This window comes from Mesorhizobium captivum, assembly GCF_033977165.1.
Classification (GTDB): Bacteria; Pseudomonadota; Alphaproteobacteria; order Rhizobiales; family Rhizobiaceae; genus Mesorhizobium; species Mesorhizobium captivum.
Genome location: NZ_JAVIJB010000013.1, coordinates 1 through 57,399 on the forward strand (window position 1 = coordinate 1; position 57,399 = coordinate 57,399).

Consider the following 57,399-nt stretch of genomic DNA (forward strand, 5'->3'; position numbering starts at 1 on the left):
CGTCTTTGAGGCATCAGTCCCTCTCTCAGGACTGTCCCTTATATCCTTGTCTCAGTTTTGGGGTGCACTCCAGCAGTAGGGGAGTAGGGGAGTAGGGGAGTAGGGGAGTAGGGGAGTAGGGGAGTAGGGGCGCTTCGCTCATTGCTCCGCCCCAGGATGACGACTGCGAGGAACGCTCTGGCTATCGCCAACAGCAGTGCGCTCTAAGCCTGTCGGCACGTCTTGTTGGGCCAGTCGCTTTTGGCTTGCCGGCCGGCGGCGATTGCCGCAAAAGGGTGGCGTCTACCTTTCCTCCGGCCTGAACTTGAACACTCCGAAGAACCCAGACGACAGCGCAACGCCGCCCGCGGCGATGCTGTTGATGCTCTGCGTCTATGTCTGCTTCACCTTTCTCGACACCTCGAGCAAATATCTGGTGCTCGCCGGCGTCTCGGCGCTGATCGTCGCCTGGGCCCGCTTCGCCGTCCATGTCCTGCTTGTCGGCGTCTTCCTGCGCGGCTGGCGCGAGCCGTCGCGCTTCCGCGCCAACAACCTGCCGGCGCACATATTGCGCGGATGCCTGCTTTTCGGCTCGACCATGTTCAACATCCTGGCGCTCAGGACCCTGCAGCTCGCCGAAACCACCTCGATCTATTTCTTCGGACCGATGGTGATCACCGCATTGGCCGGCCCGCTGCTCGGCGAATGGGCGGGGTGGCGGCGCTGGCTGGCGATCCTCACCGGCTTCGTCGGCGTTTTGATCATCACCCGGCCCGGCGTCGGCGTCTTCGGCATCGGCCATCTCTTCGCGCTCGGCTCGATGCTGTCGAACTCCTTTTACGTCATCATGACCCGGCGCATGTCGGCCAGCGAAACATCGGAGAGCCTGATCCTGTTCTCGGCGCTGGCGCCGGCGGTGCTGCTTGTGCCCATGCTGCCCTTCTCGCATGCACTGCCGCAGGACGGCTGGCAGTGGTCGATCCTGCTGATGCTCGGCGTCTTCGGCGCCGGCGGGCATTGGCTGCTGGTCCAGGCCTATCGCCTGGCGACGACGACGGCGCTGGCGCCTTACCCCTATTCGCAGATGGTCTGGATGATCATTTCCGGCTGGCTGATCTTCCATCAGTTTCCCGACCGCTGGACGCTGCTTGGGGCCGCCATCATCGTCGCCAGCGGTCTCTACATCATCCATCGCGAGCACAGGCTGCGCCTGCGCAATTCCGCCTCGCTGGACACCGAGGCCGAGACCCTGGCGAAAAAACTTTGAATTGCTTCGGATCGATGGCATAAGGCCGCATTTAAACAGTTTAAAAACTCTGGGGAACCAAGGCTGGCACAAAAGATCAAGCTTTCGACGATCGCGGATGCGCTCGGCGTTTCGACGGCAACGGTATCGCTGGCGCTGCGCGACAGCCCACTGGTCGCCGGCTCCACGCGCGATCGCATCAAGGAGCATGCCCGCGCCATCGGCTATATCTACAACCGCCGCGCCGCCTCGTTGCGCACCTCGCGCTCCGGCATTGTCGGCGTCGTCGTGCACGACATCATGAACCCGTTCTTCGCCGAGATTCTGCGCTCGATCGAAAGCGAGCTCGACCGCAGCCGCCAGACCTTCATCCTCTCCAATCATTACGATCAGCTCGAAAAGCAGCGCACCTTCATCGACACGCTGCTGCAGCTCGGCGCCGACGGCGTCATCATGTCGCCGGCCATCGGCACGCCGGCCGAGGACATCATCATGGCCGAGGAGAACGGCCTGCCGGCGGTGCTGATCGCGCGCACGGTCGAAGGCGCCGGCGTTCCGGTATTTCGCGGCGATGACGCCTATGGCACCGGCCTTGCCACCAATCACCTGATCTCGCTCGGCCACAAACGCATCGCCATGATCGGCGGCACCGACCAGACCTCGACCGGCCGCGACCGCTACCAGGGCTATGTCCACGCCATGGAGGCGGCCGGGCTGGAGGTGAAACCGTCCTGGCGCATTGCCGGCCCGCGCACCAAGCAGGCCGGTTTCGAGGCCGCAGGACAGTTTTTGGCGCTGAAAGACAAGCCGACCGCCGCCTGCTGCTGGAATGATCTCGTCGCCATCGGACTGATGAACGGCATTGCGCGGGCTGGCCTCGTGCCGGGCGTCGACATCTCGGTCACCGGCTATGACGATCTCGAGGAGGCCGCAATCGCAACTCCGGCATTGACAACGGTCTGGAATGGCCAGCGCGAGGTCGGCCGCCGCGCCGCCAGCGCGCTGCTCGACAAGCTGAACGGGCAGGCCGTGCGGCCCTCGCAGGAACTGATCAAGCCGGAGCTGCACGTGCGCCAGTCCACCGGCAAGCCGGTGGAGCGTCAATGACAAAAGCCGAAGCGAAGCTCCCGGTCGCCATCCTGGTGCCGGGTCATTTCAACGACCATGCGATCGGCCGGATCGACAAGGCGTTCCGGCGCGTGCGGATCGAGCGCGCCGACCCGTCGCTGGTCACCGGCGAGATGCGTGAGGTCGTGCGCGGCATCGCCTGCTTCGGCGGCATCGACGCGGCCATGATCGACGCGCTGCCCAATCTCGAAATCATCGCCAATTTCGGCGTCGGCTATGATTCGGTCGACGCCGGTCACGCGGCCAGGCGCGGCGTGATGGTCACCAACACGCCGGACGTGCTGACCGAAGAGGTCGCCGACACCACGATCGGCCTGCTGATCAACACGGTACGCGAAATGTATGCCGCCGAGAAATGGCTGCGCGACGGCGATTGGGTGAAGAAGGGCAATTATCGCCTGAGCCGGCTTACCTTGCGTGGCCGAAGCATCGGCATCTTCGGCATGGGCCGCATCGGCCTTGCCGTCGCGCATCGTATCGAGGCCTTCGGCCTGCCGATCGCCTACCACAACCGCCGTAAGGTCGAGGGTCTGTCCTACGAATATCATCCCACGCTGAAGGGCTTGGCCGAAGCGGTCGATACGCTGATTTGCATCGCGCCGGGAGGCGCCGCGACGGAGAAAGCCATCAATGCCGAGATTCTGTCGGCGCTGGGTCCGAACGGCGTCTTCGTCAATATCGGCCGCGGCAGCACGGTGGATGAGGCAGCGCTTGCCGTCGCCCTCAAGAATGGCATCATTGCCGCCGCCGGGCTCGATGTCTTTGCCGACGAACCGAATGTGCCTCAGGCGCTGCTCGATGCGCCCAATACCTCGCTCCTGCCGCATGTCGGCTCGGCGTCGGACCACACCCGCCGGGCCATGGCCGATCTCTGCGTCGACAATCTGCTCTCCTGGTTCGGCGAGCGCCGGCCGCTCACCCCGGTGCCGGAGACGATCGGCGTCAAGCCGCGCGCCTGACAAGCCGCATTGTTAGCGCCTGGTTAACCATTCGGAATCATTGTGCATACTTCGTTATGCCTGTCGCCTAAGTTCGCGGACGGCGACATGCGCTTTGGTATGGAGAGGCAGAGTGAAGCTGTTGGCCGGACTGGTTGCGTCGGTTGCGTTGTTCGGGGGCGTTCAGTTTCTGCATGGCGGCGCGGTCCAGAGCGCGGCCGAAGAAGCTGCCCCATCCGGCACCTATCGGTTGACGGCCAACGGTGACGAAGCGGCCTGCGCCGTCGAGCGCGGCGCCGAGCTATCGGGCGGCTTGTCGCTGCTCCGCGTCGCACCGAACTGCCGCAAGTTGATGCCCGGCATCGAACGCGTGAAATTCTGGCGCGAGCAGGCCGACGGCTCGGTTGCGTTCAGCGAGAACGGCACTGATCCGATCGTCACCTTCAGCGTCGCCGATGGCGACGGCTACGAGTCCTACGCGCCGGCCGCGCCGCTGCTGGCACTGAACAACGAATAACGAGCGGGATTCCAGAGCAATTCCAGGAAAAGTGTGAGCGGTTTTCCGTCCGTAATTGCGTCAAAACAAAGAGATGGAGCGGTTCGCCGTTTCCGTGAAACGGTGAAACGCTCTAGAGCAATTCCAGGAAACGTGTGTAACGGTTTTCCGTCCGGAATTGCGTAAAAACAAATGGTTAGAGCAGTTCAGCGTTTCCGTGAAACGATGAACTGCTCTAGAGGCGGGCTTACTCCGCCGCCGCCCGCGCACCGGTCTTCGCCGCCACATGCAGGCGCACGGCATCGCCGAAGGCGCGGAAGATCTTGGCCGAGTTGCTGTCCGACTTCACCCAATATTCCGGGTGCCACTGCACGCCGACCGCGAAGGCGCGGGCATCCTTGACCGAAACCGCCTCGATCGTGCCGTCGGTGGCCAAAGCCTCGACCTGCAGCTTGGAGCCGAGCCGGTCGATCGCCTGGCGATGCAGCGAGTTGACCTTCATCTCACCGGCGCCGAACACGCCTGCGAGGCAGCTTCCCGGCTTGATCGAAATCGTCTGGTGGATGCCGAAGCGCTCGTCCTGATTGTCGCTCACCGGCGCGCGGTGATCGAGCGAGCCCTCGCGCTCCTGGATCTCGGTGCCGAGCGTGCCGCCCAGCGCCACGTTCAGTTCCTGGATGCCGCGGCAGATGGCGAGCAGCGGCACGCCGCGCTCGATCGCCTTGCGGATCAGCGGCAGCGTGGTCGAATCGCGCGCTGGATCGTAAGGGCCGTTGGCCTCGCTGGGAACGCCGCCATAGAGCGAGGGATGCACGTTGGATTTCGAACCCGTGATCATGACGCCGTCGACCGAGGACAGCAACTCGTCGAAGTCGAGCCGGTCGCCGAAGGAGGGCACCAGCAGCGGGAACACGCCGGCGCCGGCGATCGCCGCCTCGATGTATTGCTGCGGCGCGGCATGCCAGGTGTAGTTGTCGAACTGGCGGACATCGGTCGAGACGGCGACGAGCGGCTGCTGCATTTTGGATACGGTTTCCATCGAGAGCTAACGAATTATTCTGCCTACAAAATAGGCGATCCGAAGGCGCTTTGCCATGGCAAGTTTCGCCGTTCCGGCTGGGCCACGGCGGTTGACGTTAGACTATAGTTGCACGTTGCCCGCGATGCTGGACTCGACACCTTGCCCGTGTATTGTTTCGCGCAGCCGGCCAGGGCAGCGAGGATGCCTGTAAGTCGGTCTGTTGATCCAAAATGGGAGGAAACTGCATGGATCGTCGTTCATTCATCCGCAAGGCCGGTGCGTCCGGTGTCGGCGTCGCGGCGGCGGCCGCTGCGCTTGCCACGCCGGCGATAGCTCAATCCAATCCGAAAGTGACCTGGCGGCTGGCATCGTCCTTCCCGAAATCGCTCGACACGATCTATGGCGGCGCGGAAGTCTTCTCGAAAATGCTGTCGGAAGCGACCGACGGCAATTTCCAGGTCCAGGTCTTCGCCTCGGGCGAGCTGGTCCCCGGCCTGCAGGCGGCGGACGCCACCGCCGCCGGCACGGTCGAGGCCTGCCACACGGTGGCATATTACTATTGGGGCAAGGACCCGACCTGGGCGCTGGGCGCCGCCGTGCCGTTCTCGCTCAACGCGCGCGGCATGAATGCCTGGCATTATCATGGCGGCGGCATCGACTTGTTCAACGAGTTCTTGGCCACGCAAGGGTTGTTCGGTCTGCCGGGCGGCAATACCGGCGTGCAGATGGGCGGCTGGTTCCGCAAGCAGATCAACACCGTGGCCGACCTTTCCGGCCTCAAGATGCGCATCGGTGGTTTCGCCGGCAAGGTGGTGCAGAAACTCGGCGTCGTGCCGCAGCAGATCGCCGGCGGCGACATCTACCCGGCGCTGGAAAAGGGCACGATCGACGCCGCCGAATGGGTCGGCCCTTACGACGACGAGAAGCTCGGCTTCTACAAGGTCGCGCCCTATTACTACTATCCCGGCTGGTGGGAAGGCGGCCCGACCGTGCACCTGATGTTCAACAAGGCCAAGTACGAGGAATTGTCGCCGGCCTACAAATCGCTGGTGCATACCGCGGCGCAGGCCGCCGATGCCAACATGCTGCAGAAATACGACTATCTCAACCCTGCGGCGGTGAAGCGGCTGGTGGCCGGCGGCGCCAAGCTGGCGCCTTTCAGCCAGGAAATCATGGCGGCTTGCTTCGAGAAGGCCAACGAAGTCTATGCCGAAATGGAAGCCAACAACGCGCCGTTCAAGAAGATCTGGGACTCGATCAAGGGCTTCCGCAAGGAGCACTATCTCTGGGCTCAGGTCGCCGAATACAATTACGACACCTTCATGATGGTGCAGCAGCGCAACGGCAAGCTGTAGGCGGGGATTAGTCCCTTCTCCCCGTCACTATACGGGGAGAAGGTCCCGGCAGGGGGATGAGGGGCGGCGCCGACTTTGGCAATTAGTTCGCCCAGGGCCGTAGTCTCGGTCTAATTTACCCTTACCCATCCGACGTGGGCGCCGCCCCTCACCTGCCTGCCGGCATCCTCTCCCCGTATAGTGACGGGGAGAGGGGCGCTGTCATCAACGGTTTCGCCAATCGCCAACGTTGCAAGACTTCAGCCCTGGCCCGGCACGACCAGCACCTTGACCTCACCCGGGGCCGCGGGATTCGAGATCACCTGCGGCGCCTCCTCGAGCGACACCTGTCTCGAAATCAGCTTGTCGATCTCGATCGCGCCCGACGCGACAAGGTCCGCGGCGCGCCGGTGGGTGAAGGGATTGAGGAACGAACCGAGCACCTTCAATTCGCGGAACAGGATGTCGAAGGGCTCGAAGGCCACCCTCTGCCCTTGCGGCATGACACCGACAATCACCACCGTCCCGCCGGACTTGGCCAGCCGCATGGATTGCTGGACGGTATCGGGGACGCCCGCGCATTCGAGCACCACGTCGACGCCGCCCGGCACCAGGCCGGCTTTTCCGGCGATGGCCTCGATGGGATCGACGGCGCTGGGGTCGACCGTTGCCGTTGCGCCGAGCTCCTCCGCCAAAGCCCGGCGCGAGGCTTGCCTGGTCGACAGGATGATGGTCGCGGCACCCGCGAGCTTCGCCAATTGCACCGTAAGCAGGCCGATAACGCCGCCGCCGAGAACGACCACCGAGGCCCCGGGCTTGATGGCGGCGAGATCGACGCCATGCAGGCAGCAGGCCAGCGGCTCGCAGAAGGCGCCATGCGTCGGCTTGAGACCGGCGGGCAGGACGAAAGCCTGGTTTTGCGGCATCACGACATAGTCGGCGAAACCGCCGTCGCGGTGGATGCCGATGGCTCTCAGATTGCTGCACAAATTGACGCGGCCGGCACGGCAGTGGCTGCAGCGCGCGCAGGAAATGTTGGGATCGCCTGTGACGCGGTCGCCGACGGCGATATCGGCGACAGCCGCTCCGACGGCTTCGACGATGCCACAGAATTCGTGGCCGAGCGTCACCGGCGGCTTTGACGGAAACTCGCCGAGGAAAAGGTGCCTGTCGGTGCCGCAGACGCCGCAGACCTCGATCCGCACCAGAACGTCCTCCGGCCCCGGCGAAGGTTTCTCGACCTCGCGAAGCGCGATGCTGCCGACTGCTTCCAGCCTTACGGCTCTCATGGCTTGCTCACCTCAATTGAAACTCGGCGGCTTCGAAAGGTCGGGCGCGGGTGCGGCCGGCTTGGCCGGGGCGGTGTCACCGAAATTCGGCGGCTGTGACAGATCGGGCGTGCCGGGCGCGGCGGGCGCCGCGCCGCCATTGACGGGTGCTGCGCCATTGTCGGCCGGCGGCGTGCCGAGCGGCGCCAGTCCCGGCATCTCCGGCAGTTTCAGGTCGATCGTGCTCGGTTCTACCGTGGCGCCCTTATAGCGCATCACCATTTGCGGGAAGGCGATGGTGAGCCCGATCATGATCACCTGGATGCAGACGAAAGGCACCGCGCCCCAGTAGATCTGGCCGGTGGTGACCGGCGCGATCTGCTTGCCGGTGAGGCGGTCGAGATAAGGGACGCGCGCGGCGACCGAGCGCAGGTAGAACAGCGCGAAGCCGAAGGGCGGATGCATGAAGCTGGTCTGCATGTTGACGCCGAGCAGCACGCCGAACCAGATCAGGTCGATGCCGAGCTTGTCTGCGGCGGGCGCCAGCAGCGGCACGATGATGAAGGCGAGCTCGAAGAAATCGAGAAAGAAGGCGAGCACGAAGACAAGGATGTTGACGCCGATCAGGAAGCCGGTCTCGCCGCCCGGCAGCGAGGTCAACAGGTGCTCGACCCAGATGTGGCCGTTGACGCCGTAGAAGGTGAGCGAGAAGACACGCGCGCCGATCAGGATGAACAGCACGAAGGAGGAGAGCCGGGTCGTCGAGGCCAGCGCCTGCTTGATGACGTCGAACGACAGCCTCCCCTTTGCCGCGGCCATGATCAAAGCACCGACTGAACCCATCGCGCCGCCTTCGGTCGGCGTCGCGATGCCAAGGAAGATGGTGCCGAGCACCAGGAAGATCAGCGCCAGCGGTGGGATCAGCACGATCACCACCTGCTGCGCCAGCTTGGACATCATGTTGATCCCGAGCCGCTGGTCGGCAACCGCCACGATGTAGGTCACGATGACGCCGACGGTGGCGCCCAGTATGTCGGCATTGTCGCCATGGGCGGGCACGAGGTAGCGATAGGCCGCATAGGAGACCGCGACCGCGACCAGCAGGGCTACGATCAGCGAGATCACGCCGCGGCCGAGCGTGCGCGCTTCGATGGGCAGCGCCGGCATCGAGTTCGGCCGGATGATCGACATGATCAGGACGTAGGCCATGTAGATACCCGTCAGCACGAGGCCGGGGATCAGCGCGCCGGCATACATGTCGCCGACCGAGCGTCCGAGCTGGTCGGCCAGCACGATCAGCACCAGCGAGGGCGGGATGATCTGGGCAAGCGTGCCCGAAGCCGCGATCACGCCCGAGGCGAGCCGGCGGTCATAGCCGTAGCGCAGCATGATCGGCAGCGAGATCAGCCCCATGGCGATGACGGAGGCCGCCACCACGCCGGTCGTCGCGGCAAGCAGCGCGCCGACGAAGATCACCGCATAGGCAAGCCCGCCGCGGATCGGGCCGAACAGCTGGCCGACCGTGTCGAGCAGGTCCTCGGCCATGCCGGATCGTTCCAGCACGATGCCCATGAAGGTGAAGAAGGGAATCGCCAGCAGCGTGTCGTTCGACATCACTCTGGTGCCGTAGAAATTGTCGGGCAGCGCATGCAGCAGCGGCCAGGCGAGGTTGATCGACCCGCCGGAATAGGGCGACAAGAGCACGCCGATGAAAAAGAACAACAGGCCGTTTGCGGCGAGCGAGAAGGCGACGGGGTAGCCGATCAAAAGGAAGATAATCAGCGAGGCGAACATGATCGGCGCCATGTTCTGCGCGATGAACTCGATCATGAGCGCACCTCGCCGGCCAGCGCCTTGGCTTCCTCGGCAAGCGCCTTGGCCTCGAGCTCGGCCTGCTCATGCGCCGAGATGAAGGGATTGGGATCCTCCATGTCGCCGCGCATGATGGCGATCTTCTTGATGATCTCGGAAACGCCCTGCAGCGCCAGCAGGAAGAATCCGACGAGCAGGATGGCCTTTGCCGGCCAGACGATGAGCCCGCCGGCGTTGGTCGACATCTCGCCGCTATGGAAAGACAGCGACACGTAAGGCACGAAATAGATCACCATCAGCACCACGAACGGCATCAGGAAGAGGAGGTGGCCGAGGAGGTCGATCCAGTGCTGCACGCGGCGGGGAAACATGCCGTAGGCGATGTCGATACGGATATGGTCGTTCTGCTTCAAGGTGTAGGCGGCCGCCACCATGAAGGCGGCACCGAAAAGGTACCACTGCAGTTCCAGCCAGGCGTTGGACGAGATGTCGAACACCTTGCGGATGACGGCATTGACGGCGCTCACTAGGATCGCAAGCAGGATCAGCCATGACACCCAGCGGCCGATGAACTCGTTGATGCGATCGATCGTCCTGGATAGAGTGAGCAGCCCTGCCATGCATTTCCTCCCTCGCGCATCGGCCCGAAAATCGAGTTCGATTTTCGGAAAGCACGATGCGTAGACTCAAAGTGCTGCTGCGCGCCCGATTCCCCCTCCGGTGTCGCGCCGCTTGGCCCAACGGTATGCAGTGCGTGGTCTGGCAGGTCAACACAGCAAGGCGCGACAAACGATGGCGCCGGTGGAAACCCGCCGGTTCACCGAACGTCATGCCACCAAAGTCTGATGGGTTCAGGCGACCTTGGCCTGGTCTCGGCTGGCGCCGATCAGCACCAGCATGGCGACGAGGAAGAGGTATATCCAGGCGTCGCGCCATTCGATCGGGAAATAGCCGGCCCACAGCGATTCGGCCATGCCGAAGGCCGCGGCTCCGAGCGCCGCCTTGAGCGGCGACAGATAGCCGCCGACCGCCGTCACGAACAGAATCTTGAGGCCGTAGACGAGGCCGGTGCCGAAGCTGATGTTGCCGTAGTAGAGGCCGGCGAGCACACCGGCAAAAGCCGCGCAGAAGCCGCCGTAGAGCACCGCGCGGCGAAACACGGCGCGCACGTCGATGCCGCACATCGCGGCCGCCTTCGGGTCGTCGGAGACGGCCCGCCAGGCGCGGCCGAAGCGAGAATGCGAAAACAGCCAGGCGGCCAGCGCCACCACCGCGATCACCGCCGCGCAGTCGAGCAGCTGGATGACGGTGAGCGTGACCTTGAAACCGGTATCCTGGGCGAAGATGACGGGCTGGGCGAGCATCGGCGGCAGCCAGAGATCATGGGTGTCGGCGGCGATGCGGCTTGCTTCCGACAGGAACAGCAATATGCCGAGCGTCGTCACCACGATGGCGTTGGGCGACCTGTCCGCCAGCCTTTCGAACACGCTGCGCGACAGCACCTGGCTGATCAGCACCGCATAAACCAGGGCGGCGACGACGCCGAGCGCGACCGAGGCGAACAGCGTCAGCCACAGCGCCTGGTAGCCGAAGGCCGCGGTCAGGATCATGGTGTGGCCGCAAAAGGCAAAAAGCGCGCCATAGGCCAGGTTGGTGCGGTGCAGGATGCCGTTGGTCAGCACATAGCCGAAGGCGAGCAGCGCATAGAGCGCGCCCGAATGCAGCCCGTTCAGCACCTGCTGGTAGAAATAGAGCATGCGGCGTCCTTGGCCCGAGCGACGGACCCTATGGCGAGCCTTGCATCGGGAATCTAACTTGTCAAACACGTTTTATAGGTTAGATTTCCGTTATGACGGTATCCTGGACCCCGCACCGCTTCACCGGCGGCATCCTCGCGCTCGACACGGCGAACACCGTCGTGCTGCGCAACGATCCGGAAAAGACCTTCGACCGCTTCGACGACCCGGCCGAAATCGCCCGTTTCGCCGAGGCCGCAAGCGGCTTCCGCGCCGCCGAGCTCGGCGGCCGGCGGCTGGAGGCGTCGGAACCGGACGGCATCGCCCCAATCGTGCTGTCGATCCGCGAGGCGACCGACCGCCTGTTCCGCCATGCCATAGCAAAGGGCGCGATCGCCGCCGGCCTTCTGCCGGACTTCCTGACGGCTTGCGCCCAGGGGCTCTCCGGCAGCAATGCTGAAATCGGCGCGCCCGGGCAGCCTTTCGGTCATCCGGCGACGCCGATCGCCTTCGAGGCGGCGTTGGCCGTCTCGGCGCTTTCGCTGCTGCGGGACGACACCGTTGCCAGGCTGAGGGTTTGTCCGAACTGCAGCTGGCTGTTCGTCGACCGCAGCCGCAACTCCAGCCGCCTCTGGTGCGACATGGCCGTTTGCGGCAACCGCCAGAAGGCGAACCGCTATTATCGCCGCCGCAAGGCGGCCAGGGAGACCGACAATGCCTAGAAAATTCCGTTCGATCGCGCTTGGCGCGGCATTGATTGCCGCGACGGCACTCGGCGCCTGCCGCGACACCGGCAAGGAGCAGCTCTTCGCCATTTCCGGCAAGCTGTTCGAGTTCAACTACCGGCTTGGCATCGCCACCTACGTCATCACGCTGAGGCCGCTGCGGCCAATGGCCGAGGGGCAGGTTGCCGTGGTGAATTTCCAGAACCCCGCCGGCGGCGATCCGATCATCGTCAACCAGAAGATCTGGCCGAAGCTTCCGCATATCACCTTGACCAGCCCGCCGCTTAGCTGCGTGGTCAAGGACAAGCCCTATTCCGTCACGATCCGCATTGAGGATTCGAGCGGCACGCTGCTCCAGAGCCTCGACACGACGATGACCTCGACCGAGGATCAGACCATGCTGCCGGATCGGCCGCTGGTGATCGGGCCGAAATACGAGCTCAACCCGGACCTTACCGGTCATCCCGACGGCAAGCTGCCCGACGAGCCTAAACCGGATTGCTCGAAGGCCGTCTAGATGTGAGCATGGTTCCGAAGAGCGTGTAGCGGTCTTTGCTTCGCTGGCCTTCAGTCCGGAAAAGATCATGCTCAAGCAAACAGTGCGCCGGCCGTCGAAATTTTCGTGCTTCATGAAGCATTTTGCTTCATCTTAAATGCGCTGGGCGGTTTCACCCGGACCATTTGTTGCGTCCGACCTGGCCTCTGCGATTTTGTTTGACCTCTCCCGCAAGGGAAGAAAGACTGCGGCCTCCCACTCCGACGTTGGCCGCCCGGTCTGAGCCGTGCCTCCGCAGAGGAAATGCCTGATGACGCTGCATGACGTCGCGCTCGACGACAAGTTCGACCTTGGCAAGGAGCGCGTTTTCCTGTCCGGGGCGCAGGCCGTCGTGCGCATGCTTTTGATGCAGCGCGAGCGCGACCGCCGCGCCGGCCTCAACACCGCTGGCTTCGTTTCCGGCTATCGTGGTTCGCCGCTTGGCGGCCTCGACATGCAGCTTTGGAGGGCGAAGCGGCAGCTAGCGCAGGCCGATATCGTCTTCCAGCCTGGCCTCAACGAGGAACTGGCCGCCACCGCCTGCTGGGGGTCGCAGCAGACCGAACTGCTCGGCGAAGGCACGCATGACGGCGTCTTTGCGGTCTGGTACGGCAAGGGACCGGGCGTCGACCGCTCGGGCGACGTGTTTCGTCACGCCAACCTTGCCGGCTCGTCGAGAAATGGCGGCGTTCTCGCCCTGATGGGCGACGACCACATGGCCGAGTCCTCGACCAATGCTCATGCCACCGAATTCCTGTTCGTCGACACCATGGTGCCGATCCTCAATCCGGCCGGCGTCCAAGAGATCATCGACTACGGCCTTTACGGCTTTGCCATGTCGCGCTTCGCCGGCACCTGGGCGGCGATCAAATGCGTCAAGGACAACATCGAATCGACGGCCTCGGTCGACGCCTCGATCGACCGGTTGAACATCGTCATTCCGGACTTCGACATGCCGCCTGGCGGCCTCAACATCCGCCACGAGATCGACATGCTCGGGCAGGAGGAGCGACTGCATGAGCATAAGCGCGCCGCGGCTTCGGCCTTCATCCAGGCCAATGGGCTGAACCGGATCGTCTATTCCGGCGGTCGCAATCCGAAGCTCGGCGTCATCACCATCGGCAAGAGCTATCTCGACGTCCGCCAGGCGCTCGAGGATATCGGCATCGACGAGAGGGCCGCCAACCGCATCGGCATCCGTCTGTTCAAGGTCGGCTGCCCCTGGCCGCTCGACTATCAGCATATCGCCGACTTCGCCCGCGGCCTCGACACCATCGTCGTCGTCGAGGAGAAGCGCTCGCTGATCGAGGTGCAGTTGCGCGAGAACCTCTACGGCTCCGCCATCCAGCCGGCCATCGTCGGCAAGAAGGACGAACGCGGCGACTGGCTGTTTCCGGCCAAGGGCGCGCTCGACCCGAACGAGATCGCCATCGCGCTCGGCGAAAGGATCCTGCGCACCATCGGCCCGTCGGAGGAGATCGCCGCGCGCGTGGCGAAGCTGCGCCAGTTCCAGGCGATGCTTGCCGACACCGTCGACATCGGTTCGCGCACCCCCTTCTTCTGCTCGGGTTGTCCGCACAATTCCTCGACCAAGGTGCCGGAGGGCTCGCTCGCCGCCGCCGGCATCGGCTGCCATTTCATGGCGCTGTGGATGGATAGGAATACGGTCGGGTTTACGGCGATGGGTGGCGAGGGCGCGCAATGGGTCGGTCAGGCGCCGTTCTCGAAGCGCGACCATCTCTTCCAGAATCTCGGCGACGGCACCTACAACCATTCGGGCGCGCTGGCGATCCGCTTCGCGCTGTCGAGCCGTGCCAACATCACCTACAAGATCCTCTACAACGACGCGGTCGCCATGACCGGCGGCCAGCCGCATGAAGGCGGCCTGACGGTGGATATGATCGCCAGGCAGGTGCGCGCCGAAGGCGTCGACCGCATCGCCGTCGTCACCGACGAGCCGGACAAATATGCCGGCAAGGCCGATTTCCCGGCCGGCGCCACCATCCATCACCGCGACGACCTCGACCTCGTCCAGCGCGAATTGCGTGAGGTGAAAGGTGTCTCGGTGCTTCTTTATGACCAGACCTGCGCCGCAGAAAAACGCCGCCGCCGCAAGCGCGGCACGTTCCCCGACCCCGACAGGCGCGTCTTCATCAACGAGCTGGTCTGCGAAGGTTGCGGCGATTGCGGCGTGCAGTCGAACTGCGTCTCGATCCAGCCGGTCGAAACCGAATTCGGCCGCAAGCGCCGGATCGACCAGTCGAGTTGCAATAAGGATTTCTCCTGCCTTGGCGGCTTCTGCCCCTCTTTCGTGACGGTGCACGGCGGCAAGATCAGGAAGGCCGAAGGCATTGCCGGCAAGCGCGATCCGCTGGACGGCGTGCCGTCGCCCGTCGAATTCCCGCTCGGCGGAGAGGGCTGGGCGGCAATCATCGATGGCGTCGGCGGCACCGGCGTCGTCACCATCGGCGCGGTGCTCGGCATGGCCGCCCATCTTGAAGGCAAGGGCTGCGGCATGATCGACATGGCGGGTCTTGCCCAAAAGGGCGGCTCGGTCTTCACCCATGTCCGCATTGCCGCGACGCCCGAGGACATCCACGCCATCCGTGTTTCGGCCGGCAAGGCCGATCTCGTGCTTGGCTGCGACCTCGTCGTCTCCGGCGCCAAGAAAGTGCTCGCAGCGGTGCGCGAGGGGCACACGATGTTCCTCGCCAACACCGCCGAGATCATGCCCGGTGAATTCACCCGTTCGGCCGACTTCTCGCTTCCGGTCGAGCGGCTGAAGAAGGCGATCCGTGCCGCCGCCGGTGACGACAAGGCCCACTTCTTCGACGCCACCCGCACGGCGACGGCACTGTTCGGCAATTCGCTCGGCGCCAACATGTTCATGCTCGGCTTCGCTTTCCAGCATGGCGGGTTGCCGCTTTCGGCCGAAGCCATTGAAAAGGCTATCGAATTGAATGGCGAAGCGGTGGCGATGAACATCGCCGCGTTCCGCTGGGGCCGTCGCGCCGCGCACCAGCCGGACTTCGTGCGCGGCTTGGCCGGCCCGGCCGGCAAGCCGGCGTCCGCGCCCGCCGAAACGCTCGACGACATCATCGCCAGGCGCGTTGCTTTCCTCGCCGCGTACCAGAACGCCGCCTACGGCAGGCGCTATGCCGACAGGCTCGCCGCCCTGCGCGCCGCCGAGGCGCGTGCAGTTCCCGGATCGAGCGCAGTCACCGAGGCCGCCGCCAGGAATCTCTTCAAGCTGATGGCGATCAAGGACGAGTATGAGGTGGCGCGGCTCTATACCGACGGCAGCTTCGCGGCCGATCTCGCAAGGCAGTTCCAAAGCTACGAGAAGCTGGAATTCCACCTCGCGCCTCCGATCCTCGGGCGGCGCGGCAACGACGGCAAGCCGAAGAAATCGAGCTTCGGCCCCTGGATGATGAAAGCCTTTCGCCTGCTGTCGGCCATGAAAGGCCTGCGCGGCACGGCATTCGACCTGTTCGGCCATACCGCCGAACGGCGCGCCGAGCGGCGGATGCTTGCGCAATACGAGGCGGATCTCGATCTGATCGCCACGGCACTTGCGCCGGGCAGGATCGATGCCGCCGCCGCTCTGGCTTCCGTGCCGGCGCTCATCCGCGGCTATGGCCATGTCCGGCTGGCCAGCGCCGCAAAGGCGGCAGAGGAGCGCTCCAGGCTGCTCCAGCGGTTGACCCAAACCGTGCCGGTGCCTGTTCTCGACGCTGCTGAGTGATTGCCGGCGTTGGCCCGAAGGCTTTCCGGTCTGCCTGGGCCTCTCCCGTCCTTGACGGGCGGGCCGAAGCCGTTGCTTAAGCGGTCCCTGTTCTAAGCCTTTCTTAAGGCGGTTGTGGCATGACAAGGCTTAGCGTTGGGCCGACCACATGGGCAAAACAAAGACCGAAAGCATCCCCGCGGATGTTTATATCCAATTTGTGCGGTCGTTGTTCGACAACGCGCACATGTTGTTGATCGGTGGTGCGTGCTACTGGATCCTCGGATTCATGATCTATTTGCGCACGCACAATCCGTTGTTCCTGGCGTTTTCTTTTGCTCTGCTTTCGGTCAGCCTTATCCGTTATTTCGGCATTCGCAGCTTCCTGAAAACAGGCGGCGTAATCGCCGATGTCGAGCACGCGCAGCGGTTGGAGCGAAGCTACATCCTCAAGGGCTGCCTCCAAGGTCTCGGATTGGGCGCGCTGTGTTTCGTGTCGATCTATGTCTATCCCGATCCCTTTGCCGAGCTGGCGGCGATGTCGCTGACCTTGGCGACCCTGGTCACGGTTGTCGCCCGCAACTACGGCTCTCCGCGCATGGTGCGGATTTTTTCGGTGACCTTCATCGGTCCGGCGGCGCTGGCGCTTCTGCTGCGCATGGACGCGCCTTCTGTCGTCCTCGGCCTGATGATCATCCCGATGACGTTCATCACCATCACCGGCGCCGACCATGTCCGCAACGTGCTCTTCTCGGCGGTCATCGGGCACAAGCAGGCGAGGAATCTGACGCGCAGGTTCGACCGTGCGCTCAACACGATGTCGCACGGCCTGGTCATGCTCGGCCCGGACGGACGCGTCGCGGTCGCCAATGCCGAGGCCGCCCATCTGATGTCGCTGAAATCGGCCGACGCGCTGCTCGGGCGCTCGATCCACGGCCTTCTGATGCGCGGCGTCGCCGGCGGCATGCTGGCGCCGAAGGACTGCCGCTACATCGAGGCGCAATTGACGCGCGCCCTGCGCGAGGGCCGGGACCGCAAGGTGCTGGTCTCGCTCGCCAACGGCCAGCACTACGAGTTCTCCGCGCGCGAAGGCAGCCAGGAACTCGGCGTCGTCACTTTCGAGGACGTGACAGCCCGCGTCGAGGCGGAGGAAAAGATCCGTTTCATGGCGCGCTACGACAACCTCACCGGCTTGCCGAATCGAGCCTACTTCCACGAGCTGGCCGGCGAGGCCATGGCGTCCGGCGACCGCGACCGGCTCTGTGGCCTGGCGGTGCTCGACCTTGATGATTTCAAAAGCGTCAACGACACGCTCGGCCACCCGGTCGGCGACGGGTTGATCTATGCCGTGGCCGAGCGGCTGGCGGCGGTTGCCGGGCCCGGCATCAATGTCAGCCGCTTCGGCGGCGATGAATTCATGATCTATTTCGACCGCATCGAGGATGAGAGCCATCTCGCGAGCCTGCTCGACGAGATCTTCGCCGACCTGCAGGGCGAGGTCGACGTTGCCGGGCACGGCCTGCGCATCCAGGCCAGCGGCGGCGCAGTGCTGTCCATGGTCAAGGACACCGACGTCGACGCCATGATCGTCAAGGCGGATCTCGCCCTCTACAAGGCCAAGGAACTTGGCAAGAACAGCTGGCGGCTGTTCGAGGCGTCGATGGATGCCGCCTTCCGCAACCGTCAGCTGATGAAGGCCGATCTGCGCAGCGCTGTGCAAGCCAAGGAGTTGCGTGTCGTCTACCAGCCGATCGTGTCCATGAGCACCATGCGCATCGCCAGCTGCGAGGCGCTCTGCCGCTGGGACCATCCCGATCTCGGCCCGATTTCGCCGGGCGTATTCATTCCGCTGGCCGAGGAGATGGGCATCATCTCCGAGATCAGCACCTTCGTGCTGCAGGCGGCCTGCGCCGAATGCGCCAAATGGCCGGCGCAGACCAGTGTTTCGATCAATCTCTCGGCCAAGGATTTCCGCAACCGCGACGTCGTGCAGAAGGTGCGCGATGCCCTGGCGGCGTCGGGCCTTGCGCCGCACCGGCTTGAAATCGAGGTCACGGAGACTGCCTTGCTCGACGACAAGTCGCTGACGCGCGAACTGATCGAAGAGCTGAAGACCTTGGGCGTCCGCATCGCGCTCGACGACTTCGGCACCGGCTATTCCAGCCTCAGCTACCTGCACAAGCTGCCGCTCGACAAGATTAAGATCGACCGCTCCTTCCTGATCGACGTAACCCAGAGTCCGCAGTCGCTCGACCTTTTGAAGGGTATTGTCGGCTTGACGCGGACGTTGGGCTTGGTCGTCACCATCGAAGGGGTCGAGACCTTCGAGCAGCTGAAGATACTGGTGCATTCGGTCAAACCGGACCTCGTGCAAGGTTTCCTCTTCGGCGCCGCGCTCAGCGCGTCCGGCATCGAGACGATGTCGAACGTCACCTGGCCATTCGCCGCGGATTTGCGTCTCGCCGCCAAGCGGACAGTCAGCTAGCTGCAACCGCAAAATTTCGTCGATCGAGATCGATATGCGCGTTGCTTGGGTCATACAGCAGTTTGCGCGAAAGCGGAAATATTTAACATCTGCTGGCGACGCTCTTTTGTAGTAATTTCAGGAAAATTCTGCAGAAGATTTCCATAAGGATTGTCTCATAAAAATATTATCAGCAATATCTGTGTATGATTTTTACTGTAGATGGACCCGTCAAATTGCTTATATATTTCCAATTTTCTGTGCACGTCATATTGAACGCTAACTTAGTTATGGGCGCCAAACTTGGTTTTCAGCTCAACTACACCGGCGGGGATTTCGCCTGACTATTAAGGTTAACGAAGGGTAAATCAGCCGGATCGAATTTTCGGCTTGTGTCTCATTTCAACTCGAATAGCCTATTTTCAGGCGGATACGAGGACTTGAGAATGGATGCTGCGAGAAACGATGCGCAGGCAGGCGCCGGCGCAAATGCTGGGTCGGCGCTGAATCGTTCGATCATGCAATTGCTGGAGCATGTCGACTATCGTCTCATCACAGGGGGCGAGGATCTGGAGGCGATCTACCGCCTGCGCTATCAATCCTACCTGCGGTCCGGCATGTGCGGCCCGATCGCCAGCGGGATGTTCGAGGACCGCTGGGACAATCTGCCGAATTCCTATCGCTTCGGCGTCTATTTTGACGGCCACTTGGTCAGCACGCTGCGGCTCCACTACATTTCCCGTGAGCATCCCTATTCGCCCTCCGTCGATGCCTATCCGGAAATATTGGCCGAGCGGCTTGCCCGCGGAGAGAGCTTCATCGACGGAACCCGGTTTGCAACCGACGCAGATAGCGCGCCCGCGCCAGGGGTGCTGCCTTTCCTGACGCTCAGGCTAGGCATGGTGGCTTCCAGCTATTTTGGCCAGACCGCGGTGCTCACGCCGGTCAAGGTCGAGCATTCCGCTTACTACGCCCGCATCTTCCATGCCATCCAGCGGACCGAGGGCAAGGTGTTTCCGGGTGTCCTTGCTCCGATCGCCTTGTTCGAAATCCCCTGTGGCGAAAACTTGCGCCAGACACTCGAACGGTTCCCGTTCTTCAAGTCGACGCCGGTGGAACAGCGCATGATGTTCGCCAATCCGGCCATCAACCGACTGACGCCGCTCTCCATCGTGCCGACGGCGAAATACTATCGTGACGCTGCCTGAAAAGGGCGTCCTTCAACGCACAATGGACCTTTCCTGCAACTTTGCCGTTATAAGTAGCGGCGTCGCGATCGAGCGCCGCCGCAATCCTGCCCAACAGGCGTTTCGCCCCGGGGCTCATGTCGGGTTGTTCATGGAAGGAACACGATCATGACCATCCACTCGCTTGCGCTCACGCCGCTGATCTCCCTGATCGCCGGCATATTGATCCTGGTGATGCCGCGCCTGCTCAACTACATCGTCGCGCTCTACCTGATCGTCGTCGGCCTGCTCGGCCTGTTTCCGCAGCTCGCCGGCTGAGGCCCGGGAGCGCTCCGGCGGCGCTTCGTCCCAATTTCGACTTTCGCCAATTTCAACTTTCATTTGAGGCTGTTGTCGCGGACCGTGCGGCAATAGCGCCATTGCTCTCCGTTCAGCTTTTCGCTATGTGCCTCAAAGGCATTTTCGAAGAGGTATTCCTATGGCTGATCACACGCCGACCGGTCCTGTCGAACTGGGCGCGCAGATGGACTATGCCGAGCATGATCGCACCTACAAGGCATTCCTCGCGCTTGCCAAATACGGCTCGCTCATCTGCGCCGCCATCCTGCTGGCCATGGCCTTCGGCTTCTTCGTCGGCGGCTTCTTCTCGGCGACCATTCTGTTCATCCTGATCATGGCCGTCGGCTATTTCATTCTGCGGTAGACTTTCCAAGCCACTGCGTCTGACGTCTCGCTGGCGGTCCCGGCCGAGGCCTTGCGCATCAAGGTTCCAGCCGAAAGGATCATGCGGTGGGGCAGACGGTATTCATCCCTCGTGAGCTTGACGCCAACGAGCCGCGTGTCGCGGCCTCGCCTGAGACGGTGAAGCGGCTGGTGGGCCTGGGCTTCGAGGTGATCGTGGAGAAGGGCGCCGGCCTCAGCTCGCGCATCATCGACGCGGATTTTGCTGCCGCCGGAGGCACCATTGGGACGGCCGGCGATGCCAAAAAGGCCGACGTGGTGCTCAAAGTGCGCCGGCCGGCCGATGGCGAGCTGAAGGGCTACAAGTCGGGCGCTGCCGTCATCGCCATCATGGACCCCTATGGCAACGACGCGGCGCTGGCCGCGATGGCCAAGGCCGGCATCACCGCTTTCTCGATGGAGTTCATGCCGCGCATCACCCGCGCGCAGGTGATGGACGTGCTCTCCTCGCAGGCCAATCTGGCCGGCTACCAGGCGGTGATCGACGCGGCTGCCGAATATGACCGCGCGCTGCCGATGATGATGACGGCGGCGGGCACCGTGCCGGCGGCGAAAACCTTCATCATGGGTGTCGGCGTCGCCGGCCTGCAGGCCATCGCCACCGCGCGCCGTCTCGGCGCCGTCGTCACCGCCACCGACGTGCGCCCGGCGGTGAAGGAGCAGGTGCAGTCGCTGGGCGCCAAATTCCTGGCGGTCGAGGACGAGGAGTTCAAGGCCGCCGAGACCGCCGGCGGCTACGCCAAGGAAATGTCGAAGGAATACCAGGCCAAGCAGGCGGCGCTGACCGCAGAGCACATCGCCAAGCAGGACATCGTCATCACCACGGCGCTGATCCCTGGCCGTCCGGCGCCGAAGCTGGTTTCGGCCGCCATGGTCGCCTCGATGAAGCCAGGCTCGGTGATTGTCGACCTCGCCGTCGAGCGCGGCGGCAATGTCGAAGGCGTGGTGCCCGGCAAGGTCGTGACGACGGAAAACGGCGTCAAGATCGTTGGCCATCTCAACGTGCCCGGTCGTGTTGCTGCATCCGCCTCGCTGCTCTACGCCAAGAACCTCTACGCCTTCCTCGAGACCATGGTCGACAAGGCGGCGAAAGAGCTTGCCATCAAGCGCGACGACGAGCTGGTCAAGGCGACGATGCTGACCGATGGCGGCAAGATCGTGCATCCCAATTTCGCCAAGGCGACCGAGGCGCCGCGCACCGAGCCGGCGGCCATTCCCGCGACGATCATGGTCGCTGACGCCTCCGACAAGCCTGCTGCGAAGAAGACGGCGGCAAAGAAACCTGCCGCAGCCAAGTCGCCCTCGTCCAAGTCGCCCTCGTCCAAGTCGAAAGGGACCGCGTGATGGAACAGCTGCAGAAAGCCCTCGACCAGCTCGATCAGGCGACCGCCGCCGTCCGCCTCGCGGTGCAGGATCTGGCCAATGCGCCAGCCGGCGCCGAGGCCGCCGGCAACGCGGCGCATGCGCTCTCGGGCGGCGCCATCGATCCCTTCGTCTTCCGCTTCGCCATCTTCGTGCTGGCGATCTTCGTCGGCTATTATGTCGTCTGGTCGGTGACGCCGGCGCTGCACACGCCGCTGATGGCCGTCACCAACGCCATCTCCTCGGTCATCGTCGTCGGCGCGTTGCTCGCCGTCGGCATTGCGGCCTCCGGCCTTGCCGCGGGCTTCGGCTTCGTCGCCCTGGTGCTGGTCTCGGTCAACATCTTCGGCGGCTTCCTCGTCACCCAGCGCATGCTCGCCATGTACAAGAAGAAGGAAAAGTGACGTGACCGTCAATCTCGCTTCCTTCCTCTATCTGGTCTCGGGCATCCTGTTCATCCTGGCGCTGCGCGGCCTGTCGCATCCGACCACCAGCCGGCAAGGCAATCTCTACGGCATGATCGGCATGGGCATCGCTCTTTGCACCACGCTGGCGCTGGCGCTGCCCTCGGCCGGGCGCTTCGGCCTGATCGTGCTCGGCCTCGCCATCGGCGGCGGTGTCGGCGCCTATGTGGCCCGCCGCATCGCCATGACCTCGATGCCGCAACTGGTCGCCGCCTTCCACAGCCTCGTCGGCTTTGCCGCCGTCATGGTGGCGGCCGCCGCCATCTACGCGCCGGAAAGTTTCGGCATCGGCACGGCGGGCGACATCCACGCCCAGGCGCTGGTCGAAATGAGCCTGGGTGTCGCCATCGGCGCCATCACCTTCACCGGCTCGGTCATCGCCTTCCTGAAGCTCGACGGCCGCATGTCCGGCAAGCCGATCATGATCGGCGGCCGCCACCTGATCAACATCGCGCTCGGCGTTGCCCTGGTGGTGCTGATCGTGCTGCTCGTCACCACCGAATCCAAGCTGGTCTTCTGGCTGATCGTCGCCGCCTCGCTGGTGCTCGGCGTGCTGCTGATCATCCCGATCGGCGGCGCCGACATGCCGGTCGTGGTGTCGATGCTGAACTCCTATTCCGGCTGGGCCGCGGCGGCGCTTGGCTTCACCCTCGGCAACCTGGCGCTGATCATCACCGGCGCGCTGGTCGGCTCTTCGGGTGCGATCCTGTCCTACATCATGTGCAAGGGCATGAACCGCTCCTTCATATCCGTCATCCTCGGCGGCTTCGGCGGCGAGACCGCCGCGGTGGCCAGCGACGGCATCGAGCGCACCGTCAAGCAGGGTTCGGCCGACGATGCCGCCTATCTGATGATGAACGCGCAGAAGGTCATCATCGTGCCGGGTTACGGCATGGCGGTCGCCCAGGCGCAGCACGCGCTGCGCGAAATGGCCGACAAGCTCAAGGCCAACGGCGTCGAGGTGAAGTACGCCATCCACCCGGTGGCAGGCCGCATGCCCGGCCATATGAACGTGCTTCTAGCCGAGGCCAACGTGCCCTATGACGAGGTGTTCGAGCTGGAGGACATCAACTCCGAGTTCGCGCAGGCCGACGTCGCCTATGTCATCGGCGCCAACGACGTCACCAACCCGTCCGCGCGCGACGACAAGTCCTCGCCGATCTACGGCATGCCGATCCTCGACGTCGACAAGGCCCGCACCTGCCTCTTCGTCAAGCGCTCGCTCGGCTCCGGCTACGCCGGCATCGACAACACGCTGTTCTACAAGGACGGCACCATGATGCTGCTCGGCGACGCCAAGAAGATGACCGAGGAAATCGTCAAGGCTTTTGATCACTGATTAGCCGCAGCTTCCGCAACAAAAAAGCCCGGCTTCGCGCCGGGCTTTTTTGTTGCGGAAGGCTGTCGGCCGGTCGGCTCAAATATCCAAATTGGCCACCGACAGCGCATTGTCCTGGATGAACTCGCGCCGCGGTTCCACCTCGTCGCCCATCAGCCGCGAAAACAGCGAGTCCGCGTCCGTCGCGTCCGCCACCTTGACCTGCAGCAGCGAGCGCACGTTCGGGTCGAGCGTCGTCTCCCAGAGCTGCTCGGCATTCATCTCGCCAAGGCCCTTGTAGCGCTGCATGGTCAGGCCCTTGCGGCCGGTGGCGAACACCGCGTTGAGCAGCGCCAGCGGTCCCGAAATTGTCTCGGCGACGTCCTTGCGGCGCAGCACTGGCGGCTCGCCATAAATCTCGGCCAGGCGCGAGGCGTAACGGTCGAGCTGGCGTGCGTCCGCCGAATTGATCAGCCCGGCGTCGAGCTGCACGAATTCCTTGACGCCGCGCACGGTGCGCTCGAACACATAGCCGCCGGCGCCGTCATTGGAGGTCGAAAGATGCCCGGTCCAGCCACGCTCGGTTTCCTCGGCTATGAGGTCAAGCCGCCTGGCGACGCGTTCGGCCATGGCATTGGCGCGGCCGAGATCGGCGAGCACGTCCGCATTGAGCGCGCCGGCGATCGCCGCCTGCTCGACGACATCGCGGTTGTAGCGCGTGTGCAGCCCGTTGATCAGGTGCCGCACCGCCAACGCATCGTCGATGGCACCGCGCAGATCCTGCCCGGTGCGCACCTCGCCGGAAGCGAGCGTCAGCGACGCCTCTTCCAGCCCGGAGTCGATCAGATATTCCTCATAGGCGCCTTCGTCCTTGAGGTATTGCGAGCTTTTTCCCCGCGTCACTTTGTAGAGCGGCGGCTGGGCGATGTAGAGATGGCCGCGCTCGATCAGCTCCGGCATCTGCCGGAAGAAGAAGGTGAGCAGCAGCGTGCGGATATGGGCGCCGTCGACGTCGGCGTCCGTCATCAGGATGATCTTGTGGTAGCGCAGCTTGTCGGCGTTGAACTCGTCCTTGCCGATCGAGGTGCCTAGCGCGGTGATCAGCGTGCCGATCATGTCGGAGCTCAGCATGCGATCGAAGCGCGCGCGCTCGACGTTCAGGATCTTGCCGCGCAGCGGCAGGATGGCCTGGTTCTGGCGCGAGCGCCCGCCCTTGGCCGAGCCGCCGGCGGAGTCACCCTCGACGATGAAGATCTCGGACTTCGCCGGGTCGCGCTCCTGGCAGTCGGCGAGCTTGCCGGGCAGCGAGGTGACGCCGAGCGAGCTTTTACGAGTGATGTCGCGCGCCTTGCGCGCGGCTTCGCGTGCGGCGGCGGCCTGGATCACCTTCTCGACCACCACCTTGCCTTCGGTCGGATGCTCCTCCAGCCAGGTGCCGAGCGCCTCGTTGACCAGGCTTTCCACCACCGGCCGGACCTCGGAGGAGACCAGCTTGTCCTTGGTCTGCGAGGAGAATTTCGGATCCGGCACCTTGACCGACAGCACGGCGGTCAAGCCTTCGCGGCAGTCGTCGCCGGTGAGCGTGACCTTTTCCTTCTTGGTCTGGCCGGAGGACTCGCCATAGCCGGTGACCTGTCGGGTCAGCGCGGCGCGGAAGCCGGCCAGATGCGTGCCGCCGTCGCGTTGCGGGATGTTGTTGGTGAAGGCTAAGACATTCTCGTGGTAGCTGTCGTTCCACCACATCGCCACCTCGACGGTGATGCCGTCGCGCTCGGCGCGGATCGCGATCGGCTTTTCGATCAGCGGCTTCTTGACCCGGTCGAGATATTTGACGAACTCCTCGAGCCCGCCGTCATAGTGCAGCTCGTGGCGCACGAGGTCGGCATGGCGGGCATCGGTCAGCACGATGCGCACGCCGGAATTGAGGAAGGCGAGCTCGCGCAGCCGGTGCTCCAGCGTATTGTAGTCGAACTCGACCATGGTGAACGTCTCGGCCGACGGGAAGAAGGTGATCTCGCTGCCGCTGCGGCCGTCATAGGTGCCAGGGCGCTTGTCCTGCTCGTAACTGCCCGTCACCTTCAGCGGCGCGTCGGCATTGCCGTGGGTGAAGCTCATCTCGAAGATCTCGCCGTTGCGGCGGATCTTGAGCTTCAGCCATGCCGACAGCGCGTTGACCACCGAAACGCCGACGCCATGCAGGCCGCCCGAGACCTTGTAGGAATTCTGGTCGAATTTGCCGCCGGCATGCAGCTGCGTCATGATCACTTCGGCCGCCGAAACGCCTTCGCTGGAGTGGATATCGGTCGGGATGCCGCGGCCGTTGTCGATAACGGTGACCGAGCCGTCGGGGTTGAGCGTCACCGAGACGAGGTCGGCGTGCCCGGCCAAAGCCTCGTCGATGGCGTTGTCCACCACCTCATAGACCATGTGATGCAGGCCCGAGCCGTCATCGGTATCGCCGATATACATGCCCGGCCGCTTGCGGACGGCGTCCAACCCCTTCAAAACCTTGATGGAATCGGCGCCGTACTCGGCTTCCGCGCCAATGGCGCTTTCGGTCTGGTCGCTCATGAAAACCTGTCTGATTGATGTCGCTGATCCGGCGCGGACAAATGGCCCCGAATCGCGCCGTTTTGATGTCCTAGATATAGGCGCAAATGGCTGGTTTTCCAAGGTTTGCGGGCATTTTGCCGGCTTGGCGAGCGGCCTTTCGCGGGCCTTGGCGCGCTGTGTCGGGAAGCGGATGCGGACAGCGGGGCCGTGCCACCGCGAAAAGCCGCGCCGCGGGTGCGGCCCGCGGTCGGTCATATCGCGACGTCTCTTATTCCGAAGGAAGGCCGGCGCGCAGCGCCTTCAGCGCCTCGCTCCAGCGGAACAACTCGTCCAGCATCGTCCTGGCGCCGCCCAGCACCTGCTCGCTCGGATGATATGCGCCGTCCTTGTTGAGCAGCGTCCTGTAGGCGGGCAGCGCCACGCCTTCCGGGATCGGCATGACGCCGACCGAGGTGAGCAGCGGCTTCAGCGCCTGGGCCGCGCGCAGGCCTCCCGAAACGCCGCCATAGCTGAAGACGGCGGCGGGCTTGTAGCGCCATTCCTTGAGCAGATAGTCGACCGCGTTCACGATCGCCGGTGCGACGAAATAATTATATTCCGGCGCCACGAAGACGTAGGCGTCGGCGGCGTCGATCGCCGCCGACCAGGCCTTGGTGTGGTCGTTCTCGTATTTCCGCAGCCGGGGATGATGCGGCTCGTCGAGCAGCGGCAGCTTGAAGGCGGCAATGTCTGTCAGCACCGGTTCGAACTTGCCGTGCTCGCGCGCGAAGCCCTCCAGGCACTCGGCGAAGATTGGACCGGCGCGTCCCGGTCGCGTGCTGCCGATGATGATGTTCAACTGGTGCTTCACGGGTGGCTCCCTCGATCTTGACAGTATCCGTTGGTGACTAGAGGAAGCCTTCACCGACGACAAGCGGGCATTCACTGGCGCTGGTCACATTCCGGCGAGGTCCGTGTCGATCGGCACCCTGCCGTCCGGTCGCATGGACGCGCGCCTTGCCGGGCACTACATTGGAGCTGCCAGCGGAGCATGCCATGGACACCAAGCCCGCCCCCTTCGTGCCGCCCGCGCCGAAGCCGCGCACCCAGCCGCCTTCGACGCTGGAGATGATGCGCATTGTCTATCGCAACCCGCTCGAATTATGGGGCGAGCACACTTACAACGAGCCCTGGATATCGGTGACCGGCATCGGCGGGCCGCTGGTCATCGCCAACGATCCCGGCCTGATCCGCCACGTGCTGATCGACAACGCCAAGAACTACAAGATGGCGACGGTGCGCCAGCTGATCCTACGCCCGATCCTGCGCGATGGGCTGCTCACCGCCGAGGGCGAGGTATGGAAGCGCTCGCGCAAGGCGATGGCGCCGATGTTCACGCCGCGCCACATTTTCGGTTTCGCCGAGCCGATGCTGAAGCGCACGCTGGAATTCGTCACCCGCTACGAAGCCGGCGGCACGTCCGACATCGCGCATGACATGACGCTGCTCACCTACGACATCCTCGCCGAAACGCTGTTTTCCGGCGAGATCGCCGGCGAGCCCGGCAGCTTCGCCAAGGAGATCGACCATCTGTTCGAAACCATGGGCCGCGTCGACCCGCTCGACCTGTTGCGGGCGCCGGAATGGCTGCCGCGCTTCACTCGCATCCGCGGCCGCAAGACCATGGCCTATTTCCGCGACATCGTCGCCGGCACGGTGAAGCTGCGCGAGGAGCGGCTGAAGCGCGACCCCGACGGCGTGCGGCAGGATTTCCTGACGCTTCTGCTGAAGGCCGAAGGGCCGGACGGGCTGACCCGCGCGGAAGTCGAGGACAATATCATCACCTTCATCGGCGCCGGCCACGAGACCACCGCGCGAGCGTTGGGCTGGACGATCTACTGCCTTGCCGAGGCGCCGTGGGAGCGCGACAAGGTTGAACGCGAGATCGACGCGGTGCTGGCGAGCGAACCTGATCCGACGAAGTGGCTGGACGCCATGCCGCTCACCCGCGCCGCCTTCGAGGAGGCGCTCCGGCTCTATCCGCCGGCGCCTTCGATCAACCGCGAGCCGATCGAGCCGGAGACCTGGAACGGTCTCTATATCCCGAAATACGCCGCCGTGCTTGTCATGCCCTGGGTCGTGCACCGCCACCGCAAGCTGTGGGACAGGCCGGACGCCTTCATGCCGGAACGCTTCCATCCGGAAAACCGCGACAGGATCGACCGCTTCCAGTACCTGCCCTTCGGCGCCGGGCCGCGCGTCTGCATCGGCGCCAGCTTCGCCATGCAGGAGGCGATCATCGCTCTAGCCATCCTGCTGTCGCGCTTCCGCTTCGACGTGACGGCCGAAACCCGGCCATGGCCGGTTCAGAAGCTGACCACGCAGCCGCAGGGCGGCCTGCCGATGCAGGTCTCCCGCCGCGGCTGATCAATGCATGTCGCCCAGAAGTGTGCAGCGGTTCTGGGATAACGACATGCATCAAAACTTAGAATCTTCTATCGATCGGCTATTGGCCGGCGCTGCTGGAACTGCCCGGCAGCGCGGAACCGCCAGAGGTAGCTGGGCAGGATCGTGGCGATTGCCTGCGGCTGGATGCCGAGGCCGGTGATGGTCCTGTTCGCCTTGGCGGCGGCCTCGGAGACGACGTTGTGCTCGCGCAGCTGCAGGACCTGGTCCTTGGTCAAAAGCGGGCTGGGCAACAGCTGAAGGATCGAGGCCTGCAGGTTCGCCACCCACCACGGCACCGGCACCAGGAGGCGCCTGCGCTCGATCACGGCAAGCATCTCCTCCATGCATTCCTTGAAGGTCAGCACCTGCGGGCCGCCGAGCTCATAGATCTGGCCGCCCTTGACGTTGCCGTCGACCGAACGCGCGATCGCTTCGGCGACGTCGCCGACATAGACCGGCTGGAATTTGGTCTGCCCGCCACCGATCAGGGGCAGGACCGGGGAGTAGCGCGCCATGTTGGCGAAGCGGTTGAAGAAACTGTCCTCCGGCCCGAAATTGATCGACGGCCGGAAGACGACGGCGTCCGGGATCGTCTCGAACACCGCCTTCTCGCCGAGCGCCTTGCTGCGGGCGTAGTCCGACTGCGAATTCAAATCGGCGCCGAGCGCCGAGATGTGGGTGAGGCCGGCGCCGACCGAGCGGGCGGCCTCGGCGACGGCGCGGGCGCCGAACTCGTGCACGGCGCCGAATTTCTGCCGGCCGGTCTCATGCAGGATGGCGACGAGGTTGACGACATGGTCGGCACCCTGCACGGCGCGGTCGGCCGACCAGCGCACGCGCACATTGGCCTGCACCGGCTGGATCTGGCCGACATTGCCGAGCGGCTGCACATGGCCGGCAAGATCGGGCCGCCGGCAGGCGACCCGGATGCGGTAGCCGCGCTTGGCCAGCGCGCGCACGACATGGCGGCCGACAAAGCCGGACCCGCCGAAGACGACGACGAGCTTGGGGGTCTGCAGGATTTCAGTCATGGCTGGCTCCGGCGCGCTAGGCTTGGCTAGAGGCGTTCATAGTCGGTTTCGCGCCAAAGGCAAAGGGCGGTCGGAACCAATCACGACCTTGTTTCGGCTCGGCTTAGAAGGCCTTGCCGATGCGCGCGTCAACCGAATGGCGGTTGCCGCCGCGGATGACGAAGAAGGAGAGGATGGCCGCCCACAGCAGCGACTTTTCCGCACCCGAAAAACCCTGGCCCATGGTGACCCAGTGGAACCATACCGTGACCAGAAGCACGATCAGGCCGGCGAAAGCAGCGGGGCGGGTGATGAGGCCGATGGCGATGAAAATGCCACCGAAGAATTCGATGCAGGCAAGCAGCGGCGACCAGAAGACGCCGGGATAGAAGCCCAGCCCTTCGACCATTTCCGCGGCGCCGAACGGATTGACGATCTTCTGCGAGCCATGAATGGCGAGGAAGACGCCGGCAACGGCGCGCAACAGGGTTTCGGCGGAATTGTTCAGCGTCGCATAGAGGCCGCCAAGAGCCGGGACGATAAGGCGGTTTCTGGACGTGTCGGTGTTGGCCAGCATGCGGTCTCCTTTGCTGATAATTGACGCGGGCGCCCAGATCTATGAGCTCGGCGGCGCCCGACATCGTCAAATAAGATAAACTTGACAGAATTACGCATGTTTTATTGGCGCGGCTGAAGAAAACAGAAAACCCCGCCGAAGCGGGGTTTTCCGGGCAGTGCTCGCGCCGAAACAGGGTCCAACGAGGCGGCCTGACCTGAGACGGTATCAAGGCGGCGTGAGCAAGCACGCCCGCCCCGGCCCTGGACGCCCGGCGCGGCGCCGCCAACCGCAAGCCGCCACCCAAGCCACCCTCTGCGGCTTGCGATGGGGTGCCGGTGATGCGTCGCCGCAGGGCAAAGAAAGGTTCAATGGCTGCGCGAAGAAGACGCGCGGTTTCGATCAGGCCGAATAGCGTTCGGCGAATTCGGAAATGCGCTGCACGACAGCCTTTGGCACGTCGATGCCGCGTGCCGTCGCCTTTTCCGCGGCTTCCGCCCGGGCGCGGCCGGGAATGTGCACGCCGTAGCGCCGCCGCAGCCGGTCGAGTTGCTCCTTCATGCGCTGCTCGAAATCCGGGTCGAGCAGCTTGGGCTCGATGGCTAAAACGAAGAGCCCGGTTCCGGGACTGTCCGGCCCGCCGGAGAACCATGGCGCGTCGAGCGACCAGTTGGCGCCGGAAATGCCTGCCGCCAGCACCTCGACCATCAGCGCGATATTGGCGCCGCGCTGGCCGCCGAAGGCGAGCATCGCGCCCTTCATCGCCGCAGCCGGATCGGTGGTCGGATTGCCGCTGGCGTCCAGCGCCCAGCCTTCGGGGATCTTCTTGCCGTCCTCGGCCGCCTTGCGGATGTTGACGAAGGCGGTGGCGCTCGACGACTGGTCGATGACCAGTGGCGGCCCGTCGGCGGCAGGTGCTGCAAAGGACATCGGGTTGGTGCAGTAGACCGGCTTGACAGAACCGGAGCCGGCAAGCACCGCCGGCCCGTTGGTGGCGGCGAAGGAAACCAGGCCAAGTTGGGCGAGTCGCCCGGTGAAATAGCCGAGCGCGCCGCAGGTATAGGCGTTCTTCTGCGAGAAGATGGCGACGCCGAACAGCTTTGCGGCCTTGGCGAGGTCATCGATCGTGCGGTCGAAGGCGGTATGCGCAAGCCCGCCGCGCGCGTCGGAGAGATAGACGGCCAGCGCCGGCCTGGTGATGACCGGATCGGCATTGCCGTCGATGCGGCCGGCTTCCAGCGCCTCCAGATAGTCGATGAAATGCGACAGGCCGACCGCCGGCAGGCCTTCCGCCTCCGCCGCGATGATCGAGGCGACCAGCGACTGTGTCGCCTCCTCATTGGCGCCGGCGCCGAGCGCCGCCATCCGGCATAGCCCTGTTGCCTGGTCGAGAGTGAGTTGCATCGGAGTTGCTCCGCAGCAGCGAGTAGCGAATAGGGAATGGCGAATAGGGGGGAGATAAACGAACTACTCGCTATTCGCTACTCTCTATTCGCTACCCGATTTTGACCGGAATTCGCGCCTCGATCCTGCTGAATATGAGCACCAGGATGCCAGTGATCGCCATATAGATCAGCGCCAGGAGCAGCAAGGGTTCGTAGGTGAGATAGGTGTCCTGACGCACCTTGGAGGAGACGGCGAAGATATCGATGACGCTGATCGTCGCCACCAGCGGCGTCGACTTCAGTTGCAGCACGGTCTCGCCGGTCAGCGTCGGCAGCGCACGAAAGAAAGCCTGCGGCAGCCAGATGCGGCGAAAGATCTTGAAGCGGCTCATACCGAAGGCGCGGGCCGCCTCGAGCTGCCCTTTCGGCACGCCGGCGAAGGCGCCGCGCATCACCTCGCCCTCATAGCCGGCGAAGGACAAGGTCAGCGCCAGCACGGCATAGGGCCAGGCTTGCCTGAGATATGTCCACATCCAGGACTCGCGGATCCATGGATATTGCGGGAACAGCGACCCGAGCCCGTAATAGAGCAGCCAGAGCTGCAACAGCAGCGGCGTGCCCCGGATGATGGTGCAGAAGACTTTGGCCGGCACGGCGAACCAGAATGGCCCACCGGCTTGCGCCAGGCCGAGCGGCACGGCGAGCAGGAAGCCCAGCGCGCAGGTGACGACGAGGATCCACAGCGCCCGCCAGATGCCGAGCAGCCCCATTTCCCAATATTGCGGCAGCCAGTCCCAGCGCATGAAGAAGGCGGCGCAGAAAACCAATGCCAGCGCGATGAGGATCAGCACGATGCGATGCGGCCTGAGCCAGAGCGAGGCGCGCGCCGCCATGTTGATTGCGGTCGCTTCGGCCGACATCAGCGAGCCTCCTTGACGGAAGGCATGCCGCGCCGCGACCAGGCTTCGACCCGGCCGATGATCAGGTTGGAGAAGAGCGTCAGCGACAGATAAAGGACGCCGGCAGCGAGAAAGAACAGCAGATAGGCCTTGGTGACGCCTGCCGCCTGCCGCGTCGCAAGCGTCAGTTCGAAGAACCCGACGACGGCAAGCAGCGCCGTGTCCTTGGTGGCGATCAGCCAGAGGTTGGCGAGGCCGGGTATGGCGAAGGGCAGCATCGCCGGCAGCGTTATGCGCCTCAGCATCAGGCCCGGCGACATGCCGTAGGCGCGGGCGGCCTCGATCTGGCCTTGCGGGATGGACAGGATGGCGCCGCGGATGACTTCCGTCGAATAGGCGCCCTGGACGACGCCGAGCACGAAGATGCCAGCCGCCAGCCCGCTGATGTCGACGCGCTGGTAGCCCATTGCCGTCAACACCTGATTGATGAGGTCGGTGCCGGCGTAATAGAGCAGCAGGATCAGCACCAGTTCCGGCACGGCGCGCACCACGGTCGTGTAGACGGCGAGCAGGTCGCGCGCAACCGGGCCGCCATAGAGCTTGCCCCAGGCGCCGCCGGTGCCGATCAGCAGCCCAAGGCAGGTGGCGCCGATGGCGATCTCGATCGAATGCAGCAATCCGACCAGCAAGGTGCCGCCCCAGCCGGGCGGCACGGGCGACAGGAGTTCGATGATGCCGGCCGCCGAGGCCGGAAGAAATATGTCGATCAGCTTCGCCCCCGGATTGCTGGCTCTGGTCGCCGGCGTTGGCGGCCAGCGGCAAGCATGGAAGATTGGGCTTAGGGGCACGGCACTGGGCCATGCCCCTAATTGACGGGCGAAATATCGTCAGTTCGACTGCGTGGCGCCACCGTAGATGTCGAAGTCGAAGTATTTCTTCGAGATCTCGTCATATTTGCCGTTGGCGCGGATCGCCTTGATGCCGGCGTTGATCTTTTCCTTGAGCGCGGTGTCTTCCTTGCGCACGCCGGCGCCGACGCCCGGGCCGAGCACCTCGTCGTCCGGGGCGACCATGCCCTTCAGGTCGCAGCAGGCCTTGCCCTGATCGGTCTTGAGGAATTCGCCAAGCGCGATGGAATCGGCCTGCACCGCGTCGAGACGGCCGGCCGCGAGGTCATTGTTGGCTTCGTCCTGCGTCTGGTATTCCTTGATCTCCTGCGCGCCGGTGAAGTGCTTCTTGGCGTAGACCGCATGCACCGTCGACACCTGGACGCCGACCACCTTGCCCTTCAGATCGTCCGGCGTGGCGCCGAACTTCTGATCCTTCGGCCCGATGATCGCCGTCGGCGTGTTGTAATACTTATCCGAGAAGTCGATCGTCTTCTTGCGTTCGTCGGTGATCGACATCGAGGAGACGATGAGGTCGATCTTCTTGGTGGTCAGCGCCGGAATGATGCCGTCCCAGGCGACGGGCGTGATGACGCAGTCGAGCTTCTCCTCGGCGCAGACGGCGTCGATGAAGTCGATTTCCCAGCCGACCCACTTGCCCGTCGCATCCGGCGAGGTGAAGGGCGGATAAGGTTCGGCGGCGACGCCGATCTTGACCTGATCGGCCTTGGCCACGCCCATCGCGGCGACGCCGAAGAGCAGCGCCGCGGCGAATGTCTTGAGAACAGTCTTCATGTCAGGACTCCCAGTTTGTTGTTGTTCCCGGTTTTTCGCCCCACTTGACGCCGGCCCTAGCCGACGTTGCGGAGGAATTGCTTGAGCCTTTCGGATTTGGGCGCGCCGAACAGCTGTTCCGGCGGTCCTTCTTCCTCGACCAGCCCGTTGTAGAGATAGACGACATGCGTCGCGACCTCGCGGGCGAACTTCATTTCATGCGTCACCAGCACCATGGTGCGCCCCTCGCGCGCCAGGTCGCCGATCACTTTCAGCACCTCGCCGACCAGCTCCGGGTCGAGCGCCGAGGTCGGCTCGTCGAACAGCATGACGCGCGGATTGATCGCCAGCGCCCGGGCGATCGCGGCGCGCTGCTGCTGGCCGCCCGACAGGTATGCCGGATAGACGTCGCGCTTCTCGGCGAGGCCAACGCGAGCAAGCAGCTTCTCGGCCTGGGCGATCGCCTCGTCGCGCTTGACGCCAAGCACATGCACCGGAACCTCGATGACGTTCTCGATCAGCGTCATGTGGCTCCACAGGTTGAAGTTCTGGAACACCATGCCGAGCCGGGAGCGGATGCGCTCGATCTGCTTGCGGTCGGCGGGTACGGTGTGGCCGTGGCTGTCGGCCTTCAGCTTGATCTCCTCGCCATTGACGCGGATGATGCCGCTGGTCGGGTTTTCCAGGCAGTTGATGCAGCGCAGCAGGGTCGATTTGCCGGAGCCGGAGCCGCCGATGATGGCGACCACCTCGCCGTCGCGCGCCGACAGCGAAACACCCTTCAGCACATGCAACTGGCCGAATTTCTTATGCAGGTTCTCGACATGGATGGCTTCGGCGGCGCCGCTCTGCGCCTCGCCGGATGGGACTGCGGCGGCTTCCACCGCGCTCACCGGGTGACCTCTGCAGGGGCGACGGCAGTTCGTCGAACGTCCATCCGGCTCCTCAACATACGCTGTACTGTCCCGCTCCTGACTTCAGCATGGACCCGACCGCGCGAGCCCGTCAATCCTGCTCATTACGGCACTTGCGGGCTTGTTGCGCAAGTGTATAAATAGCCTTTCATGAAATTTTCTTGGATTTTTTCATCTTAAAAGGGCATCAATGAGCGCTTTCGGATCACAGTCCATGGCGGCGCCGCTGCGGCGCGTGCTGATGCGGTCGGCGGCCAACGCCATGCGCGACGCCAACAGGGTTGCCTGGCACTATGGCCCGGGGTTCAACCCGGCGAAAGCTGCCTCGCAGCACGCAGTCCTTGCCGAACTGGTGCTGGCTTCCGGCGCCGAAATCGAATGGATCGAGGACAAGGCCGACGGACTGTCGGATTCGGTGTTCACGCACGACCCGTCGCTGATGACCGACCGCGGCGCGCTGATCCTGTCGATGGGCAAGCCATTGCGCGCCGGGGAACCCTCGCTGCATGAGGAAACCTATAGAAGACTGGGCATTCCGATCCTCGGCCGCGTCGAGGCGCCTGGCCAGGTCGAAGGCGGTGATTGCGTATGGGTGGATGCCCGCACGCTGGCGATCGGGCGCGGTGTCCGCTCCAACCAGGAAGGCATCCAGCAGGTTTCCAACCTGCTGACGCCGCTGGGCATTTCCGTCTACGGCTTCGACCTGCCGCTGTGGCAGGGCGAAGAGGCGTGCCTGCATCTGATGTCGGTGATCAGCCCGCTGGCCGACGACCTCGCGCTGGTCTATTCACCGCTTTTGCCGGCACCGTTCTATCAGATGCTGAAGGCGCGAGGCATCCGGCTGGTCGAAGGCGACGCCGACGAGTTCGCCGCTTCCAACGGCCTCAGCCTGAACGTATTGCCGACCAGCCCGCTCAAGGTCATTGCCGTTGCGGGCTTTCCCAAGACCAAAGCGGCGATGGAAGCTGCCGGCTGCACGGTTGAAATCTTCGAGGCGGACGCGCTCTGCATCGCTTGCGAAGGCGGGCCGACATGCCTGACGCGGCCGATCCTGCGCCAATGAATGCGCGCCGCAAGTTCCGTCGCGAGGGCGAGGAGCGGCGGCGGCAGGATCTGATCGAGGCTACCCTGGACAGCGTGGCGGAATATGGCCTGCAGGGCGCCACCCTGCGCGCCATCGCATTGCGTGCCGGCGTCACCGCGGGGCTGATCCGGCACTATTTCCCCGGCAAGGAAGAATTGTTGCAGGAAGCCTATACAGCGCTGGTCGGCCGCATGACCGAGCAGGCGAAAGCAGCCTTGGTCATGGAAGATGCCTCGCCGCGCCAACGCCTTGCGGCTTTCGTCAGCGCCAACCTCAACGCGCCGATCATCGACGCCCGGGTGTTTTCGCTCTGGGCAACCTTCATCGGCCGCGCGAACGCGGATCCGACCCTGGCCCGTGCCCATCGCGAAGGCTACCTTGGCTTTCGCAACGAGGTGGAAGCGGTTGTGGCCGAAGTGCTCGCCGCCGAACGGCGCAAGCCGGACGCAAATGAGCTGCGCCACCATGCCATCGCCATCAATGCGATCATCGACGGGCTCTGGATCGAAGGCTGCCTGGCGGGCGAGATGTTCTCACCCGGCGAATTGGCGGCGATTGGGATCAAGGCTGTCGAGGCCGAGCTCGGCCTCGAACCGCTAGAGCAATTCCAGGAAAAGTGAGAAGCGGTTTTCCGTCCGGAATTGCGTAAGAAACGAAGACATAGAGCGGATCACTGTTTCCGTTAAACAGTGATCCGCTCTAAAGGGGAGAAAACCAATGACGACCGTCGGCGAAGCGCTCATCACCTTGCTCGAGGCGCATGGCGTCGACACCGTTTTCGGCATTCCGGGCGTTCACACCGTCGAGCTCTATCGCGGTCTGGCGCGCTCGAAGATCCGCCACGTCACGCCGCGCCACGAACAGGGTGCCGGCTTTATGGCCGACGGCTATGCGCGCGCCGGCGGCCGGCCGGGCGTCGCCTTCGTGATCACCGGGCCGGGGCTGACCAACACCATCACCGCCATGGGCCAGGCGCGCGCCGATTCGGTGCCGATGCTGGTGATCTCCGGCGTCAACGCCACCGATACGCTGGGCAAGGGGCTTGGCTTCCTGCATGAACTGCCCGATCAGCGCGGCATGATGGAGAAGGTGGCGCTGTTTTCGCAACGCATCACCGAGGCCGGGGAACTGCCCGGCGCGCTAGCCCGCGCTTTCGCCGTCTTCTCCTCGTCGCGTCCGGGCCCGGTCCATATCGAGATTCCGACCGACGTCATGGTGAAGCCCGCCGACGGCATTGCGGCCGTGCTTAGCAACGCTGCGCCGCCCGCTCCGGCGGCGGCGGCGATCGCCGATGCTGTGCGGTTGATCAAGACGGCTCGCCGTCCACTGATCCTGGCCGGGGGCGGCGCCAAGAGGGCGGATGCGGCGCTGACGCGCTTCGCCGAAGCGTTGGGCGCGCCGGTCGTCGAAACCGCCAATGCGCGCGGCCTGCTGCATGCCCATCCGCTCTGCGTGCCGGCAAGCCCCAGCCTGAAGGCCGTGCGCGCACTGATGGCGGACGCCGATCTGGTGATCGCCGCCGGCACCGAATTCGGCCCGACCGACTATGACGGCTATGGCGACAGCGGCTTCGTGCTGCCGCCGAACCTCATCCGCATCGATATCGGCGCCGACCAGCTCACCCGTCGTCCTGTCACCGTTGCGATCCAGGCGGATTGCGCCGCGGCGCTTGGTGCTTTGCTGGCTGATCTCGGCCCTGCTCATGTCGCCGCGAAAGACGGCAAAGCTCACGCGGCAGCGGGTCGAGAGGCGGCGCTGGCCGAGCTGAAGTCTGAGTATGTGGCGCAGGTGCGCGCTGTGGAGGTGATCCGCGACGCGCTGCCAGGCGCCATCATCGTCGGCGACTCGACGCAGCCGATCTATGCCGCCAATCTCTATTACGATCATGACCGTCCGGGCGGCTGGTTCAATGCGGCGACCGGTTTCGGCGCGCTGGGCTATGGCCCACCGGCGGCGATCGGCGCCGCCCTTGCCGTGCCCGAGGCGCCGGTCGTGTGTCTCACCGGCGACGGGGGCTTCCAGTTCACCTTGACGGAGCTGGGTGCCTCGCTCGACGCCGGGGCGCCCGTGATCTTCGTCGTCTGGAACAACCGCGGCTATCGCGAGATCGAGACCTCGATGCTCGATGTCGGCGTCGAGCCGGTCGGCGTGTCGCCGGCGCCGCCGGATTTCTGTAAGCTCGCCGAGGCCTATGGCATTGAGGCCGAACGGCTGACCGGGGTCGGCAGCCTCGCCGAGGCGCTGAAGCGCGCGCGAGCGGCCGGCAAGCCGCGCCTTGTCGAAATCACGGTCGACTGAAGGCGTTGGCGCCTGCGAGCATTTGCCGGCGCTCCAATTTCCGCGCCGGCTCCGCAGAACAAGATCCGGTCGAATCCAGACGCCGCGACAAGATCTCGCGCGGCTGCCTGACGCATGCAAAGACGCTGCGCCAGCCATGTCGATATTTCAATTGAGTGACAGCGCGAAAGGCGCGACGTTCGATGCTGGGGCGGCATAACCATAAGAAAAGTGACAGGAGCGGTCGAAATATGACGGAAACGCTTAACGGCAGGCATGTCGTGGTGACGGGCGGCACTGGGGCGCTCGGCGGCGCGGTTGTCGGCAGGTTGCTGGAGCAGGGCGCGATCTGCCACGTGCCCAATGCCCATGCCGCTGCCCCCCCGAATTTTCCCTATGCCGCACACGCCAGCGTTCATCTCGCGCACAATGTCGACCTGTCGGACTCCGCCAAGGTCGAGGCCTTCTACCATCAGTTGCCCGAGCTTTGGGGTTCGATCCACCTCGCCGGCGGTTTCACCATGGCGCCGGTGGAGAAGATCGAGTCGGCGTCCTTTGCCGAGATGATGGACACCAATGCCCGCACCGCCTTCCTTTGCAGCCGCGCCGCGGTGCGCTCGATGCTGGCGTCGGGCACCGCGGGGCGCATCGTCAACGTCGCTGCGCGCGCGGGGCTCGATCCCAGGCGCGGAGCCGGAATGGTCGCCTATGCCGCCTCGAAGGCGGCGGTCGCCGCGATGACTCAGGCCATGGCCGAGGAACTGAAGCACAAGGGCATCCTCGTCAACGCCGTGGCGCCCTCGACGCTCGACACGCCCGCCAACCGCGCCGACATGCCGGACGCCGATTTCACCAAATGGGTCAGCCTGGAGGCCGCCGCCGAAGCGATCGCTTATCTTGTCTCGCCCGCCAACCAGGCGATGAGCGGCACGCTGGTGCCGCTTTACGGCCGGGCCTGATTTTAGTCAGCAGCTCATAGGGCAAAGAAAAACCCCGCAGGATCGCTCCGGCGGGGTTTTTGTTTGGGTTGGGCGAAGGAGGGCTTACGCAATTCCGGACGGAAAACCGCTGCGCGGTTTTCCTGGAATGCTCTAGTTGCCCTGCTTCTTCAGCGCCGCGCCCAGGATGTCGCCCAGCGAGGCGCCGGAGTCGGTCGAGCCGTACTGGGCGACCGCTTCCTTCTCCTCGGCGATTTCCAGCGCCTTGATCGAGACCTGCAGCTTGCGGGTCTTCTTGTCGAAGGCGATGACGCGGGCATCGACCTTCTGGCCGACGGTGAAGCGCTCGGGGCGCTGCTCGTCGCGGTCGCGGGAAAGGTCCGAACGCTTGATGAAGGTCTCGAGGCCGCTCTCGACCAGCCGCACTTCCAGACCGCCATCCTTGACCGCGATGACCTCGCAGGTGACGACGGCGTTCTTGCGCAGCTCGCCGCTGCTCGCCGCCTCGCCGACCGTGTCGCGGGCCAGCTGCTTGATGCCGAGCGAGATGCGCTCCTTCTCGATGTCGACGTCGAGCACCTGCGCCTTGACCATGTCGCCGCGATTGTACTCTTCGATGACCTGCTCGCCCGGACGGGTCCAGTCGAGGTCGGAGAGGTGCACCATGCCGTCCACGTCGCCTTCCAGGCCGATGAACAGGCCGAACTCGGTCTTGTTCTTGACCTCGCCCTCGACCTGGCTGCCGACCGGATGGCTGCGCGCGAACGCTTCCCACGGGTTCTCCAACGTCTGCTTGAGACCGAGCGAGATGCGGCGCTTGGCCGGATCGACCTCGAGCACCACCACGTCGACTTCCTGCGTCGTCGACAGGATCTTGCCGGGGTGCACGTTCTTCTTCGTCCACGACATTTCCGAAACGTGGATGAGGCCCTCGATGCCCGGCTCCAGCTCGACGAACGCGCCGTAGTCGGTGATGTTGGTGACGGTGCCCTTGATCTTCTTGCCGATCGGGAACTTGGTGCCGATATCCGACCACGGATCCGACTCGAGCTGCTTCATGCCGAGCGAGATGCGGTGGGTCTCCTGGTTGATGCGGATGATCTGCACCTTGACCGTCTGGCCGATGTTGAGGATCTCGGTCGGATGGTTGACGCGGCGCCATGCCATGTCGGTGACATGCAGCAGGCCGTCGATGCCGCCGAGGTCGACGAACGCACCGTAGTCGGTGATGTTCTTGACCACGCCTTCGACCACCTGGCCCTCTTCGAGGTTCTGCACGATCTCCGAACGCTGTTCGGCGCGGCTCTCCTCGAGCACGGTGCGGCGCGACACCACGATGTTGCCGCGGCGGCGATCCATCTTGAGGATCTCGAAGGGCTGCGGGTTGTGCATCAGCGGCGAGACGTCGCGGATCGGACGGATGTCGACCTGGCTGCGCGGCAGGAACGCCACGGCGCCGTCGAGATCGACGGTGAAGCCGCCCTTGACCTGATTGAAGATGACGCCTTCGACGCGCTCACCCTTGGTGAACTTCTCCTCGAGGCGCACCCAGCTCTCCTCGCGGCGAGCCTTCTCGCGCGACAGCATGGCCTCGCCAAGCGCGTTCTCGATGCGCTCGACATAGACTTCGACGGTATCGCCGACCTTGAGCGAGGAGTCCTTGCCCTTGGCGCCGAATTCCTTCAGCGGCACGCGGCCTTCGACCTTGAGGCCGACGTCGATGATGGCCATGTCCTTTTCGATCGCGGTGATCGTGCCCCGGACAACCTGGCCCTCGCCGGAATGGCCGGCGGTGAATGATTCTTCGAGCATGCTCGCGAAATCATCGCGAGTGGGATTAGCTACTGACATTGTTTCTCCTGGAGTGCTCCGCTTTCGTAGCGGAGCGGGCGCCGTGGGTTAGCGTTGCGTGAGCCTGCCGGCGTTCCGGGCTGAAGAGCCCTCGGCCGCTATCGGAGCGGCAAGTCCGGCGCATAAGAATGCTGGCAGGCTGGTTCGTGCCCGATATGGGTATTTTTCCCGCGTTCGGCAATCGCAAGCGTGAGAGAAAACCTGGATCAGGCCTTGCTTCTCTTGGCCAGGACGTCGTCAACGATCGCCATCGCCGCCAGAAACGCGGCCTCTATAGCCATTTCGCTGGTATCAAGCAAGTGCGCGTCGGCGGCCGGCTTGAGTGGCGAGTCGGCGCGGCCCATGTCGCGCTCGTCGCGGCGCTCGATGTCGGCGAGGATGGTGGCGAAATCGGCGCTGCCGCCCATGCTCTCAATTTCGGCCAGCCGGCGCAGCGCCCGCACCTCGGCGCTCGCCGTCACATAGAGCTTGATGTCGGCGTCCGGGCACACGACGGTGCCGATGTCGCGGCCGTCGAGCACCGCGCCCGGCGGCGCCTTGGCGAATTCACGCTGCTTTTCGACCAGGATGCGCCGGACAGTGGGAATGACCGCAACCTTCGAGGCTGCCTCGCCCACCGCATGTGCCGACAGCACCGTGCGGTCGAGATTGGAGAGGTCCACCTGGCGCGCCGCGGTTTCAGCCGCCGAGACATTGTCGAGCGGCAGGCCGAGCTCCAGCAGCTTGTGCGCCACCGCGCGATAGGTGAGGCCGGTGTCGAGCAGGTTCAGCCGGTAATGGTCGGCGAGCCGCCGGGCAAGAGTGCCCTTGCCCGCGCCTGCGGGGCCGTCGATGGCGATGGTGAAGGTGTGGGTCATCGGCAGGGCGCCGCGATCGAAGGGCGCGATGAGCAAGACAAGCGCCGAGTTCCTTCACACCCCCCTCTGTCCTGCCGGACATCTCCCCCGCAAGGGGGGAGATTGGCAGTTCCGATGCTGGCGCCTTCCGTCCAGCGTCGGAGATTGGCGAAAGCCGGCGTGACGTCTGATCTCCCCCCTTGCGGGGGAGATGTCCGGCAGGACAGAGGGGGGTGCTGTCCCGCCAGCGTTGCAATTTGGCTCCAACCCATCGCCCTCACTCTATCTCCGCGCCCAGCCCCTTCATCAAACCCATGAATTCCGGAAAGCTCGTCGCGATCATGTTGGCGTCGTCGATCGTCACCGGCTTCTCCGTCGCCAGTCCCATCACCAGGAAACTCATGGCGATGCGGTGGTCGAGATGGGTCTTCACCTTCGTATCCTGGCCGTCGGGATGGGCACCCAGCCCCTTGCCGCCGGGCTTGCCGCGTACGGCGAGCGACGCCTCGCCCTCGCTGCAGTCGACGCCGTTGAGCTTGAGCCCGTTGGCGACTGCCGACAGCCGGTCGGATTCCTTGACGCGCAGCTCCTCCAGCCCCTGCATCAGCGTCTCGCCTTCGGCGAAAACAGCGGCGACAGCCAGCACCGGATATTCGTCGATCATCGACGGCGCGCGCTCCGGCGGCACGGTAACGCCTTTCAGGTCGGAATACCGCACGCGCAGGTCGGCCACATCCTCGCCGCCGGCATTGCGCGGGTTGAGGATATCGATGCGGCCGCCCATTTCCTGCAGCGTCAGAAGCAGCCCGGTACGGGTCGGGTTCATCAGCACGTTCTCGATCGTGATGTCCGAACCCGGCACGATCAGCGCCGCCACCAGCGGGAAACCTGCCGAGGAGGGGTCGCCCGGCACGGCGATCGTCTGCCCCGTCAGTTTGCCCTGGCCCTCGATGAAGATGTGGCGCACGCCGCGCTCGTCGGTCTCGACCGTCAGGTTCGCGCCAAAGCCCTTCAGCATCTTTTCAGTATGGTCGCGCGTCATCACCGGCTCGATCACCGTGGTGATGCCCGGCGTGTTCAGGCCGGCTAGCAGCACTGCCGACTTCACCTGCGCGGAGGCCATCGGCACGCGATAGGTGATGGGGGCTGCATGCTTCGGCCCGCGCAGCGTGATCGGCATGCGGTCGCCCGGTGCCGACTTCAGCACCTGGACACCCATCTGGCGCAACGGCTCCAGGACGCGGCCCATCGGCCGGCCGGAAAGCGAGGCGTCGCCGATGAAGGTCGTTTCCATGTCGTAGGTGCCGACGAGACCCATGGTGAGCCGCGAGCCGGTGCCGGCGTTGCCGAAATCGAGCGGGCCTTCGGGCTCAAGCAGCGCGCCGTTGCCGGTGCCGCGGATCAGCCACTCGGCGCCCTTCTTCTCGATATGCGCGCCCATCGCCTTCATGGCCGCCCCCGTGCGCATCACGTCCTCGCCTTCGAGCAGGCCGGTGATGCGCGTCTCGCCCGAGGCAAGGCCGCCGAACATGAAGGAGCGGTGCGAGATCGACTTGTCGCCCGGCACCCTGGCCGTGCCGGAAAGGGCGGGAGACTTGCGGGCCGTTGCTGGCTTAACGGCGGCGGAATGAGACATTTTGTCGTCCAAATGAAATGCCGGCTGGCCGGCTGAGTTCGCCATGGTGCGGCGGTCTCGTATCACGGCGCGCGGCAATGGTCATCCCCTCGCGCGGGCCTTTGAAAAAGCGGGTTTTCAGGACATGTCTTTTGGCTTTGACAGCGCGGAAAACTGCGGTTATGGGGACCATTCTTTTTTTGACGAGGCCTGCTGTGGCAAAAGCTGAACTTGGCACGAAGCGTATCGACCCCGAAACGGGTCGGAAATTCTACGACCTGAACAAGGACCCGATCGTCTCGCCCTATACCGGCAAGAGCTATCCGCGCTCCTATTTCGACGAAGGCAAGATTTCCGCCATCGAGGAGGACGAGGAGGTCGCCGACAAGGAGGTCGACGGCGACGAGGAAGAAGGCGCCGAAGTCGTCTCGCTCGAAGAGGCTGATGACGAAGCCAAGGGTGGCGGCGACGATCTTCCCGATATCGGAGACGACGAGGATGATGTCGATCTCGGCGACGATGACGACGACACCTTCCTTGCCGATGAAGAGGAAGAGGACGACGACGTCTCCGACATGATCGGCGTCGGCGACGACGAGGACGAGGTCTGATCTGATCGTTTGCCGGCCATTTTGGCCTGTGACGAAAAAGCGGCTTTTGAAGGCTTGATCTTGACTGAAGGCGGCGCTAGAAGCCGCCAGCACTAAAACGACGGCGCGGTTCTCGACCCGCGCCGGATCTCTTCGCCGGAAACGGCGCCGGCTGACTGCCGGGAGTGGGGCCATAGCTCAGTTGGGAGAGCGCTTGAATGGCATTCAAGAGGTCGTCGGTTCGATTCCGATTGGCTCCACCAAACAGTCCTTCTCTAACTGCCCGTCTCGCGACGCCGGGAAATAGCGGCGTCTTTTCCGTGGTTTAGCCCGCGTGTTCGGCGAACGCGTGGACCAGAGACGCCGGTTTCTGGGGTGTTTCTGCCTGAGCTGGCGCCTAGACTATCGTTGAACCTTCGTGGCTTACTGACGTCAAGGCGACAATAAACCACGCGCTATGCTGGCAGAGTTTCGGTCTGCAATCGTGCCGGCATCGACCGCAACAGTGCATCCTGCGCCACACGTCGCTCACCCATCATCGCGTCGCCCTCCGCCGGAGGACAACCGCTGGCAGCCGCAGCAACTGCACGTAGTAGGGGCGTGACCGCTAGTGCCGTCAGGCGCCGGGTTTGCCGATTCTAGCTCGCAGCCTGCTTCATCTTGAGCAGTTGCTGCGCGGCGGCCGCGTTGTCGCCGCCACCCGCCACATGCACGGTGGGAACGGCGAGCTTGATGCCGTTCTCGTCGAATGCCTTCTTGATCATCATGAACGCTCGCCGCTTGATGCCGAACTGAGTTCCCGGCTTGGTCATCAGCTTCATCCTGAGGGCGATCCCGGAATCGCCAAAGCTGTCGACGCCTTGCATTTTCAGCGGCTCAAGCGTGTCGGCTGCGAACTCGGGATCCGCGGCCAGCTCCTGACCGATCTTCTTGATGAGCCTGCGAGCGAGATCTACGTCGGAATCGTAGGTGACATTGAGAGCCATCTTGTCCATCACCCAGTCACGGCTCATGTTCTGGATGGCGCCGAGCTCGCCAAACGGCACGGTGAAAATTGGGCCGCGGTGATGCCGCAGCCTGACTGACCGCAGGCTGAACGATTCGACAGTGCCCTTATAGCTGCCGCTCTGGATATACTCGCCGACACGGAAGGCATCGTCGAGCATATAGAAAACGCCGCTCAGCACGTCCTTGACCAGTGTCTGCGAACCGAAGCCGATGGCGACGCCGAAAATGCCCGCGCCGGCGATCAAAGGTGCAATCTGCACGCCCAGTCCGGACAGGATTGTCAGCACAGCGACGACCCCGATGAAGACAGCAAGCACGTTACGGAATATCGGCAGCAGCGTACGCAGCCGGCCGCTGCGCGCAAGGTCGTCCGCACTTGACCCTTCCTTTGGCGCGAGCTCCATCCGATAAGCGATCAACGCCTTCGCCAGCTGCCACAGCAGATCCGCTACCAGGAGGATGATGATGCTGTTGAGCAGGCCCGAAATCACGATCGCGCCTGTTTCACTGCCGGCAAGGGCTGCAGCCCTGATGCGCCAGATATAGGCGAGCCAAGCGACCGCAGCGCCAATCACCGCTGCCCTGGCACCCCTGACGATCAGCACGTTCAGCATGATGCCGAGGGCACCGCTGCGCTGCGCTCTGCCGGCGAAGGCCTGTGCGACGTTGCCAACCCCACGCACCGTCGCCGGCAACAGCAACGCATAGAGGCCGAGCCACAGCACGCCGAGCAGTCCTGCCACCCAGGCCAGCCAAAGCGCGATCAGGTAGAGCGTCAGCAGCGATTGCCTGACAGCGAAAGCTGCGCTGTCCGGCCGCCGCCAGACGATTTCGATGGCGATGGCCAACATGCCCAGGCCACAAAGCAGGGCAACCACGCGCGTCGCGTCGATGGAGAAACCGATGCCAGGCATGAGGCTGACCACCGCCCAGCCAAACAGTAGGAAGCCGGCGATGAGGCTCACGCGCCGAAGCCAGAAACGCTGAACGGTCTCGCTTGCGACAGGGATTGCCGTCGGCGTCTCATCCGACGTTCTGTTTCCCGTGCCGGCAAGCCCAAACAGCAACCTGGCAGTTGCGCGGACGACACGCACGGCGATGAAGGCGAGAAGCAAAGTCAGCACGATGCGGCGCAGCAAAGGCGGCCATTCGAACGCGAGGAACGAGCCAATGGCCGCCAGAGCAAATGTCAGCAAGGCGGCGACCTCGGACAGGATCGCCTGTCCGGGGTCAACTGTTCCGTCAGCACCGCCCAGCGCCAAAGCCCGGCGGACCAGCCACTCGGCGCCGAAGCCGACGACAGTCAGGACTGCCAGGATCAGGATCACCAGTCCGGGCCTGCCTGAATTCACGTCGCGCGAGACGACGCCGGCGGCGTTAGCCAGCTCCTGCGGGATGCGAGGAATGGCACCGGCGAGCGCGGCGAGACGTGCGCGAACGGCCAGTTCCCAGTTCGAGATCGCGTCGGCCAGCGATGCGGCAGGCGGTTCCTCGGCTGCTGCCGGTACCTTTCCTTCGAGCCATACCTTCAGCTCCGGGTCGGACAGCAGGTTGAGGAACTGCCGTGCCTTTTCGGGCGGCACGTCGACCGGAGGCTGCTGGGCCCAGGAAGTTCCAAGGAGCACCCAAAAGAAAATCGGAATGACGGCCGACAGCAGAATACCAATTCGAGTGGACAGTGCGTTGCTCATCGAGCGCTCCCGCATTTTCGGTCGACTGTGCGACCAGACGTTCCCGCAATCCGTGCGAAACTCAAAGCTTCCTAGCCTCCCCGGCCTGGGCGGACGACGCAACGGAATCCGAGATGTGATATCGAGGTGTCGACCGGCTGGGCCATCCGCGCGGCCGGCCGGTAGCGGCGGCAATAGTTCGGCGCGCACAGATGCGAACCGCCCTTGGTGACCTTGCGAGGGATGTTCGCACCCGCCTGGCGCGGATCGTGGCTTCCGTCACGTGTGCCGCCGCGCGGGCTTTCCGCCGTGCAGCACGGGCTGTCGATCTTGCTATGCTCCTGGTACCAGTCGCTCGTCCACTGCCAGACGTTGCCGGCCATGTCGTAAAGGCCGTAGCCGTTCGGTGGGAACGAGCCGACCGGCGCGGTATATTCGAAGCCGTCGTCGTACGTATTGCGCCAAGGGAATTCGCCCTGAAAGGTATTGGCCATGTGTTTGCCGCCGGGTGTCAGTTCGTCGCCCCAGACGAATTCGGCGCCCTCGAGCCCGCCCCGTGCTGCGAACTCCCACTCCGCCTCCGTTGGCAACTCCTTGCCCGCCCATTTCGCATAAGCTTCGACATCCTCGTGAGCGACGTGGACGACAGGATGGTCCATGAGCCTCTTGATGGAACTCGCGGGACCGCGAGGGTGGCGCCAGTTGGCGCCCGGAACGTAGACCCACCAGTTGTATTGATTGGAAAGGTCTACGGGGCCGGGCGGCTTTCTAAACATCATCGATGAGGGCGCCAGCAATTCAGGCAGCGCGCCAGGATAGTCGTCCGGATTGACCGACCTCTCGGCAACCGTCACGTAGCCTGTCTCCGCAACGAAGTGCTGGAAGTCGCGATTGGTCACCGTGAATTTGTCCATCCAGAAGCCGCCGACACGCACGCGATGCGCCGGCGCCTCCTCGGGATAGTGATGGTCCGAACCCATCAGGAACTCGCCGCCGGGAATCCAGACCAACCCGTTCGACCGCAATTCGCGAGGCATCGGCGAGTCTAGGGTTCCGAGTTCGGCAGCTTGCGTCATTCGGGGTAGATCCTCTTCCAGTCCATCTTCATACTGACCAAGGCCCAGCCGCGCTGCTCTGCCTCGTCGAGGCCGCTGGCAAGGCGTCCAATATGGGACTCGCGGTCGTAGGCATATTCGCGCTCACCGTCGTCGCGGTGGCCGCGTCGCGTGAGGGCTGGGATGAGTTCGCATTTGGGTCTCCTTCAGCGCGTACGCCGGCTCGCACAGGACGTGCGAGCCGGCGCATGCAAAGCGATCAGTTACGGCCCTGAGTGACGGCCGATTTTCGATCGCATGCCCTACCTCCATCCGCTCTTGTGGACTTGCCACAAGAATTATCCCGTTGGCTTTTCACATCCGGCACAGTTCTAATTGCTCGACGCGGACTGAAGCGCGTCGAGGAACTGACTGACATCAAAGGAGCCGGATTTCTGGCTGGGCGGATACTCCCGGAAGCTGGCAAGGAACTCTGCGACGATTGTCTGGGCTGGAACCAGCGTCCAGAGCTTGTCGCTCCACCAACGCTCGTAGGCCCCCGACTCCTCGTGGTAGCGTTCGAACGGATCCTGCCTGAGGTTGGTGACGAGGGGGACGTTTTGCGTCACGCGCCTGCCCGTGAAGAGGTTGCCCTCGATATAGGCGAAGGAGATCTTCCAGTCATCGTAGCGCAACGCGTTGATGTTGGCCTGGTCGTCGAAGTAGAAGATTTCGCGTCGAGGGGCTTCCTTGGTCTCCCCCTTGAAGTACGGCATGAAATTGTAACCGTCGAGATGGGTCTTGAAGGTCTTGTCGCCGACCTTCTGTCCCTTCAGCAGCTCGGTCTTGATATCGGGGTTCCCTGCGGCGGCCAGGAACGTCGGCAGCCAATCCTCGTGGGACATCGTTGTGTTGACGATGCTGCCCGGCTTGATGACACCCGGCCAGCGAGCGAAGCATGGGGCGCGGAAGCCACCCTCCCAGGTCGTGCCCTTTTCGCCTCGGAACGGGGTACTGCCGCCATCTGGCCACGAGAACGTCTCCGCGCCATTGTCGGAGCTGAAGACGACGATCGTATTGTCCGCGATGCCAAGATCATCGAGCTTCTTCAGCAGTCGACCTACCACATCGTCCAGTTCCGCCATGCCGTCGGCGTAGAGGCCGAAGCCAGTCTTGTTCTCCCACTTCGGCGAGAGGTGCGTCCACACATGCATGCGGGTCGTGTTGTGCCAGAGGAAGAACGGCTTGCCTGCCGCAACCGAGCGATCCATGATGTCCAGGGATCGGGCGAGCAGCTCCTCTTCTGCGGTTTCCATGCGCTTGCGGGTCAGCGGACCGGTGTCCTTGATGACCTGCTTCCCGACGCGTCCGAACCGGGGGTCTTCGGTCGGGTCGTCGACGTCGGTCGCCTTCACGTCGAGCACGCCGCGCGGCCCGAACTTGGCATGGAACTCGGGAGACTTCGGATAATCCGGGTCCTCGGGCTCTTCTTCCGAGTTCAGGTGGTAGAGGTTGCCGTAGAACTCGTCGAACCCGTGCATCGTCGGAAGGAATTCGTTGCGGTCGCCCAGATGGTTCTTGCCGATTTGAGCGGTCGCGTAACCTCGGCCCTTCAAAAGCTCGGCGATTGTCGGGTCCTTGTCCTGCAGGCCCTGCTTAGATCCGGGAAGGCCCACCTTCAGGAGGCCGACACGGAAAGGGTTCTGCCCGGTGATGAACGCCGCCCGGCCTGCCGTGCAGGAGTTTTGCGAATAGTAGTCGGTGAACAACGCGCCCTCGGCGGCAATGCGGTCCAGGTTCGGCGTCGTCCCGCCCATCATGCCCCGGTGGTAGGCACTGAGATTCCATATGCCAACATCATCGGCAAAAATCACCAGGATGTTCGGCTGGGACCCCGTCTTTGCCGCCGCCGCCGGAGCCGGACTTTGCTGTGCCATGGACGGTATGGAAAGTCCGGCCGCAGTCAGTGCCGATCCGGCCAGCAGAAGGCCGCGGCGAGTGAGGTGCGACGAACTCGCACCGTTGGATTTGCTGTCAGGATTTGCTTCATCGCTCATTTCACGTTCCCCTTGAACTTGGAGTAGATTACTGCAGCCAGCGGTGGAATAGATCAGCCTGACTTTTGTTCGGCCAGACACTTGCGACCCGCCGCCATTGCCTTGAAGGTCCCCTTCAGATCGACGACAAAGGTACCCTGGGTTTGCGGGAACACGGTCATCGTGTATTTCTTCGCCACGTCGCGCTTGAAAGCCGGGTCGTCCGTCAAAATGTAACCGCCCGAATACCCGCCTTTGAGTTGGCCGGTCGTTGTGGTCACCACGCCGCGGTAAAGATGGCCGTCGATATCGACGAAGATGTCCTTGACTCCGTTCTTGATGCCTATGTCCAGCTTCGTGAACACGCCAAGGTACCCGACCGCCTGGTTTGCGGCCACGCCCATTTGCACCGAACCTGGGCCGAATGAGCTCACGATCAAGCAATCTCCGCGTGTTTTATTGGCATAGACAGTCCAGCCTTCGACGTCGTCCCCATATCGGACAAGCGTATCGCTTGCCTTGGGAAGGGGATTTTCTTGTGCGTAGACTGCCGTCGCAGATGAAAGTGCCACCGACGTTGCCACGATAAGTGCTGTAAAATTTCGCATGATGATTATCCCTCAGATGTTAGATGTAAGAGTTGTTTTTAGATCATGGCCTTGAAAAACTGCGTGGAGCGCCGGTGCCGCCACCGCTGCCCAGAAGGCCCACTTTCTCTTGACGTGCCGCAGTCGCAGCTTCTCTCCCAACAGTCAGACAATGTAGTTCATCCAACTTTTCATCCGCAGCAGGATTCGCCGAACGACCGCGACCGACGCCATATGGGGGCTGTACACGGCGACCTGAGCTGTCGATCCGGCAGGCAGCTGGTAACCCGAAACATCGTCCGTTATTTGGATGCCGACGAGCGCAAGGCCCTGTGTCTGTCCGCGATCCTCAGGATTGAGAAGAGTGGGGCTTGCTTGCAGCTGGCCTTGCGAAACTGCGTCCACAACCCCGCTGACCTTGCCTTGAAATACTTTCCCGGGAATTGCATAGAACGCGATCTCAGCTTCCGAGCCCACGGTCAGACGTTGAACGACAGCCTGCGGGAAGGCTGCTGCAAAAACCCTGTCGCCCTCGTGAATAAAGATCAACGCAGGTGCTGTTCCTGCCATCATGCCGGGGCGGAGGAAGAGCTGGGTTACGTAGCCGGCGGTTGGTGCTCTCACCACGGTTTGATCGAGGTCGTATTCGGCGTCGCGTAAGTCAGCCGTCAATCTGGCGACCGTCGTATTTACGCCGCCGATCTCCGACAAATAGGCCAGTCGAGCGCGTTCCAGCGCCGCCTGACTCTCGGCCAGCGACTGGTTGGCTGCCTCGAGGTTATGAGACGCCGTATCGACAGTAGCCTGCGCAATCACCTTTTTTTCGAGAAGTTGTGTTTGGCGATCGAAGGCCCGCTGGGCCAGCTCGACCTGCGCCTCAGCTTTCGCAACGCTGGCGGCAGCCTGGTCCTGCGCCGACTTCAGCTGCTTGACCCCTTGTTCCGCTTCCGCGACAGCAGCTTGCTTCTGTGCAACGACGAATTTGTGGGGCTCCGGATCGATCTTAAACAGGACGTCACCCTTCTTAAGGGCGATGTTTGGTTCCACTGGAACCTCGACCACACGGCCTTTCACTTCGGGAACGATGGGCGTGGTGAAGAAATAGAGGCGTGCTTCAGTCGTAAACGGGTGATTGTAGTTAATGATTGCAAGTAGCCCGCCGACGACCACCACACCTCCCAGGCATGCGGTGGTCGCGGTCCATTTGTTGACCGGCAGACGCATGAATTTGAAGACGACAACGCAGATCGCCGCATAGCCCAGCAGGAGAAGCGCACCCATCGTATCTACTCCGCGACCTGCTCGAGCGCTGAATGAGGTCTGTCGAACTGGGAGGTTTCGGCAGAATTTCCCGAAGCCGCGGCCGGTGAAAGTCCCCAGCCGCGATCTGGGTGGTAGAGGAACGCCCAGATCCATAGGAAAGGCCACAGCGCCCCCAAGGTAAGGAGGCTGACCCAGGTTGCAGCACCGATCGCGTCCTGATGTGGGTGGTTGCGGGCCTTGGCGATCTCGTAAGGGATTGCCCAGACAGCGACCGCGCCGTAGGCGACCAGCAAAAGCACGACGATCAAGGTAACGAGCGCGACGGTGTCGAGCATTGTTGTATCCATCCGAGGCCGAGGGCGCCCGTCTTTGGTCTGCTTCCAGAAGTCGCCCGGCTTCCTGCTTTCGAGCAATTCTGCCCGCGGGAAAGAAAACCAAAGTCATGCAACCACAGTTGTGCGTTGACGGAAGCAATGCATCACTGACCTACGCTGGGGCATTGTCCTCTTGTTCGGAAGGTAACTAACTGTAGGCTACGCGCTAAAAATGCGGTCTGACCTGCTGTCGGTCGTGGACACCGATAAGGTGTTTGACGGAACTGGAGGAATGCAGAGCGCACGGCACGCAAGGGCTACAGGACGAAGGATGGCGCCAGGACGGATGTGTTCGATGACCTCGAGCGCTTCAATAATCCTCGGCAACGGCACTCGACACGAGACCATCTCAACCCGTCAAGGAGCGAGCTATGCTAGCTTGACTGCGCGTCCGACACCGGCAGGAGGCCAGTCAATCAGGGATCACAAGACCTGCTTTTCTAAGCGAGCCGAGAAAGGCCTCGGCATCTTGCGGGCGAACCAAACGCATTGATACTTGGCCCCGCAAGTTTTTCACCAATTCCGGATGATTCTGTTGAAGCCACTCGCTCTCGCGGTGGGCTTCCGCAACGTTCCCTGCCTCAACGTATATCGCGGCGCCAACCAAATGATAGAGCGGATTCATCGGGGCAGGCGTTTTCTTTAGCCATGTTGCTGCTTGCGCATAGTCGCCGTCAAAATAGGAGCAAACGGCCAAGTCCGTCTCGTAGTAGGCTGAGGCTCCGGGATTTGATTGGCGCGACTCCGCCAGCATCGGGCAACCTTCCTTCCACTTTCCCGAAAACGCCAGGCGCTCGCCATATTCGCTCAAGAACTCGGTGTCGTTGGGGTTGAGTTTCAGGCTCTCCTTGCCTAGCTCCAACGCGGCATCAATCTGCCCGTCGAAATAGAGAGCCAGCATTTTTGCCTGGCGCGCCGGCATATTTAGGGGATCGAGCGCCTCGGCGTGCCGGGCGGCAGCGAAAGCGCGCTCAAGTGCTGATGCCGGGGACGCGCCATCGGCTAAAAATTCAAACCGATAGTCGTCGATGTAGACCAATGACAGAAGACCCCATGCCGTGGCGTAGCTGGGGAAGCGATCTACAACTTTCTCGAGGCACGTACGCACAGCGGGACGGCGCTGCGGATCAACGTCCAGCCGATATGCATAGAAAGAAAGTGTACAACTATAGGCTATCCAATCATCGGGAGGGTTGCTCACGTTGAGGTCCTCGTCCGCCTGGAAGATCACGCCGTAAACCTGAGCCAGATTTTGTGACACGCTGCGTGCAATCTCCTTTTGCGCGCCCCGAAATGCCGAGACTTTCAATGGACCGTCGTAGCTATTTGCCCAAATGACCGACCCACTGCCGCGATTGATGAGCCGGACCCGAAGCTGAAAGGCCTCGTCCGACAGCGTGACACTTCCAGCGACCACAAATCGTGGTGGCGCCAATGAGGCATCGTCCGGCTTCGGGGCTGACTCCATAACCAGCAAGTCTCTGAACTTGGAAAGTTGCTCGACAATTTCCTCCTTCAATCCACTTGCAACCACGCCTGCGGCCTGAGCGCCGCCCGGATTGTCAAACGCCTGCACAAGCACACGGGGCTTTTCTGGCTCGCTATATGTGTCGGGCGCCCACCACCAGGCCGATACAGATGCCACGATCGCCAGAAGGACCATGAGCACGGCTGTCAGCAGTCGCGGTCGGGTCCTCCACAGGGGCGGGCGCTCAGTGACTGGCTGCGTGACAATTGGGGCTTCGACCGGCGCCAACTGGGTTTCCGCCCGGCGTGCGAAGGCAGGAACATAGCCGCCCTTGGGAATTGTTATGAGTACAGGATCTCTTTGTCCTGAGGTCAGGTAGTAGCGTTCAAGCGCCCGACGAAGGTGGCCAGCCTCAATGCGGACGATTGGGTCCGTCTGAGGGTCGAATGATTGGCCGCGGCCGAACACTTCGACCGCGATAGTATAGGCCTTAATGCGATCGCCACGCCCGGATAACGCTTCTTCGACCACGTAGCTAAGGAAACGGTGCTCACGGCCGGTGGCATCGAAGTCCGCGCTGCCAAGGATCAGGGCAAGCTGGGCGCGACAACTCTCAGCCGGGAGAGCAGCCTCCGCCGTGAAGGATGATTCAGGCTTGTTCACTGACCCTCGTCCGACCGATGACTACATGGTCTTCCACGTAATTTACATTCCGCTACTGGCTTTGGGCAATATACAATTCACTCTGATCGCGAAATACAATTCACTCAGATCGCGAATTGGCGAATTGAAAACGTCGTTAATTTCGGTCGGATCTCAGTCAGATCAACGAATTATGGCCAAACAAGACGGACCGTCCGACAGACAAAGAGCGATCCTAGCGGCGGTACGCCGCTTTCCGCAGTTTGAGTTGGCGATCCACCGACTGATCGTCCGGAGTGAGAGCTTTCTGGAGATATGCGAGGAGCTTGCGGAAGCGGAGCTGGCGCTTTCAAGCGTCGACAAGATTGCACCGGCTTTGGTCGAGACTAGACGAGCCGAATGGCAGGAACTTGTGGACCGGTTGGTTGGAGAAGTCGGGGCAGCGGTGCAGGACTCAGAGGCTACCCGAAACTTGGGTGTCAATCCTCGGCCGCCATGATGAGCGTCACGAATGGTTAGAACTGGTCGATGGTCAGCCTGCAATTTTCCGCCATTTCGGGGGCTTCAGCATTCGACTGCAATTGCACAACGGTGAACAAGATGAACCAGATCATGAAATCCGGCTTACTTTCGAGACTGCGCCCCAAGGGCGCAAGCCTGCTGGCAGCATCCGTAGGCCTGGCACTCTCATGTGCTTCGGCCTGGAGCCAGAGCGCAATAGACAAGGATGCTAACCACGTCCTCGTCACTTCGATGAACTACTTGAAAGGTCTGAAGACGTTCAGCGTCGACTACGATACCGATCACGAGATCGTCGACAAGGCCGGCCAGAAGATCCAGTATAGCGCTTCGGGCTCCCTGACAGCCTCGCGCGGCGAGGGTTTCCGCATCAGTCGGAAAGGCCCTGACGCCGATGTCGAGGTCACCTTCGACGGCAAAGTCATCTCGCTCTACGGCAAAACGATAAATGCTTTCGCCCAAATCGACAGCCCTGGTCCGAGCATTGACGAGGCCGTCGAGGAGTTCAGGGTCTCGACCGGCCTGGATGCTGCCGGCGCGGACCTGATGTCCGCGGACCCGTATTCGGTCCTCACAGAAGGAGCCGTCGAAGGCACGCTGGTCGGCGAAGCCGTTATCGGCGGCCAAGTCTGCGATCATCTGGCGTTCCGGACAGACACCGTCGACTGGCAAATCTGGATCCGCCAGGGCGACCAGCCGCTGCCGCTCAAATATGTCATAACCACCAAATGGGTGACCGGAGCGCCCCAGTACACGCTGAGACTAGGCAACTGGACCGTCGACCCTAAGGTCGACGGCAAGCTGTTCTCCTTCACGCCGCCAGCGGATGCGAAAAGGCTGGAACACATAGATTCGGACGAAATCGGCCAACTTTCCCTGGAGGACGCAGAATGAGAACGATCGCGCGAAATAGAACCGCGTTGGCCTTGAGCCTCGTCACGGCGCTCATAGTCACCGACAGTGAACTCATTCCCTCCGTTTCGTTCGTCTCCAGCGCCGAAGCACGGGTCGGGAGGCCGCTGACCCCGGGAAGTGTTGCTGGCGTTGCCCGTCGCACAACGCGCCGCGTGGTTCGACGGTCCACGCTCTACGTGGCCGCGCTGCCGCCCGCCTGCGTAAGAGTCAATGTCAATGGTATGACGCTGTCGCAATGCGGTGGTGTCTACTATCAGCCCTACGGCGGTCGCTACGTCGTGGTCTATGTCGACTAAGCCTTCCAATGAAACCGGCACTGCGAGCCCAACTCAGAACCGAGCAAAGATCATGAAAACTTTCTGTCGGACGGTGACTGGCGGCTATGCAGCGCTTTGTGTCCTTTGCCTTGCCAATAACGCGGGAGCGGCCGATCTGGTCTCCCCGGTGACGCCGGACCTGAAGCCCGTCGTGACCGAGCAGGGATGGACGTTCAGCGTCGCGCCGTATTTCTGGGCGGCTGGGCTCTCGGGTGACGTGGGGCAGTTCGGTTTGCCCACCGTCGAGGTTGATTCAGATTTTGGCGACATCCTGAAAAATCTTGATTTCGCGGTCATGGCCGTCATCGAGGCACGCTACGACCGCTACAGCATTTTCGGCGACCTCCAATATGTCAAGATTTCCGCCGGCAGTGGCACGCCCAGAGGCATCTTGGCAGACAGCGTCGATCTCACGTCCCAAACTTTTTCAGGTTTGGCCGGAGCTGGTTATTCAGTTCTCCAGAGTGACGCTGGACGTCTCGATGTGGTCGGCGCCATGAGGATCTGGTCCGTGGATACGGACCTTGACTTCCATGGTGGGGTCCTTGACGGCGTTTCCGCCAGCGACGGCAAGACCTGGGTAGACGGGCTGGTTGGTATTCGTGCGAACTATTCGCTCACACCCGAGGTCTATGTCACGGGATGGGGAATGGTGGGAGCAGGCGCCGCCAATGTCGATTGGGATGTCGCAGCCGCGCTGGGCTATCGGTTCAATGATCGGTTTTCGGCGGTCGCAGGCTATCGCGCCTTGGGCGTCAACTACGACAATGATGGGTTTGTCTTCGATGTCGTGCAACAGGGCCCGATCATGGGTCTGGTCATGCGTTTCTAGGATGGCGATTTGTTGCTGATCCCAAAGCCTGCCTGCTGAAGTCAATTTCCGGCCAGGAGCCGCGGGGTTCTGCCCGTAGGATACAGTTAGTTACCTTCCTTCCAGGGCACTCGAAACGTAAGCGGGTTCCCGGGCCACCTTTCGGGAGTAATCGCGATCAGCGAGGCTGCCGATCCTGTATTGGGATCGGAGATCGGGTTGTGTCTGGACTTGACCTTACGCAAGTCGTGTAGCGCTACGACATCGAAGCGCGCGACGACTTGTTTCCGATAACAGCCAAAGCTCGGCGCGGGGAGGCACGGTCGCCTTCTCGGGGATGACATCGGGGCGCACGAAACAATGAAGCTGGTAAATCGCTGCGGGGGACTGGTGGGATTGGACATGCGAGCAAGGCGAAGCCTGGCAATATCCTTTGCTTGTGCGTTCAGTCTTGTCAGCCTCTCGTCTTGCGCAAGCAGGCCTGAGACCGGGGCCCTATTGTCGAATACCTCCGTAGCTCAAGGTGCGAATTCGCATGCCATCCTCGTTGCCACCACTCGAGCGCCTGATGCTCGACCGGGAACTTACTTCGATGGTGAACGGTCATCTGCCCTGAACTTTGCGTCGATCACCGTCAGCGTGCCGCCGAACCATAAGGCTGGCAATGTCGAATGGCCTTCT

General features: G+C 63.3%; 50 protein-coding genes and 1 tRNA gene (1 of these 51 only partly in view). 27 read left to right on the forward strand and 24 right to left on the reverse strand.

What is annotated here, in order from left to right; all coding sequences use genetic code 11:
- The first annotated feature begins 361 nt into the window (after positions 1-361).
- The 4 genes from RFM40_RS13325 to RFM40_RS13340 all read left to right on the forward strand — a co-directional run bounded on the left by RFM40_RS13325 (position 362) and on the right by RFM40_RS13340 (position 3,808).
- On the forward strand, positions 362-1,246 hold the full coding sequence (locus tag RFM40_RS13325) for a DMT family transporter (protein WP_320226195.1): 885 nt from the start codon (positions 362-364) through the stop codon (positions 1,244-1,246).
- A 63-nt stretch (positions 1,247-1,309) separates the two neighbouring features.
- Entirely contained in the window at positions 1,310-2,332 is a 1,023-nt protein-coding gene (locus RFM40_RS13330; protein ID WP_292300749.1) for a LacI family DNA-binding transcriptional regulator, read from the forward strand.
- Positions 2,329-3,312, forward strand: a complete 984-nt coding sequence (locus RFM40_RS13335) for a 2-hydroxyacid dehydrogenase (RefSeq protein ID WP_320226047.1) — start codon at positions 2,329-2,331, stop codon at positions 3,310-3,312. Before RFM40_RS13330 ends, RFM40_RS13335 begins: the two co-directional genes overlap by 4 nt.
- A 112-nt stretch (positions 3,313-3,424) precedes the next feature.
- On the forward strand, positions 3,425-3,808 hold the full coding sequence (locus tag RFM40_RS13340; RefSeq protein ID WP_320226048.1) for a hypothetical protein: 384 nt from the start codon (positions 3,425-3,427) through the stop codon (positions 3,806-3,808).
- Positions 3,809-4,034: 226 nt separating this feature from the next.
- Here RFM40_RS13340 and RFM40_RS13345 read toward each other — a convergent pair whose 3' ends face one another.
- Entirely contained in the window at positions 4,035-4,808 is a 774-nt protein-coding gene (locus RFM40_RS13345; protein WP_320226049.1) for a gamma-glutamyl-gamma-aminobutyrate hydrolase family protein, read from the reverse strand.
- 245 nt (positions 4,809-5,053) lie between these two features.
- Here RFM40_RS13345 and RFM40_RS13350 point away from each other — a divergent pair, with 245 nt between their 5' ends.
- The gene (locus RFM40_RS13350; RefSeq protein WP_126096606.1) at positions 5,054-6,163 is read left to right on the forward strand and encodes a TRAP transporter substrate-binding protein; all 1,110 of its coding nucleotides are present in this window, start codon (positions 5,054-5,056) and stop codon (positions 6,161-6,163) included.
- Positions 6,164-6,402: 239 nt separating this feature from the next.
- Here the strand turns inward: RFM40_RS13350 and RFM40_RS13355 are convergent, their stop codons facing one another.
- From RFM40_RS13355 to RFM40_RS13370, 4 genes are all read right to left on the reverse strand, one after another.
- The gene (locus RFM40_RS13355) at positions 6,403-7,431 is read right to left on the reverse strand and encodes a zinc-dependent alcohol dehydrogenase family protein (RefSeq protein ID WP_320277657.1); all 1,029 of its coding nucleotides are present in this window, start codon (positions 7,429-7,431) and stop codon (positions 6,403-6,405) included.
- A 12-nt stretch (positions 7,432-7,443) separates the two neighbouring features.
- Entirely contained in the window at positions 7,444-9,240 is a 1,797-nt protein-coding gene (locus tag RFM40_RS13360) for a TRAP transporter large permease (RefSeq protein WP_320226050.1), read from the reverse strand.
- Positions 9,237-9,842 (reverse strand): TRAP transporter small permease subunit, encoded by a 606-nt coding sequence (locus RFM40_RS13365; RefSeq protein ID WP_320277658.1) that lies wholly within the window; start codon positions 9,840-9,842, stop codon positions 9,237-9,239. The genes RFM40_RS13360 and RFM40_RS13365 overlap by 4 nt, the downstream gene beginning before the upstream one ends.
- Before the next feature lie 231 nt (positions 9,843-10,073).
- Positions 10,074-10,979, reverse strand: coding sequence for a branched-chain amino acid ABC transporter permease (locus RFM40_RS13370; RefSeq protein WP_126096603.1), 906 nt, complete (start codon positions 10,977-10,979; stop codon positions 10,074-10,076).
- A 92-nt stretch (positions 10,980-11,071) separates the two neighbouring features.
- Here RFM40_RS13370 and RFM40_RS13375 point away from each other — a divergent pair, with 92 nt between their 5' ends.
- From RFM40_RS13375 to RFM40_RS13420, 10 genes are all read left to right on the forward strand, one after another.
- Complete coding sequence (locus tag RFM40_RS13375; RefSeq protein WP_320226052.1) at positions 11,072-11,680, forward strand: CGNR zinc finger domain-containing protein; 609 nt, start codon at positions 11,072-11,074, stop codon at positions 11,678-11,680.
- Positions 11,673-12,200, forward strand: coding sequence for a hypothetical protein (locus tag RFM40_RS13380; protein WP_320226053.1), 528 nt, complete (start codon positions 11,673-11,675; stop codon positions 12,198-12,200). Before RFM40_RS13375 ends, RFM40_RS13380 begins: the two co-directional genes overlap by 8 nt.
- Before the next feature lie 289 nt (positions 12,201-12,489).
- Positions 12,490-15,963 (forward strand): indolepyruvate ferredoxin oxidoreductase family protein, encoded by a 3,474-nt coding sequence (locus tag RFM40_RS13385; protein WP_320277659.1) that lies wholly within the window; start codon positions 12,490-12,492, stop codon positions 15,961-15,963.
- Between the two features lie 148 nt (positions 15,964-16,111).
- On the forward strand, positions 16,112-18,427 hold the full coding sequence (locus RFM40_RS13390) for a putative bifunctional diguanylate cyclase/phosphodiesterase (RefSeq protein WP_320226055.1): 2,316 nt from the start codon (positions 16,112-16,114) through the stop codon (positions 18,425-18,427).
- Positions 18,428-18,852: 425 nt separating this feature from the next.
- A complete protein-coding gene (locus RFM40_RS13395) occupies positions 18,853-19,614 on the forward strand; it encodes an N-acyl amino acid synthase FeeM domain-containing protein (protein ID WP_320226056.1) in 762 nt (253 codons plus the stop codon).
- A gap of 147 nt (positions 19,615-19,761) precedes the next feature.
- Positions 19,762-19,911, forward strand: a complete 150-nt coding sequence (locus RFM40_RS13400; protein ID WP_126096597.1) for a DUF3096 domain-containing protein — start codon at positions 19,762-19,764, stop codon at positions 19,909-19,911.
- A gap of 160 nt (positions 19,912-20,071) precedes the next feature.
- Complete coding sequence (locus tag RFM40_RS13405; RefSeq protein WP_320226057.1) at positions 20,072-20,296, forward strand: aa3-type cytochrome c oxidase subunit IV; 225 nt, start codon at positions 20,072-20,074, stop codon at positions 20,294-20,296.
- Between the two features lie 86 nt (positions 20,297-20,382).
- Entirely contained in the window at positions 20,383-21,678 is a 1,296-nt protein-coding gene (locus RFM40_RS13410) for a Re/Si-specific NAD(P)(+) transhydrogenase subunit alpha (protein WP_320226058.1), read from the forward strand.
- On the forward strand, positions 21,678-22,100 hold the full coding sequence (locus RFM40_RS13415) for an NAD(P) transhydrogenase subunit alpha part 2 (protein WP_040974911.1): 423 nt from the start codon (positions 21,678-21,680) through the stop codon (positions 22,098-22,100). The genes RFM40_RS13410 and RFM40_RS13415 overlap by 1 nt, the downstream gene beginning before the upstream one ends.
- A 1-nt stretch (position 22,101) precedes the next feature.
- The gene (locus RFM40_RS13420; RefSeq protein WP_320226059.1) at positions 22,102-23,499 is read left to right on the forward strand and encodes an NAD(P)(+) transhydrogenase (Re/Si-specific) subunit beta; all 1,398 of its coding nucleotides are present in this window, start codon (positions 22,102-22,104) and stop codon (positions 23,497-23,499) included.
- A gap of 78 nt (positions 23,500-23,577) precedes the next feature.
- Here the strand turns inward: RFM40_RS13420 and gyrB are convergent, their stop codons facing one another.
- A complete protein-coding gene (gene gyrB, locus RFM40_RS13425; protein ID WP_320226060.1) occupies positions 23,578-26,049 on the reverse strand; it encodes a DNA topoisomerase (ATP-hydrolyzing) subunit B in 2,472 nt (823 codons plus the stop codon).
- Between the two features lie 250 nt (positions 26,050-26,299).
- Positions 26,300-26,881, reverse strand: a complete 582-nt coding sequence (locus tag RFM40_RS13430; RefSeq protein ID WP_320226062.1) for an NADPH-dependent FMN reductase — start codon at positions 26,879-26,881, stop codon at positions 26,300-26,302.
- A 185-nt stretch (positions 26,882-27,066) separates the two neighbouring features.
- On the opposite strand from RFM40_RS13430, the gene RFM40_RS13435 reads away from it, so the two are divergent.
- The gene (locus tag RFM40_RS13435; protein WP_320226064.1) at positions 27,067-28,437 is read left to right on the forward strand and encodes a cytochrome P450; all 1,371 of its coding nucleotides are present in this window, start codon (positions 27,067-27,069) and stop codon (positions 28,435-28,437) included.
- 68 nt (positions 28,438-28,505) lie between these two features.
- On the opposite strand, the gene RFM40_RS13440 is transcribed toward RFM40_RS13435, so the two are convergent.
- The 7 genes from RFM40_RS13440 to RFM40_RS13470 all read right to left on the reverse strand — a co-directional run bounded on the left by RFM40_RS13440 (position 28,506) and on the right by RFM40_RS13470 (position 34,862).
- A complete protein-coding gene (locus RFM40_RS13440) occupies positions 28,506-29,489 on the reverse strand; it encodes a complex I NDUFA9 subunit family protein (RefSeq protein ID WP_320226065.1) in 984 nt (327 codons plus the stop codon).
- A 103-nt stretch (positions 29,490-29,592) separates the two neighbouring features.
- Positions 29,593-30,045 (reverse strand): DoxX family protein, encoded by a 453-nt coding sequence (locus RFM40_RS13445; protein WP_320277660.1) that lies wholly within the window; start codon positions 30,043-30,045, stop codon positions 29,593-29,595.
- Positions 30,046-30,426: 381 nt separating this feature from the next.
- A complete protein-coding gene (locus RFM40_RS13450; protein ID WP_320226067.1) occupies positions 30,427-31,428 on the reverse strand; it encodes an Ldh family oxidoreductase in 1,002 nt (333 codons plus the stop codon).
- A gap of 91 nt (positions 31,429-31,519) precedes the next feature.
- The gene (locus tag RFM40_RS13455) at positions 31,520-32,329 is read right to left on the reverse strand and encodes an ABC transporter permease (RefSeq protein ID WP_320226069.1); all 810 of its coding nucleotides are present in this window, start codon (positions 32,327-32,329) and stop codon (positions 31,520-31,522) included.
- On the reverse strand, positions 32,329-32,994 hold the full coding sequence (locus RFM40_RS13460) for an ABC transporter permease (RefSeq protein ID WP_320226196.1): 666 nt from the start codon (positions 32,992-32,994) through the stop codon (positions 32,329-32,331). Before RFM40_RS13460 ends, RFM40_RS13455 begins: the two co-directional genes overlap by 1 nt.
- Positions 32,995-33,195: 201 nt before the next feature.
- A complete protein-coding gene (locus RFM40_RS13465) occupies positions 33,196-33,990 on the reverse strand; it encodes a transporter substrate-binding domain-containing protein (protein ID WP_320218404.1) in 795 nt (264 codons plus the stop codon).
- Positions 33,991-34,046: 56 nt separating this feature from the next.
- Positions 34,047-34,862, reverse strand: a complete 816-nt coding sequence (locus RFM40_RS13470) for an ABC transporter ATP-binding protein (RefSeq protein ID WP_320226071.1) — start codon at positions 34,860-34,862, stop codon at positions 34,047-34,049.
- A gap of 211 nt (positions 34,863-35,073) precedes the next feature.
- Between RFM40_RS13470 and RFM40_RS13475 the strand changes: the two genes are divergently transcribed.
- The 4 genes from RFM40_RS13475 (at position 35,074) to RFM40_RS13490 (ending at position 39,203) form a co-directional block, all read left to right on the forward strand.
- On the forward strand, positions 35,074-35,946 hold the full coding sequence (locus RFM40_RS13475) for a dimethylarginine dimethylaminohydrolase family protein (RefSeq protein ID WP_320226072.1): 873 nt from the start codon (positions 35,074-35,076) through the stop codon (positions 35,944-35,946).
- The gene (locus RFM40_RS13480; protein WP_320226073.1) at positions 35,916-36,587 is read left to right on the forward strand and encodes a TetR family transcriptional regulator C-terminal domain-containing protein; all 672 of its coding nucleotides are present in this window, start codon (positions 35,916-35,918) and stop codon (positions 36,585-36,587) included. The genes RFM40_RS13475 and RFM40_RS13480 overlap by 31 nt, the downstream gene beginning before the upstream one ends.
- Positions 36,588-36,684: 97 nt before the next feature.
- Complete coding sequence (locus RFM40_RS13485; RefSeq protein ID WP_320277661.1) at positions 36,685-38,265, forward strand: 5-guanidino-2-oxopentanoate decarboxylase; 1,581 nt, start codon at positions 36,685-36,687, stop codon at positions 38,263-38,265.
- A 230-nt stretch (positions 38,266-38,495) separates the two neighbouring features.
- Positions 38,496-39,203: an SDR family NAD(P)-dependent oxidoreductase gene (locus RFM40_RS13490; protein WP_320218409.1), complete on the forward strand. Its 708-nt coding sequence runs from the start codon at positions 38,496-38,498 to the stop codon at positions 39,201-39,203.
- Positions 39,204-39,335: 132 nt separating this feature from the next.
- Here the strand turns inward: RFM40_RS13490 and rpsA are convergent, their stop codons facing one another.
- The 3 genes from rpsA to aroA form a co-directional block, all read right to left on the reverse strand.
- A complete protein-coding gene (gene rpsA, locus RFM40_RS13495; RefSeq protein WP_292340914.1) occupies positions 39,336-41,033 on the reverse strand; it encodes a 30S ribosomal protein S1 in 1,698 nt (565 codons plus the stop codon).
- Between the two features lie 206 nt (positions 41,034-41,239).
- Entirely contained in the window at positions 41,240-41,890 is a 651-nt protein-coding gene (gene cmk, locus RFM40_RS13500) for a (d)CMP kinase (RefSeq protein ID WP_320226197.1), read from the reverse strand.
- Positions 41,891-42,146: 256 nt separating this feature from the next.
- Complete coding sequence (aroA, locus tag RFM40_RS13505; RefSeq protein ID WP_320226075.1) at positions 42,147-43,505, reverse strand: 3-phosphoshikimate 1-carboxyvinyltransferase; 1,359 nt, start codon at positions 43,503-43,505, stop codon at positions 42,147-42,149.
- A gap of 194 nt (positions 43,506-43,699) precedes the next feature.
- Between aroA and RFM40_RS13510 the strand changes: the two genes are divergently transcribed.
- Both RFM40_RS13510 and RFM40_RS13515 read left to right on the forward strand, forming a co-directional pair.
- A complete protein-coding gene (locus RFM40_RS13510; protein WP_320226076.1) occupies positions 43,700-44,095 on the forward strand; it encodes a TIGR02300 family protein in 396 nt (131 codons plus the stop codon).
- Between the two features lie 166 nt (positions 44,096-44,261).
- Positions 44,262-44,337: transfer RNA gene (locus RFM40_RS13515), tRNA-Ala, on the forward strand.
- A 375-nt stretch (positions 44,338-44,712) separates the two neighbouring features.
- Here RFM40_RS13515 and RFM40_RS13520 read toward each other — a convergent pair.
- The 7 genes from RFM40_RS13520 to RFM40_RS13555 all read right to left on the reverse strand — a co-directional run bounded on the left by RFM40_RS13520 (position 44,713) and on the right by RFM40_RS13555 (position 54,177).
- Positions 44,713-46,773, reverse strand: coding sequence for a mechanosensitive ion channel family protein (locus RFM40_RS13520; RefSeq protein ID WP_320226198.1), 2,061 nt, complete (start codon positions 46,771-46,773; stop codon positions 44,713-44,715).
- Positions 46,774-46,844: 71 nt separating this feature from the next.
- Complete coding sequence (locus tag RFM40_RS13525) at positions 46,845-47,789, reverse strand: formylglycine-generating enzyme family protein (protein ID WP_320226199.1); 945 nt, start codon at positions 47,787-47,789, stop codon at positions 46,845-46,847.
- Positions 47,790-48,178: 389 nt separating this feature from the next.
- Positions 48,179-49,843, reverse strand: a complete 1,665-nt coding sequence (locus tag RFM40_RS13530; protein ID WP_320226077.1) for an arylsulfatase — start codon at positions 49,841-49,843, stop codon at positions 48,179-48,181.
- Between the two features lie 53 nt (positions 49,844-49,896).
- Positions 49,897-50,430, reverse strand: a complete 534-nt coding sequence (locus tag RFM40_RS13535; RefSeq protein ID WP_320223874.1) for a hypothetical protein — start codon at positions 50,428-50,430, stop codon at positions 49,897-49,899.
- A gap of 144 nt (positions 50,431-50,574) precedes the next feature.
- Entirely contained in the window at positions 50,575-51,690 is a 1,116-nt protein-coding gene (locus RFM40_RS13540) for an HlyD family secretion protein (RefSeq protein WP_320226078.1), read from the reverse strand.
- Between the two features lie 5 nt (positions 51,691-51,695).
- Positions 51,696-52,007, reverse strand: a complete 312-nt coding sequence (locus RFM40_RS13545) for a DUF3302 domain-containing protein (protein ID WP_320226079.1) — start codon at positions 52,005-52,007, stop codon at positions 51,696-51,698.
- Positions 52,008-52,458: 451 nt separating this feature from the next.
- Positions 52,459-54,177, reverse strand: a complete 1,719-nt coding sequence (locus tag RFM40_RS13555) for a hypothetical protein (protein ID WP_320277662.1) — start codon at positions 54,175-54,177, stop codon at positions 52,459-52,461.
- On the opposite strand from RFM40_RS13555, the gene RFM40_RS13560 reads away from it, so the two are divergent.
- From RFM40_RS13560 to RFM40_RS13580, 5 genes are all read left to right on the forward strand, one after another.
- Positions 54,152-54,655 carry a hypothetical protein gene (locus tag RFM40_RS13560; protein ID WP_320277663.1) on the forward strand — a complete coding sequence of 168 codons (504 nt, stop codon included), beginning with the start codon at positions 54,152-54,154 and terminating at the stop codon, positions 54,653-54,655. The two genes, RFM40_RS13555 and RFM40_RS13560, sit on opposite strands and share 26 nt — an antisense overlap.
- 101 nt (positions 54,656-54,756) lie before the next feature.
- Entirely contained in the window at positions 54,757-55,569 is an 813-nt protein-coding gene (locus tag RFM40_RS13565; RefSeq protein WP_320277664.1) for a DUF2092 domain-containing protein, read from the forward strand.
- A complete protein-coding gene (locus RFM40_RS13570) occupies positions 55,566-55,886 on the forward strand; it encodes a hypothetical protein (RefSeq protein ID WP_320226083.1) in 321 nt (106 codons plus the stop codon). Before RFM40_RS13565 ends, RFM40_RS13570 begins: the two co-directional genes overlap by 4 nt.
- 52 nt (positions 55,887-55,938) lie before the next feature.
- Positions 55,939-56,739: a hypothetical protein gene (locus RFM40_RS13575; protein WP_320277665.1), complete on the forward strand. Its 801-nt coding sequence runs from the start codon at positions 55,939-55,941 to the stop codon at positions 56,737-56,739.
- Positions 56,740-57,216: 477 nt separating this feature from the next.
- Positions 57,217-57,399, forward strand: the 5' portion of a protein-coding gene (locus RFM40_RS13580) for an alpha/beta hydrolase (protein ID WP_320277666.1). Its footprint extends 846 nt past the window's final position; only the first 183 of its 1,029 coding nucleotides appear in the window; its start codon is at positions 57,217-57,219; its stop codon lies off the right edge, out of view.

Excerpts from the sequence above, each read along its gene's own strand:
- RFM40_RS13325 (WP_320226195.1), top strand. The coding sequence starts at position 362 with ATGCTCTGCGTCTATGTCTGCTTCACCTTTCTCGACACCTCGAGCAAA.
- RFM40_RS13335 (WP_320226047.1), top strand. The coding sequence starts at position 2,329 with ATGACAAAAGCCGAAGCGAAGCTCCCGGTCGCCATCCTGGTGCCGGGT.
- RFM40_RS13345 (WP_320226049.1), bottom strand. The coding sequence starts at position 4,808 with ATGCAGCAGCCGCTCGTCGCCGTCTCGACCGATGTCCGCCAGTTCGAC.
- RFM40_RS13350 (WP_126096606.1), top strand. The coding sequence starts at position 5,054 with ATGGATCGTCGTTCATTCATCCGCAAGGCCGGTGCGTCCGGTGTCGGC.
- RFM40_RS13355 (WP_320277657.1), bottom strand. The coding sequence starts at position 7,431 with ATGAGAGCCGTAAGGCTGGAAGCAGTCGGCAGCATCGCGCTTCGCGAG.
- RFM40_RS13360 (WP_320226050.1), bottom strand. The coding sequence starts at position 9,240 with ATGATCGAGTTCATCGCGCAGAACATGGCGCCGATCATGTTCGCCTCG.
- RFM40_RS13365 (WP_320277658.1), bottom strand. The coding sequence starts at position 9,842 with ATGGCAGGGCTGCTCACTCTATCCAGGACGATCGATCGCATCAACGAG.
- RFM40_RS13370 (WP_126096603.1), bottom strand. The coding sequence starts at position 10,979 with ATGCTCTATTTCTACCAGCAGGTGCTGAACGGGCTGCATTCGGGCGCG.
- RFM40_RS13375 (WP_320226052.1), top strand. The coding sequence starts at position 11,072 with ATGACGGTATCCTGGACCCCGCACCGCTTCACCGGCGGCATCCTCGCG.
- RFM40_RS13380 (WP_320226053.1), top strand. The coding sequence starts at position 11,673 with ATGCCTAGAAAATTCCGTTCGATCGCGCTTGGCGCGGCATTGATTGCC.
- RFM40_RS13385 (WP_320277659.1), top strand. The coding sequence starts at position 12,490 with ATGACGCTGCATGACGTCGCGCTCGACGACAAGTTCGACCTTGGCAAG.
- RFM40_RS13390 (WP_320226055.1), top strand. The coding sequence starts at position 16,112 with ATGGGCAAAACAAAGACCGAAAGCATCCCCGCGGATGTTTATATCCAA.
- RFM40_RS13395 (WP_320226056.1), top strand. The coding sequence starts at position 18,853 with ATGGATGCTGCGAGAAACGATGCGCAGGCAGGCGCCGGCGCAAATGCT.
- RFM40_RS13400 (WP_126096597.1), top strand. The coding sequence starts at position 19,762 with ATGACCATCCACTCGCTTGCGCTCACGCCGCTGATCTCCCTGATCGCC.
- RFM40_RS13405 (WP_320226057.1), top strand. The coding sequence starts at position 20,072 with ATGGCTGATCACACGCCGACCGGTCCTGTCGAACTGGGCGCGCAGATG.
- RFM40_RS13415 (WP_040974911.1), top strand. The coding sequence starts at position 21,678 with ATGGAACAGCTGCAGAAAGCCCTCGACCAGCTCGATCAGGCGACCGCC.
- gyrB (WP_320226060.1), bottom strand. The coding sequence starts at position 26,049 with ATGAGCGACCAGACCGAAAGCGCCATTGGCGCGGAAGCCGAGTACGGC.
- RFM40_RS13435 (WP_320226064.1), top strand. The coding sequence starts at position 27,067 with ATGGACACCAAGCCCGCCCCCTTCGTGCCGCCCGCGCCGAAGCCGCGC.
- RFM40_RS13440 (WP_320226065.1), bottom strand. The coding sequence starts at position 29,489 with ATGACTGAAATCCTGCAGACCCCCAAGCTCGTCGTCGTCTTCGGCGGG.
- RFM40_RS13445 (WP_320277660.1), bottom strand. The coding sequence starts at position 30,045 with ATGCTGGCCAACACCGACACGTCCAGAAACCGCCTTATCGTCCCGGCT.
- RFM40_RS13450 (WP_320226067.1), bottom strand. The coding sequence starts at position 31,428 with ATGCAACTCACTCTCGACCAGGCAACAGGGCTATGCCGGATGGCGGCG.
- RFM40_RS13455 (WP_320226069.1), bottom strand. The coding sequence starts at position 32,329 with ATGTCGGCCGAAGCGACCGCAATCAACATGGCGGCGCGCGCCTCGCTC.
- RFM40_RS13465 (WP_320218404.1), bottom strand. The coding sequence starts at position 33,990 with ATGAAGACTGTTCTCAAGACATTCGCCGCGGCGCTGCTCTTCGGCGTC.
- RFM40_RS13475 (WP_320226072.1), top strand. The coding sequence starts at position 35,074 with ATGAGCGCTTTCGGATCACAGTCCATGGCGGCGCCGCTGCGGCGCGTG.
- RFM40_RS13480 (WP_320226073.1), top strand. The coding sequence starts at position 35,916 with ATGCCTGACGCGGCCGATCCTGCGCCAATGAATGCGCGCCGCAAGTTC.
- RFM40_RS13485 (WP_320277661.1), top strand. The coding sequence starts at position 36,685 with ATGACGACCGTCGGCGAAGCGCTCATCACCTTGCTCGAGGCGCATGGC.
- RFM40_RS13490 (WP_320218409.1), top strand. The coding sequence starts at position 38,496 with ATGACGGAAACGCTTAACGGCAGGCATGTCGTGGTGACGGGCGGCACT.
- rpsA (WP_292340914.1), bottom strand. The coding sequence starts at position 41,033 with ATGTCAGTAGCTAATCCCACTCGCGATGATTTCGCGAGCATGCTCGAA.
- cmk (WP_320226197.1), bottom strand. The coding sequence starts at position 41,890 with ATGACCCACACCTTCACCATCGCCATCGACGGCCCCGCAGGCGCGGGC.
- aroA (WP_320226075.1), bottom strand. The coding sequence starts at position 43,505 with ATGTCTCATTCCGCCGCCGTTAAGCCAGCAACGGCCCGCAAGTCTCCC.
- RFM40_RS13520 (WP_320226198.1), bottom strand. The coding sequence starts at position 46,773 with ATGAGCAACGCACTGTCCACTCGAATTGGTATTCTGCTGTCGGCCGTC.
- RFM40_RS13525 (WP_320226199.1), bottom strand. The coding sequence starts at position 47,789 with ATGCCTCGCGAATTGCGGTCGAACGGGTTGGTCTGGATTCCCGGCGGC.
- RFM40_RS13530 (WP_320226077.1), bottom strand. The coding sequence starts at position 49,843 with ATGAGCGATGAAGCAAATCCTGACAGCAAATCCAACGGTGCGAGTTCG.
- RFM40_RS13535 (WP_320223874.1), bottom strand. The coding sequence starts at position 50,430 with ATGCGAAATTTTACAGCACTTATCGTGGCAACGTCGGTGGCACTTTCA.
- RFM40_RS13540 (WP_320226078.1), bottom strand. The coding sequence starts at position 51,690 with ATGGGTGCGCTTCTCCTGCTGGGCTATGCGGCGATCTGCGTTGTCGTC.
- RFM40_RS13545 (WP_320226079.1), bottom strand. The coding sequence starts at position 52,007 with ATGCTCGACACCGTCGCGCTCGTTACCTTGATCGTCGTGCTTTTGCTG.
- RFM40_RS13565 (WP_320277664.1), top strand. The coding sequence starts at position 54,757 with ATGAACCAGATCATGAAATCCGGCTTACTTTCGAGACTGCGCCCCAAG.
- RFM40_RS13570 (WP_320226083.1), top strand. The coding sequence starts at position 55,566 with ATGAGAACGATCGCGCGAAATAGAACCGCGTTGGCCTTGAGCCTCGTC.
- RFM40_RS13575 (WP_320277665.1), top strand. The coding sequence starts at position 55,939 with ATGAAAACTTTCTGTCGGACGGTGACTGGCGGCTATGCAGCGCTTTGT.